Here is a 57,671-nt window from a genome sequence, read left to right on the forward strand (position 1 = left end):
TCTTCGGGATCTTCACCGTCAGGTCCCCGGCGGTCGTCGACACGGTCCGTTCCCGGGAGCCGTTGCGCTGCGTGGTCCGGGCTGCCGACCGTTCGTAACGGGCCGCGCCGACGTGCGCGTCGGCTTCCGCGTCCACGAGCGCCTGCAGACCGAACCGCAGCAGCTCCCGCATCACCTGACCAGCATCGGTATGCCGCAGCAGCTCCAGCAGACCNGATAGGGCAGAATCATCCAAGGCCATCNCGTGTGTCCTCTCCGTGGAACTTTGGTCGGTTCACACAGAGCTACACGCGGTGGCCGTCTTTGTCCCGGAGCGACACACCCCACCCCGGACGATCAACCAGCCGATCCCGATCTACACCACGCGGTGGGACTCACCCCGTTCTACGACTACCCCGCTGAACACTGGGTGCATCTACGGACCACGAACCCGATGGAGTCGACGTTCGCGACCGTCCGTCACCGCACCCGGGTCACCAAAGGCCCCGGTTCCCGCGCTGCGGGGTTGGCCATGGCGTTCACGCTCATCGAGGCCGCCCAGGCCCGCTGGCGNGCGGTCAACGCACCCCACCTCGTCGCCCTCGTCCGTGCCGGCGCCACCTTCGAAGCCGGCCAGCTCGTCGAACGACCCACCACCACACCCGTCACTCAAGCCGCCTAACGATCACCACCCAAAAGTCTTGACTATTTCTCCCCAAGGCCAGCGGAGCGGGCGTCGGCGAGACCCGAGACGGGTGCGCCAGCCGGTGGTCCGTCAGCGGTCAGCCCTGCGATCACCCTGTTCCTGGCGGTCGCGTGCTGAAGAAGTCGAGTGTGGCGTGGGTCTTGGTCTGTTGCGGACCGGTGATGTCAATGCCGTACGCGCGCAGGGCCGCCGCGGTCCGCGCCGCGACGCCAGAACTCCTGACTGGCGGCGAGGCTCGGGTCCGTCCGTCGGGACGCCGCAGTGCGGGTCCCACGAGGTCGCCGGGACTCCAACCCGCGCGTGGCTCCATCGTCGNATCGGCAGCGTCGCACAGATCCTCCGGTCAGCGGTCAAGTAGGCCTTCGAGGAACAGCAGCACCTGGGCCGCCACAGCGCGCCGTCCCGGCCCGCCCAGGACCGCGTGCCCGCCTGGGACCACGGCCAGTTCTGTCTGGTTCACCGTCCGGGTGCTCATCCGCACCAGCGACAGCGGGCTGATCTGGTCGTCACGACCGTGGATGAGCAGGATGGGCAGATCCGGCAGCACCCGCGGCGGATCGGCCATGGGTACGCCCGCGACCGGCACGTGCAGCAACGGCAGGCCGAGCAGGACGAGCCCGTCCGGACGTAGGGCGGGCGAGCGTGCCATCGACAGCATCGACAACGCACCGGAGTCGGAACCCAGCAGGACGAACGACAGGCGGGGCTGGCGGACCTCGGCGACCGCCTGTGCGACGTTCCCGCATTCCGGGACCACAGTGGCGGTGTACCCGTCCAGCGCCAGCCTCGCGGCCAGCCACTCGTAGGGCTCCCGACTCTCGCCGCGGCCCGCGAGGATCGCGACGGCGGCCCGAGCCGGCTCACGCCGGGGCGCCTCCACGGCGCCGCCGCCGGTATCGGGCTCGGCGGGGCGGGGAGTAATCGTAGTCGCAGGCGTCATGACACCCTGTCTCCTTCTCTACCGCCTCGTTGCGCGGTGACGGCCCGCCGCGGGCCCGTTTCCGGCCCGCACTTCGCGCTTGCAGACAGCCAACGTAGCCGCCCTTCCGTCTCGACAGGAAGCCGCGGTTACGCAGTTTGGACGGGCAAGCGCCAAACATCTACGCCCGTTTGACGCACGGGTCGTGTTTCCGCGACCGCCCGCACAGCCCAACGCCACGCAGAAAGAACATGATCGGGATTTGCTCCGGATTACGCTGAGCTGACACACGGCTACACTGACACCCGGCTGTAATGAGCAAAAACATGCGGAGCGATCAGCCGCGCCGCCCTGTTCCGCCAGCCGAGGGCTGTGACTAAGGCAAGCACCGGTGGTTATGACAGGATGGTCGAATGCGCGGAGCCTCGTCTGGTGGCCGGGGACCGATCTCCACAGAGAACGCGTTGGCGCGCCCGTGGAGCCGGCTGGAGCGTGCCGGCGCTGCTTTCCTCGTCCTCGTGCTCGTAGCCGGGCTGGTCGCCACCGCCATTCTCGGCACGCTCGCCTGGCAGGATGGCCGCCGCCGGGAGCGTGCGGACGCCGGCCGCGTCCGTACGCAGGTGGTCGTCCTGTCCATGGATGTGGTTGCACCGGCCGAGCGCGCGGCGACGTCGGCCGATGTACCTGCCCGGATCCGCTGGATCGACCGCGACGGTCGAACCCGCATCGCCGTTCACCGCGTGGACGGCGACCTTCGACCCGGCTCGACCCTCGCCGTCTGGACCGACGGGCAGGGTGCGATCGTCCCCGCCCCGACCACCCGCATGGNCACCGTCTCGCGGACCCTGGTCGCGGTTCTGGTCACCCTGGCCGCCACCGCGACGGTGCTGGTGGCCGGTTCGGTCCTGGTCCGACGCCTCGAGCAGCGCCGTCGCCTTGTCGCGTGGGAGCAGGAGTGGGTCCGGTTCGCCGCCGACAGGTCCGCCGGAGAAGACCGGTAGCGAGCAGTCGGTTGGGCATTGGACGCGGTCTCGGTCCCGGTCCCGGCTAGCGGCGGTACTCGGCGAGGCGTGGCCGGACGCCGAGGAGGATCAGGGCCGCGCTGCCGATGAGGACCAGCGGCGCCATCCAGTTCCAGCCGGAGAGGTCGTTGTCGCCCTTGTTCACCATTCTGGTGAACGCTTTCGTGTTGACCCCGATGAATGCCGTCAACGCCTGGTCGTAGTCGCGGAAGAGGGCATTGGAATCGCCTGGCCCGAAGCCGGTGCAGAAGCGGATTGCCTCGTCCACGGCACCGGCCGTGTTCAGGCGACGGATGGTGCGGTCGGCGAGCTGGTAGACCTGGTAACGGTCCAGGGTCAGGTCGGCGGCGGCTTTTTCTCCAGGGAAGGTGATGTTGCGCAGCGCGGTGCCGTAGTAGCCGCCGAACACGACCGTGCCATCGGCCCGGTAGACGGCCAGCCCCCGGTTCAAGGCCGCGTCATACCCGGCGACACCACTCGGGAGACCCACATCGGCAAGCCGCTGGGACCTGCCGGCGAAGGCGCTTTCATACCGACCGGCCCGGGGCGGGTCGAGCAGGTACCGGCTTTCGTCAGCGTTGGCGTCGTAACTCACCGCCCGGGCCTGTTCCAGAGCGAGGACAGAGTCGAAGGCGTCCTTCTTCACGGCCCGCAGGTTCTCCCGGCTGTGGACGAGCGTCGACACACCCGTGGTGAACAGGACGAGCGCGGCGAGCGTCGCCACCAGCACAGCGGGGTTGACCAGCCGGCGGTAATGGCGGACCAGGAAGATCTGCAGCCCGCCGAGGAGGATCAGCAGGAGTCCACCGAAGACGATCACCAGGGCGAACGAGTGGGCGAGGGCTGAGCGGGCGCCGGCGTACTCGCGTGCCACCAGCGCCGCACTGCGGGCGGTGAGCCGCTCCGTAGCAGGGAGTAACTGCTGGTGCATCACGTCGGTGGCCTGCCGGTACAGGCCCAGCGCGAGGGCGGCCGGCCGGCCGGGCGCCGGGTGCGACTGCCCTTCGACCAGGATCGCCTGCGCGGCGTAGGCCTCATACCGGCCCAGCGCGACGAGGAAGCCGCGCAGTTCGCCGCCGACAACCGGATCCTCGCCGTCGATCGCGCCGGTCCGCTGCAGGTAGTCGGCGACCTCCTGGCGGCGCTGATCATAGGTCTGCAGCGCCCTGCCTCGGCTGCTCCCCAGATCGGTGCGGTCACCGACCAGGAGCACATTGGCCACTTGGGCGTCCATATCGGCCAGGGCGAAGTACAGGTTCGAGGTGGCGACCACGGTCGGCCCATCATGGTGTCCGATGAGCGTCAGCCCGTCCCGCGCGTCTGTGACCGCGAGGGTGAAGGCGCCGAGCATGGCGAGGGCGGCGGCGACCGCCGCGCCGGCGAGGAGCCGGAGTCGGGCTGGCGTCGTGCGCCACGCGGTGAACCGCCGGTGCCCGCTCGCCGCCTTGCCCGCGGGCGGGGATGTGGGTGGGGTGGTGGAAGAGGTGGTGCCCGCCGGCGCCGGTGACGATCTGGCGGAGAACGACGCGGGGCCGACCGGCGCGGTTCCGGTTTGCAGGGCCATTCAGACCATCACCTACGCCGACTCCCGGAAGAAGGATGTAAATCGGCAGTCAAGCATCGCCCCCAGCGGCCGTCGACGTCATTAACGGAACAGTGACGGGGACGCGGCGCTTTTTTACGTGCCGCTGACGGAGCACCATCACCGCCGCTTCGCCACCCTGATAACCTGATTGCAGATCCGGCCAGCGGGAGACTCCTCCCATCTTCACCGCCGTTGGCTTCACGGAAGGACCACGCTCATGGCCAGTTGGCCGCGCCGCCGCAGTGGTCGCCCGCACCGCCACGGCATTCTGCGTGAGGCGGAGTGTCCCATCCCCGCCGCTGGCAGTGGACCGGATGCCAACCCTAAGCCGACCGTGTTCGACGTCGTCCACGACCTTGCGGAGAACGGCTGGTCGAAGGAGCGCATCGCGGAGGTCCTGAACATCACGGTGATCCGCGTCGAGGCGCTCCTCGCTGTCCGACCAGCGGGGCGAGGGTGAAGCCCTGGGCGTTGAGGGTCACGACGATGACGGTGATCGTCAACAGGAGAACGAGTTCGCGGTCCTGCAGCGGGCAGCCGGCGTGGTGAGCCAGGAGGACGGTCGCCCAGCTCCGGGTGAGTGATCTGGCGAGTGTCAAAGAGTTGTGAGCATCCGCCGGCCGGGCGTCAATGTCTCATGAAGTCCCCACCACGGCATGCACCGACGGGTAAGGATGGAGAACAGGAATAACGGAGGTGTTGGAACGTGCTGGATCAGGAACATGCGGACTGGGGCACCACCTGCACTGACAGGGTATCTTCGTGGGCGACTCTCACGGAAAGAGAGTCGGAGCTCACCCGACTGGAGTACCTGTTTTGCGGGGACGACACGCATGAGGGCAGGATCGGAATCATAGAGGGTCCCAGCGGGTCCGGAAAGTCCGAGCTGGCGGCCACGATCACCCGGCAGGCGTTCGTGCACGGGTTTCGCGTCCTCCGGGCGGCCGGGACACGCCGGGAGCGCACGTTCCCGTTCGGGATTCTCAGCCAGCTCGTGCCGGCCGACGAAGAAGCACCGTACACCCAGCTCAACGAGGCCATCAGTACTGCCGTCCTGCTCGNGATGTCCGGCGACGGAGGCGACCAGAATATTCGGTGGGATCTTCTGCACGCGTGGTGTTCGTTGATCGTCGAGTTGAGTCGGTCGACTCCGATATTCATCGTGGTCGACGACGCCCATCACGCGGACACTCACTCCCTGGCGATCCTCGTCCACCTTCTGAAAAGGTCGCGAACGACTCGGGTCTCGGTACTGCTGGCACTGACCTCCGGTGCCGTACCTGCGGACCCTCTCTCGCTGTCCGAGCTGCGTCGGCACCGTAACTGTCGAGTGATCAGGCTCGCTCTGCTCTCCGAGCCCGGTGTGGNACAGGTGCTCGCTGAGCGGCTCGATGCGCAGACCGCCACCCTGCTGGCCGCCGACTACCACGCTGNGACCGGAGGAAACCCCCTGCTGGTCAACGCCCTGATCGACGATCGGCTGACGGCAGTCCCCGACCCGAAGAGCACCCTGCGGCTCGTCATCGGCGACGCCTTCCAACACGCAGTCCTCAGCACGGTCGAGCGGATCGACGGCGTGATGCCGTCACTTGTCAAGGCTGTGGGCGTGCTCGGCGACTCCGCCACGCCACGCCTGNTGGCGGCCCTGCTGGGGCTCGACCAGGCCCATGTCACGAAGCTGATGCACATGTTGTGCGCGTCCGGGATACTGTGCGCAGAGGGAAGATTCCGGCATCCCGGTACGCGAGAAGTCGTCATCGCGAATCCCAGCCAGATCGAAAACGAGACGCTGAGTTANCGTGCAGCGCAACTGCGGTACACCGACAACGCGCCCGCCGGGATCGTCGCCCGGCATACCGAGCTGCCGTTGAGCGACGCCGAATGGAGGGTCGCAGTGCTGGCTGCGCAGGGACACACCAACCGCCAGATCAGTAGTGACCTGTTCATCACCGTGAGCACGGTCGAACAGCACCTGACGCAGATCTACCGCAAACTCCATGTCGTCGGCCGGAAGGAACTGCCGCTGGTACTCCGGTCAACAGTGGGCCAGGGCGCATGAGCCGCCGAGCCGGCACAGCCCACGGTGATGAGGAGAAGTTGCTCGGCTACCTCAAGCGGGCGACCGCCGACCTGCGCGCGGCTCGACGCGAGTTGCACGCCGTCCAGGCGCGTGCGGCAGAGCCTATCGCCATCATCGGGATGGGCTGTCGCTATCCCGGTGGCGTTGCCTGCCCGCGGGACCTGTGGCAGCTGGCGGCGGACGGTCGGGACGCCGTCTGTCCGTTCCCGGAGGATCGGGCCTGGGATCTCGTGCGGCTGTACGACCCACTCGGCACGCGGCCGGGTACCAGCTATGCCCGGCACGGTGGATTTCTTGACGGGGCCGGTGATTTCGACCCGGCGTTCTTCGGGATCCCGCCGCGCGAGGCACTGGCAATGGATCCGCAGCAGCGTTTGCTGCTCGAGACCTCGTGGGAGGCGCTCGAGGGCGCCGGAATCGTGCCCGGCGCCCTCCGCGGCAGCCGTACCGGCGTGTTCGCCGGTGTCATGCACCACGACTACCCGGGCAACAGCGGTGTCGGAAGCGTGGTGTCCGGCCGGATCGCGTACACGCTGGGTCTTGAAGGCCCTGCGGTGAGTGTCGACACGGCGTGCTCATCCTCCTTGGTGGCTTTGCACCTCGCCATGGAGTCGCTGCGCCGGGGAGAGTGCGCCCTGGCACTCGCCGGGGGCGTGACCGTGATGGCCACACCGGAGATCTTTGTCGAGTTCAGCAGGCAGCGCGGCCTCGCTCCGGACGGCCGGTGCAAGTCGTTCGCGGCCTCGGCCGACGGCACCGGATGGAGCGAAGGCGTCGGGGTGCTGCTGTTGGAGCGGCTGTCCGACGCCCGCCGCGACGGCCATGACGTGCTGGCGCTCGTCCGCGGCAGCGCCGTGAACCAGGACGGCGCAAGCAGCAGCCTGAGCGCCCCCAACGGGCCGTCACAGCAGCGGGTGATCCGCGCGGCCCTGGCTGCCGCGGGGTTGGAGCCGCGCGACGTGGACGTGGTGGAGGCGCATGGAACGGGGACGCCGCTGGGTGACCCGATCGAGGCTCAGGCGCTGCTGGCGACCTATGGCCAGGGCAGGCAGAGTCCCTTGTGGCTGGGGTCGTTGAAGTCGAACATCGGTCACACTCAGGCCGCCGCGGGTGTGGCCGGCGTGATCAAGATGGTCGAGGCGCTACGGCACGCGGTGCTGCCTCGTACGCTGCACGTTGACGGGCCGACCCCGCAGGTGGACTGGTCTGCGGGTGCCGTCCGGCTGCTGACCGAACGNCGACGATGGCCGGACAGCGGCCGTCCGCGTCGCGCCGGAGTGTCCTCGTTCGGATTCAGCGGGACCAATGCCCACGTCATCCTCGAGCAGGCGCCCGACCTGGGACCGGCGCCGGGGGACAGCGGTTCCCCACTGCCGGTGGTGCCGTGGGTGGTGTCCGGCCGGACGCACGAAGCGCTGCGCGCTCAGGCGGACCAGCTGGCGTCGTACGCGGGGGAGCGCCCGGAGCTGCGCCCGGTTGACGTCGGCTTCTCGTCGGTGACCGGTCGTACGGCCTTCGAGCACCGGGCCGTGGCCCTGGGCTCGGAACGGACGCGGCTGATGACGGGGCTNCGTGAACTGGCGGCAGGGTCCGCCGGGCAGGCGGTGACCGGGATCGCGGACGTCCGGGGCAGGACGGTGCTCGTGTTCCCCGGTCAGGGCAGTCAGTGGGCGGGCATGGCGGCCGATCTGCTGGCGCAGTCCGCAGTGTTCGCGCAGCGTGTCGCGCAATGCGAGGTGGCGCTGGAGCCGTTCGTGGACTGGTCGCTTGACGCGGTGTTGCGCGGATCGCCGCAGGCGCCGTCGTTGGAGCGGGTGGATGTGGTGCAGCCGGTGTTGTGGGCGGTGATGGTGTCCCTGGCCGCCCTCTGGCGGGAACATGGGGTGTGCCCGGACGCCGTGGTCGGACACTCTCAGGGCGAGGTGGCCGCCGCCTGCGTGGCCGGGGCGCTGTCCCTGGAGGACGGGGCACGGATCGTGGCGTTGCGCAGCCGCGCGATCGGCGAGGTGCTGGGCAGCCGCGGCGGCATGCTCGCGGTCGGCCTGTCGGCCGCACAGGTGGAGCCGCGCCTGGAACGCTGGCGGGACCGGGTGTCGGTGGCCGTCGAGAACGGCGCGCGCTCGATGGTGCTCTCCGGCGACCATGATGCCCTCGACGCCCTGGGGAGCGAACTCGCTGCCGAGGACGTCCGGGTCAGGCGGGTGCCGGTCGACTATGCCTCCCACTCGCCCCAGGTGGACCTCCTGCGTGACCGGCTGCTGGCCGACCTGGCACCCGTCAGGCCGGACCGGGGGGTGGTGCCGATGCTGTCCACGGTCACCGGCACCTGGTTGCGGGGCTCCGAGCTGGACGCCGCCTACTGGTTCGAGAATCTTCGTCGGACGGTGCGGTTCGCGCCCGCGATCCGCGGCCTGGCCGACGCGGGGTACAGCGCTTTCGTCGAGGTCAGCCCGCACCCCGTGCTGGTGATGAGCGTCCAGGAGACCCTGGAGGGTACCGACCGCCCGACGGTCGTCACCGGCACACTGCGCCGGGACGACGGCGGCCTGGAACGGTTCGCCACCTCGGCGGCCGAACTGCACGTACGCGGTGTACCAGTCGACTGGGCCGCCTTCTGCCCCGGGGGCCGCCGGGTGGATCTGCCCACGTACGCCTTCCAGCACATGAGGTACTGGATCGAGGGTTCCGCCACGGCCACCATCCCTGCCGCGGTTGCCGAGCTGACGGCCGCCGAGGGTACCGCGGGCGAACTGCTCGCCGCGCGGCTGGCCGGTCTGACGGCCGCGGACCGCGGCGGTGAGCTGCTCGGGCTGGTGCGCGCGTACACCGCGGTGGTGCTCGGCCACCACGATCAGACCGACGTCGACCCGACGCGCGCCTTCACCGATCTCGGTTTCGACTCGGCCGGCGTGGTCGAACTGCGCAATCGGCTCGCGGCGGCCACCGGACTACGACTGCCGGCCACGGTCGTCTTCGACTACGCCACCCCCGAGGCGCTCGCCGAGCACCTGGCCGCCGAACTGACGAGCGGTGCGGATGGGCAGGCTGGTTCCCGCGCCGACTCGAACCCGGCGCTGGCCGCGCTCGACCGGCTGGAGGACCTGGCGGTTCGGCTGCCGCGTGCGGAGGTCGAGCGGATCCGCATCACCTCACGGCTGCGTGCCCTGCTCGGTGCGCTCGACGCGCCCCTCGCCGCACCGGGCGGGGGCGAGGCGGTCCGGCTCGACGAGGCGACGGCCGAGGACCTGTTCTCCCTCATCGACCAGGAGCTTGGGGCGAGTTGACGCTCTCGGTCAGCTCGACGTCAGCTCGGCCGGGGCGGGAAGTAGCCGGTGTCGGCGAAGAAGGCTGTGTACCGGGCGAACAGGTCGTCGTCGATGGGTGGACAGGTGATTCCCGCGTGGGCGAGCGCGCGCTCGGTGGTGTCGACGTCGATGTCCAGATAGAGGCGGGCGCCACCCGCCATGTGTGCGGCGAAGGTGTCGAGCACGGGGAACAGCGCGTTACCGCGGTCGGCGCGTACCGTCGCCGCGAACTCCTCCCATGGCGTCTCCGTCAGGGCGTACCCGGCCGCGCCAAGGCGGTCGACCATGCTCCGGAAGCTGATCGGCGCCGGGTTGTACAGGTGGAACGTCCGGCCCGCCGCCGAATCCTGCTGGGAGAGGGTCACCACGGCGGCACTGGCGTAGTCCACGGGAATCATGGGGAACAAGGTGTCGGCCTCGTCGGGCACCATGCCGGCCTGCAGGATCCCCTTGAGGCTCAGCCAGACGAAGTCACGGGTCTGACACGCGCCGTGCCGCTGGTCACCGCAGACGACGTCGGCCCGGTACACGGACACGGGCAACCCGCGCTCCCTGGCCAGCCCGATGACCCGTTCCGCCACGTACTTGCTTTGGCGGTAGCCGGTCGACAGGTCCTCCGGCGGGCCCGTCGGGTCGTCCGGCGCCATGGGCTGGCCGTGCGTCGCAGGCGTGAAGACGCCCGTGGTCGAGATGTGGTGCACCGGCACGGTGCGGTGCCGGGCGGCGAGGCGCAGCACCTCCTGCGTGCCCGTGACGTTGGCCGCCTTCAACGACGCGTACGGCAGTAGCCAGTTCACGCTCGCCCCCGCGTGGTAAACCACGTCGGCGGTCCGGGCGAGCCTGTTGAAGTCCTCCTCGGACAGGCCGAGACGCGGCGCGGCGAGGTCGCCCACGACGACCGAGAGCCGGTCGGGGACGATCTCGTCCCAGAGCCGGTACCACGTCAGGTTGGCCCGCAGCCGCTCCCGGGCGCTCGCCGCGTCGGCGCCCCGCACCAGGCAGTGCACCNTCGCCCGGGTCGACCGCATGAGGTCGCGCAGCAGGNAGGCACCGACGAACCCGGTCACGCCGGTGAGAAGGACGTGTCCCGGATCGGCGGCCACCCGCAGGACCTCCTGCGCCGGGACGATGTCCTCGGCGAGCCGGATCTCCGCCGTGAAGTCGACGCCGGGCGCCGGGTGATCCGGACCGTCGAGCATCCCGAGGCGCAGCCGGGCGACCAGCGCGGTCACGGTGCCGCAGTCGAACACCACCGTCGCGGGCAGGGACAGGCCCGTCGCCGACGTCAGCCGGTTGCGCAGCTCGACGGCGGTCAGCGAGTCCAGGCCGAAGGCGGTGAGCGGGGTATTGGGGTCCAGGCCGCCGGTGCCCCCGCGACGCAGTACCGCCGCCGCTTCGGTCGTCACCAGATCGAGCAGCAGATTCTCCTGCTCGTCGGCATCCAGCGTGGACAGCCGCCCGGCCGTCAGGTCGGTGCGCCGCGCCCACGCACTGACCTTGCGCCGGACGATCGGCCTGGGGCGCGGGGCGCCGGCCAGCGGCTCCTCGGTCTGCCTGATCTCCCCGGTCTCCTCGGCCTCCTCGGGGGCGAGGCGCAGCACCACCGACCTGGCCTCGGCCACAGGTTGCCCGTACTCGTCGGCCGCCCGCAGACGACAGGCGTCCGGACCGTCGGGCGTGAGCCACACACGCAGCGCTGTCGCACCCGTGGCGAGCAGGCCGAACCCGCGCCAGGACAGCGCCAGCCGACCACCCCGTCCCGCGCCCGTCAGCAGCGGGCGGACGGCCGCATCCAGCAGCGTGGGATGCAGGCCGTACCGCGCCACGTCGTCCGCCGCTGGATCGTCCGCCGGCAGGCGGACGTCGGTGAACAACTCGCCGCCGCGCCGCCACACCGGACCGCGACCAGCGACGTCCACTGGCTCGGCGCCGTCAGGCGGCCATGCCTCCAGGATGAAATCCGCGGCCGGGACCCGGTCGGTGACAGTTCCGGTGGCGTGGCACCGCCACGGCCCCGTCCTGCCGTCCTGATGTGCGCGGGCGTGGATGGTGACCGGACGCGCTGAACCATCGTCGAACGGGGCGCCGACGGCTACCTGGAGCTGGACACGGCCATGCGCCGGTACCCGCACGAGCGCGTGGACGTCGAGGGACTCGACGGTGGAGCAGCCGGTCTCGTCGCCCGCGCGTATGGCCATCTCGACGAGGGCTGCGGTACCCAGGTGACCGGGGTCCGACGACCAGCCGGTGAGGACGACACCCTGGGCACCGGGGAGTTCGAGCGCGGCGGTCAGCAGGGGGTGCCCCGTCGACAGCAGGCCGAACGCGCCGGGTTCGGCGGGGGCGGACGTCGCCGGGGCGATCCAGTACCGTTCCCGCTGGAAGGCGTACGTGGGCAGCTCGACCCTGCGGGCACCGGAGCCCGCGAAGACGGCATGCCAGTTTACCCGTGCGCCGTCGACGTGCAGCCTGGCCGCGGCCTGCACGGACATCCCGGCCTCGGGCCGGTCACGGTGGTCCGGGCCCTGCCGGTTGGGGGCGAATCCCCGCCGTACGTCCGGGACGGGGACTGCCTCGGCGATCGCCCGCACTCCGGCCAGCAGGGCGGGTCTGCCGTCGGCCACCACCACGGCTCGGTGCTCGAACGCCGACCGGGCCGTCGCCAGCGAAAACCCGACGTCGACGACCCGCAGGTCCGGACGGCCCGCCAGATGGGACAGCAGGCGCCGGGCCTGGCCCCGCAGCGCCTCGGGCGTCCTGCCCGACAGCACCCACGGCACCACCGGCATCGGGGAGCCGCTGTCCTGCGGTGCCGGTTCCGGGTCGGGTGCCGGTTCCGGGTCGGGAGCCTGCTCCAGGATCAGGTGGGCGTTGGTGCCGCTGACCCCGAACGAGGACACTCCGGCGCGGCGCGGACGGCCGCTGTCCGGCCAGGGGCGTTCCTCGGTGAGGAGCCGGACGGTGCCCGCCGACCAGTCCACCTGCGGGGTCGGCTCGTCGATGTGCAGCGTACGGGGCAGCACCGCGTGCCGTAGCGCCTCGACCATCTTGATCACGCCGACCACGCCCGCGGCGGCCTGGGCGTGGCCGATGTTCGACTTCAACGACCCCAGCCACAGCGGCTGCCGCGGGTCGCGTGCTTGGCCGTACGTCTCCAGCAGCGCCTGGGCCTCGATCGGATCACCCAGCCGGGTGCCCGTGCCGTGCGCCTCCACCGCGTCCACCTCGGCGGCGGACAGCCCCGCGTCGGCCAGCGCGGCGCGGATGACCCGCTGCTGCGCCAGGCCGTTCGGCGCGGTCAGCCCGTTCGAGGCGCCGTCCTGGCCGAGCGCCGAGCCGCGGATCACCGCCAACACGTCATGGCCCAGGCGTCGCGCGTCGGTCAGCCGCTCCAGCAGGAGCATGCCCACGGCCTCGGCCCAGCCCGTACCGTCGGCGGCGGCGGCGAACGCCCGGCACCGCCCGTCCGGCGACAGTCCTCGCTGCCGGGAGAACTCCACGAAGCCGTCGAGACACGGCAGTACGGCCGCACCACCGGCCAGCGCCAGGGTGCACTCGTTGTTCCGCAGAGCCGCAACGGCCAGATGCGTGGCCACCAGGGAGGACGAGCAGGCCGTGTCGACGCTGATGGCCGGCCCCTCCAGGCCCAGCGCGTACGAGATGCGGCCCGAGGCCACGCTGGTCTGCTGTCCCGTCATGACGTATCCGTCTGTTCCGGCCACCGGCGTCGACGAGCCGTAACCGTCGAACGCCACGCCCGCGAAGACACCGGTCCTGCTGCCCCGCAGCGTGTGGGCATCGATGCCGGCGTGTTCCAGCGCCTCCCAGGAGGTTTCCAGCAGCAACCGCTGCTGCGGATCCATCGCCAGCGTCTCCCGTGGCGAGATCCCGAAGAACGCCGGGTCGAAACCCTGCACGTCGTCGAGGAAGCCGCCACCGAGGGCGTAGAACGTCCCCGGCACGTCGGGGTCGGGGTTGTACCCGCCCTCGAGGTCCCACCCGCGGTCGGTGGGGAACCCGCCGATCGCGTCGACCCCGTCGGCGACCAGGCGCCACAGCTCCTCGGGCGACGACACGCCGCCCGGCAGCCGACAGGCCATGNCGACGATCGCGATGGGCTCGTGCCGGGCCGCCTCCAGCTCGGTGACGCGGGCACGGGTCTTCTGTAACTCGGCGGTGACCCGTCGGAGGTAGTCGAGCAGCTTCTCCTGGCTCTCCATAGTGAGCCCCACCGTGGAGGCGGGCGAGGGCGCCCGCAACCCCTGCGCAACCCCTGCGCTTTAGGGGCTGCTCCGCCGCGCGGCCGGCCGCAGCATGGGCATGGTGCTCGTGTCGCGGGCACATGGCTCGGGTGAGGTGACCAGGATGGCGGCGGCTGGGAACGCCAAGGGCTGGGTGCGCTTTGGGGATTACCGGACGTGGTACCGGGTCACCGGAACCACAGACGAGGCACGGTCGGCGCTGGTGGTCGTGCACGGCGGTCCGGGCAGCACTCACGACTACCTTCTCAGCCTGTGCTGCCTGGCCGAGGACGGCCGGGCGGTCGTGCACTACGACCAGCTCGGCAACGGCGGGTCCACCCGACTGCCCGACGCAGGCCCCGAGTTCTGGACCCCGCAGCTGTTCCTCGACGAGCTCGCCAACCTCGTGCGGGAGCTCGGCGTCGCGAACGACTACGTGGTGTTCGGGCAGTCATGGGGCGGCATGCTGGCCGCCCGGCACGCCGCGGACCGGCCGGCCGGACTGCGTGGACTGATCATCGCCAACGCTCCCGCCTCGTATCCGCTGTGGCGTCAGGAGATGGAGGTGCTGCGCGCCGCGCTCCCACCCGGCGTGGACGCGGTGCTGCGCCGGCACGAGGCGGNGGGCACCACCGACACCCGCGAGTACTTCGAGGCGATGCGCGTCTTCTACGACCGCCACGTGTGCCGGATCGACCCGTGGCCGCGTGACTACCTCGCCTCGTTCATGGAGACCGNCGACAACCCGACGGTGTACGCGGCCATGAACGGCCCGAGCGAGTTCCATGTCACCGGCAGGTTACGGGACTGGTCGGTCGAAGACTGCCTGCCCGACATCGCCGTACCCACCCTGATCCTCTCGGGTCGGTACGACGAGGCGACGCCCGCGACCGTGCGGCCGTTCCACGACCTCGTCCCCGACGTGCGCTGGGAGATCTTCGAGGATTCCAGCCACGTGCCCCACCTCGAGGAGCCCGAACTCTTCCGCACGGTCGTGGCGGACTTCCTCACCAGCCTGGAGACATGACGACGCCATGGACGACCTCGACCGTACCGGCACCGCGATGGTGTTCCCGGGCATGAGCCCGTCCCGTTTCGCGGATGTCGCCCGGTTCATGCTGCTCAACCCCTACGCCAGACGGCTCGTCGCGGCCGCCGACGAACGCCTCGGGTACTCGCTGGTGGACCGCTTCGAGGAGACCGACGGCGACTACTCCGAGTATGCGCAGGTCGCGTTCTTTGTGAACTGCCTGGCGCTGGCCCAGTGGGCGGAGGCCGAGCTCGGCGTCGTGCCGGACGTGTGTACCGGGCCGAGCTTCGGAGAGAAGCCCGCGACCGTCCGCGTCGGCTCCCTGTCGTTCGACGACGGGGTTTCGATGACGGCACGGCTGGCCCGCTGCCTTCAGGAGTACTTCGCGGTCGAACACCGGGACGTGGTGACGCAGTCGTTCGTCCGCGTCCCGGAGGAACGGGTGCGCGAGATGCTGGACGACCTCACCACGCGCGGTGGGTGGAACGACATCTCCTGCCACATCGACCATGACTTCTTCATGGTGTCGCTGCGGGAGCGCGATCTGGAGTGGCTGCAACGAGCGGTGCGGGCACTCGGCGGCCTGCCCCTGTACACCATGCGCCCGCCGATGCACTCGGCCGCGTTCGGCGGACTGCGGCGCAAGGCCGGTGCGGAGATCCTGGCCGACGTGGACTTCGCCGACCCGACGCTGCCGCTCGTGGCGGATCAGGACGGCTCGGTGGTGGGCGACGCCGAAGGCGTCCGCACCATGCTGTTGGACAGCTTCGTGCGGCCGCTGCGCTGGCCGGATGTCGTGGCCGGCCTGCGGCGGTTGGGGGTGGGGACCGTCTGCGTCGCCGGGCCCGACAGCCTGTTCGGCCGGGTGGGCTGCACGACGAGCAACTTCGAGGTGATCGCCGTCAACCCGATGCTCGCCCTGCAGCCCCGGCGAGGAGCCGACCCGCCGGCAGCGTCAACCGGTCGGTGAGCGCATCGTCGACAGTGCCCTCCACAGCAACGCCGGCGTCGCGAACGTCTCCAGCGTCAACGCCTCCTCGGAGAACCGGATCCGATATTCGGCCTCAAGTGTGGAGAGCAGTTCGACCGTGCCCAGTGAATCAAGACCGTATTCGCGTAGCGAGGTGTTGTCATGAAGGGTCTCGTCGGCGGGGAGGAACGGCAGGTGCTGGCGCAGAAGTTCTTCGAAATGGATGTCCAACATGGTGTGCTCCAGGATTGATCGAAACTCGCGTTGACCTGGTGGTGACGCCTGATCCGGAGTATGCCAGTCCGCGTTGGGTTACTCAAGAGAAACGCTCGTTTCCGGACGCAGGAGAACGATGGACGGAATAACCGGGAAGGCGCTGTACTCGCGATTTCTGCGCGGGCTCGCGCTGGCTCCGCACGGCGTGGCGGTCCGGGCCGGGACCGAGTCCGTCACCTACGAGGAGGCGCACGAGCGGGCCCTGCGGTGGGCCGGAGCCCTGGGCCCGGCGCGGCCGCAGGCGGTGGGCGTTCTCGCGGGAAAGACCGTCACCGCGTACGTCGGCATCCTCGCCGCGCTCTACGCGGGCGCCGCCGTCGTGCCCCTGCGGCCGGACTTTCCCGTGACCCGCACCCGGCAGATGCTGGACGCCGTGGGCGCCACCGCGGTCCTGGTCGACGACCGCGGAGCGGCCATGCTGTCGCGGCTGCTGACGGACCGTCGGGATATCGCGGTGCTCGCACCCGACAGCACGTCGTCCACCGGGCTGGACCGGCCCCGGGCCGTCGAGCCGCACGATCCCGCGTACGTGCTGTTCACCTCGGGATCCACCGGGCGCCCCAAGGGCGTGGTCATCACCCACGGTGCCACCGACCACTACTTCGGGCTCCTGGACGCCCGCTACGACTTCGGTCCCGACGACGTCTTCTCGCAGACCTTCGACCTCAACTTCGACTGCGCCCTGTTCGACGTCTTCAACGCCTGGGGCGCCGGCGCGTCGCTGCTGGCCGTGCCGCCGCACGCCTACCGCGAGTTGCCTGCCTTCGTGCGGGAGCACCGGGTCACGGTGTGGTTCTCCACCCCCAGCGCGATCGGTCTGGTGCGCCGGATGGGCGGCCTCGGCCCGGGCACGATGCCGGGCCTGCGCTGGAGCCTGTTCGCCGGGGAGGCCCTGCAGTGCCGCGACGCCGCCGACTGGCAGCAAGCCGCGCCCGGCTCGGCGCTGGAGAACCTGTACGGCCCGACGGAGCTGACCATCACGATCGCCGCCCACCGCTGGTCCGCCCAGCGGTCGCCGCGGCTGGCCGTCAACGGCGTCGTCCCCATCGGCACCCTGCACGCCGGGCACGAGCACCTGCTGCTCGACAGCGACGGCGGACCCGCCTGGCACGAGGGCGAGCTGTGCGTCACCGGCCCGCAGATGAGCCCCGGGTACCTCGACCCCGGCGACGACCACGGCCGATTCGTGGCACGTGGCGGCCGCCGCTGGTACCGCACTGGTGACCGGGTCCGGCGGGTCGGCGGCGGCGAGCTGGCCTATCTGGGGAGGTCGGACTCCCAGGTCCAGGTGCAGGGCTGGCGGATCGAACTGGCCGAGGTGGAACATGCCCTGCGGACGTACGCGCCGGTGCGCGACGCAGTCGCGGTGGGCCTGCCGAGGGGCGGCAGAACGGAACTCGTCGTTTTCTACACCGGCCCGCCCGTGCCGCCCGTGGAATTCGCCAGAAGCCTACGCGAGGTGCTACCCGACGGCGTCATCCCACGCCATTACCACCGGGTGGAGGAGTTTCCCCTGAACGCCAACCGGAAAGTCGACCGTGCCAGGCTCGCGGCGCACGCGCACGACCTGCTCGCGCAGTCCCGGAACTAGCCAGAGAAAGTGGACGATGTGAATCCACCATCGGGTGGCCCGTTCATGCACTCCCTCCTCGACGAGGCGGTGGCCGAACTCCCGGAGTCCCCGGCCGTCCGCGACGCCGGGGGGATGTGGACCTACCGCACGCTCACCGAGTTCAGCCACGCGTTCGACGCCTGGCTCGCCGAGCAGGACGTCAGACTCGGCGACCGGGTACTCGTCCAACTGCCGACGACGCGGGAGTTGGCCGCCATGCTCTACGGCACCTCCCGGCGGGGCGCGGTGTTCGTTCCGATCAATCCGTCGATGAAGCCCTTCCACCTGCGGTCCGTCATCGACAACGCCGAACCGCGGCTCATCGTCGGCACCGACGGCGACCTGCGGCGGATCCGCGACCTGGGCGGACCGCCCTGNCACGGATTCAGCACGGTCTGGAACCGGGTGGAGAAGCTGCGAGAGCACGGCACCCGCGCCGAGCCGGTGGCGGCCCGCCCGGACGACGTCGCCGTGGTCGTCTACACCTCCGGCAGCACGGCCGCGCCGAAGGGCGTGACCGAGCCACACGCCCAGATCATCTTCGCCTCGTCCGCCATCAACGCCGTCCTCGGCTACCGGCCCGACGACGTGGTCTTCTGCCGATTCCCGATGTCGTGGGACTACGNCCTGTACAAGGTGCTGCTCGCCTGCCTCGGACGCTCGCAGATAGTGCTGGCCGGGGACGAGTCGGACCTCGTCCTGCTGCGGCGGATGCGCGAGGTGGGCGCGACGATCGTGCCGATCGTCCCCTCGCTCGCCACGATGATCGCTGCCNTCACCGAACGCGAGGACAGCACCGGCGTGCAGCGGGCGCCGGTGCGCATGTTCACCAACACCGGGGCCGCCCTGCCGCCGACCACCATCGACAAGCTGCGCCGGGCCTTCCCCACGGCCCGCGTGGTCCGCCAGTTCGGCCAGACCGAGTGCAAACGGATCTCCATCATGCCGCCGGAGGAAGACGGCGAACGCCCCGACTCGGTCGGCCGGCCGCTGCCCGGCACCCGGGTCCTGATTCTCGACGCCCGGGGAGACGAACTACCCGTCGGCCGGACCGGCGAGATCGTGGTGACCGGCCCGCACGTCATGCCCGGCTACTGGCGCGCGCCCGAGCTGACCGCCCGCACGTTCCGCCGCGACGTCCGTACCGGGAACCTGCGCCTGCACACCGGCGACTACGGGTGCCTCGACCAGGAGGGCTATCTCTACTTCGAGGGCCGCCGCGACGACATGTTCAAGCGCAAGGGCATCCGCATGAGCACTCTGGAGATCGAGGCCGCCGCCATGGACATCCCCGGAGTCCGCGCCGCCGGCGCCATCCCGCCGACCGAGGACCGCGACCTCGCCCTGTGCGTGGAGGCCGATCTGCCCGCGCACACCGTGCTGCGTGAGCTCGTGCGCCGGCTGGAACCGGCCAAGGTGCCGGCGATCTGCCACGTCGTGGCCGAGTTCCCGCTCACCGCGCACGGCAAGAACGCCACCGCAGAACTGACCCGGCTGCTGGACGGGGCCCGCGCATGACCCGGTTCGCCGAGCTCGCCGAGCGCTACGGCACGCCGCTGTACGTCTACGACCTCGACCAGGTCGTCGCCGCCCGCGACAGCCTTTTCGNCGCGCTGCCCGAGGGATTCGAGCTCTTCTACGCGCTCAAGGCCAACCCGCATCCCGACGTCGTCGGTGTCCTGCGCGAGGGGCCCGGCCGGACCTGCCGGGCCGAGATCAGCTCGACCGGCGAACTGCACGCAGCCCTGGCCACGGGCCACCGGGCGCAGGACTGCCTCTACACCGGCCCAGGCAAGACCGACGCGGAACTGGACGAGGCGATCGGCCGCGGCGTGCGGCTGTTCTCCGTCGAGTCCCCGTCCNACCTGCGGCACGTGGGCGCCGCGGCGGCGCGTGCCGGCGCGGTGGCGCAGTGCCTGCTGCGCGTCAACAGTCCCACGGCGCACGCCTCGACGGGTATCCGCATGACGGGGCGGCCGTCCCAGTTCGGCATCGACGGCGAGACCCTGGCCGACGTCCTGCCCGAGCTGATCCGAGCGCCCGGCACGCGGATCGTCGGTGCGCACTTCTACACCATGAGCAACGCCACCGACGAGGAGAACCTGCTCGCCGAGTACGGGCACGTCGCCGAGCTCGCCGCGGGGTTGGAACGCGACCTCGGGCTGCCGCTGGACCTGCTCGACCTCGGCGGCGGCTTCGCGGCTCCGTACGCGGTGCCCGGTGCCCGCACGCCGTACCCCAAGCTGCGTGCGGAACTCGCCCGAATCCTCGACCGATCTCTGCCGCGCTGGCGGTCGGGCTCGCCCCGGCTCGCGTGCGAGTCGGGCCGCTACCTGGTGGCCGAGAGCGGATATCTGGTGAGTCGCGTGGTCAACATCAAGGTCGGCCGCGGCAGCAGGTTCGTCGTGCTCGACGCCGGCATCAACGCGCTCGGCGGTCTGTCCGGGCTCGGTCGCCTGCTGCCGGTCGCCGTTACGCTCGACCGCCCGGAGCAGGCCACTGAGGCTGAGCAGGCCGCTGAGGCTGAGCAGGCCACCGAGCCGGGCACACTGGCCGGTCCGCTGTGCACGCCGGGCGACACCCTCGGACGCAACGTCGACCTGCCGCCGCTCCACGTCGGCGACCTCGTCACGATCCCCAACGTCGGCGCCTACGGCCTCACCGCGAGTCTGCTCGCCTTCCTGGGGCGCCCGGCGCCCGGCGAGGTGACCGTGCGGGGCGGCGAGGTGGTTTCCGCCTCCCGGCTGGAGCATCGGCGCACGTACCTCGCGGCGGTCGGCCGGTGAGTGCGCTGCGCGCCGCCTCGTACCCCGGCCGCACCGTCATCGTCAGCGGCCTGGCCTCCGACGCGCACACCTGGAACCTGGTCTACCTGCANCTGCTGATCGAGGAACTGGGCCACGACGTGGTGAACCTCGGGCCGTGCGTGCCGGCCGACCTGCTGGTGGCCTCCTGCGACCGCCACCGGCCCGCCCTGGTGGTCCTCAGCAGTGTCAACGGCCACGGCTACCAGGAGGGGCTGGAGCTGATCCGCACTCTGCGCGGCACGGGACTGCGGGACCTTCCGGTCGTGATCGGCGGGCAGCTCGGTACCCGCGGCGGCCTGAGCGGGCGGCACATCGACGACCTGCTCGACGCGGGCTTCGACGCGGTCTTCGACGATCACGCCGACAGCACGGTGCTGTTCCGCCGGTTCGTCGCCGAGCTCGCCGAGGGAGCGCCCCGTGCACTTCGGTGAGTTCGTCCGCCGGCGGCACGCGGCCGGGGCACTGGTCGTGCAGCCTCGCATGGGCTTCGCCGACCCCGCCCTGATGCGCGCCGGCCTCGTCGCCACCCGGGGGGCCGCCGCCACCACGGTCGGCACGATCACGCTCGACAGCTTCACCCGGCTCGGCGACCCGGCCTCGGCCACCAGGGCACTGCGCGAGGGCACCGAGCTCAACGGGTACCCGATCCTCAGCCACGCCCTGTCCGCCACCCGCCGGGTGCTGGCAGGCGTGCATGACGGCGAGTTCCCCGTCCAGGTGCGGCACGGTTCCGCCCGGCCGCAGGACATCACCCGCGCCACCGTTGCGGCGGGTCTGCACGCCACCGAGGGCGGCCCGGTGTCGTACTGCCTCCCCTACGGCCGCACCCCGCTGACGGAGGCGGTCCGCAACTGGCGGGAGTGCTGTGAGCTGCTGCTCGGCGCCGCCGGAGAACCGCACCTGGAAACGTTCGGCGGCTGCATGATGGGCCAGCTTTGCCCGCCGAGCCAACTTGTGGCGATCAGCGTGCTGGAGGCCATGTTCTTCCAACGCCACGGGATCCGCAGCGTCTCGGTGAGCTACGCGCAGCAGACCCACCCGGCCCAGGACCGGGAGGCCGTCGCCGCGCTGCGACGGCTCTGCGCGGAACTGCTGCTCGGGACGGACTGGCACGTCGTCATCTACGCGTACATGGGGCGATTTCCCCGCACCGCTGACGGCGCACGCAACCTGCTCGCCCGGGCCGCCGAACTCGCCGTCAGCACCGGAGCGCAGCGGCTGATCGTCAAGACGGTGGCCGAGGCCGAGCGCATCCCCACCATCGCCGAGAACGTCGCGGCGCTCGAGCATGCCGCTGCGGCGGCCGACCGGGCTTTCGGGACCTTGNCTGCCGGGACCTTGGCGGGTGGGATCGGGGCGGCCGAACCGGACGGCGGCCAGGTGTACCGGGAGGCGCGAGCACTGGTGGACGCCGTGCTCGACTGCGCCCCGGACATCGGCAACGCGCTGGTCCGCGCCTTCGCGCGCGGTCTGCTCGACATCCCCTACTGCCTGCACCCGGCCAACGCCGGCCGGGCCCGCGGCCGGCTCGACGCCGACGGCAGGCTCGGCTGGGCCGACATCGGTGCCCTTCCCCTCGCCGGAGTGGTCGGCGAGATCCGCGGCCGGACGGTCAGCTCGTCGAGCTTCCTGTCGTCCCTGTCCTACGTCCGGGACACCTACGACACGGCGGCGCTCACCACCGGGACCCTGCCGGCGTTGTCCGCCGGACACCTCGTACAGACAGCGGAGCGTGGCGATGAGCACGACTGACGACACCCTCGCGGACCGGCTCGCCATGCTCCCCGCCGGCGAGCGGGACCGGTTCCTGGCCGATTTCGTCCACACCCGCGTGGCCGCGGTGCTCCGCGAGTTCCGGCCCGCGTCCACGGTTGCGGTGGACCCCGACCGGCCGTTGCGGGACCTTGGCCTGGACTCGCTGGGCGCCGTGGCGCTGCACGGCAGGCTGAGCGCCGACACCGGCCTGGCGCTGCCGGTCACCGTCGCCTTCGAGCACCCCACCCCGGCGGCCCTGGCCCGGCACCTGCGCACGCTGCTGGTCGGCGAGGAGGCGCCGGCTGACTCCACCACACCCCGGCGAGTCGCTGCCGCCGCCGACGACCCCGTCGCGATCGTGGGGATCGGGTGCCGCTATCCCGGGGGCGCGACGTCCCCGGAGTCGCTGTGGCGGCTCGTCGCCGACGGGCGCCACGTCAGCGTCGGGTTCCCTGCCGACCGCGGTTGGGACCTCGACGGGCTGTTCGACCCCGACGCCGACACCCCCGGCAGCAGCTACGTGCGCACGGGCGGCTTTCTGCCGGACGCCGCCGGGTTCGACGCCGACTTCTTCGGCATCGCCCCGCGCGAGGCCGCCGCGATGGATCCGCAACAGCGGCTGGTGCTCGAGACCTCGTGGGAGGCGCTGGAACGGGCGGGCATCGACCCGGGCGCGCTGCGCTCCACCGCGACCGGCGTGTTCATCGGCGCCGAGCCGCAGGAGTACGGCCCTCGGCTGCACGAAGCCCCGGACGGCCTCGAGGGCTACCTGCTGACCGGCAACGCGCCCAGCGTCGTCTCCGGTCGGGTCGCCTACGCGTTCGGCTTCGAGGGGCCGGCGCTCACCGTCGACACCGCGTGCTCCGGCTCGCTGGTCGCCCTCCACCTGGCCGACCAGGCGCTGCGTCGCGGCGAGTGCACGCTCGCGCTGGCCGGGGGCGTCGCCGTGATGGGCGGGCCCGGCACGTTCACCGCGTTCAGCCGGCAGCGGGGGCTCGCCGCGGACGGCCGGTGCAAGGCGTTCGCCGCCGCTGCCGACGGCACCGGATTCGCCGAGGGCGTCGGCGTGTTCGTGCTGGAGCGCCTCTCCGACGCCCTGCGCGCGGGGCACACCGTTCTGGCCGTCGTCCGGGGCAGCGCGGTCAACTCCGACGGCGCGTCCAACGGCCTGACCGCGCCGAACGGCCTGGCGCAGCAGCGCGTCATCCGCGCCGCGCTGGCCGACGCCGCCCTGGCGCCGCACGAGGTCGACGCGGTCGAGGCCCACGGCACCGGCACCCGGCTGGGAGACCCGATCGAGGCTCGGGCGCTGTTGGCGACCTACGGCCAGGACCGTGCGGATCCGCTGTGGCTGGGCTCGGTCAAGTCCAATCTCGGCCACACTCAGGCCGCGTCGGGTGCGGCGGGCGTCATCAAGATGATCATGGCTATGTGGCATGGGCTGCTCCCCGCCACCTTGCACGTGGACGAGCCCACACCCCACGTCGACTGGTCCGCCGGGGCCGTCGAGGTGCTGACCGAGGCGCGCGCCTGGCCGGCCGCCGACCGGCCGCGGCGCGCGGGCGTGTCGTCGTTCGGCATCAGCGGCACCAACGCCCACGTGATCCTCGAACAGTTCGAGCGGGCACCGCATGCCGACCAGGCCCGCACGCAGGTCCCGACCGCACAGCTCGCTGTCGACGACGCGGCACCGCTGCCCCTCGTCCTGTCGGCCAGAAGCGACGCGGCGCTGCGCGAGCAGGCCCGTCACCTCGCCTCCGTCGTCGCCGACGGGACGCCGGCGGTCGACGTCGGCTTCTCGCTGGCGACCACGCGGGCGTCCCTGTCGCACCGCGCCCTCGTCATCGCCGACGATCACACCGACGCGGTGCGCGGCCTGAACCTGTTGGCCGAGCGCGGCACCGGCCCGCGCATCGTGAGCGGCATCGTCGCCCCGGGCGGCCTCGGCCTGCTGTTCACCGGGCAGGGTTCCCAACGCCTGGCGATGGGCCGCGAACTTTACGAGACGCACCCGGTGTTCGCACGGGCCCTGGACGAGGCGATCGACCATCTGGACCTGCAACTCGACCGGCCCCTGCGCGACGTCCTGTTCGGCACCGAGCCGGNCGAGCTGGCGCAGACCCAGTACGCGCAGTGCGCGCTGTTCGCCGTCGAGGTGNCGCTGTTCCGACTGATCGAGTCCTGGGGAGTGCGCCCGGACGTCCTGCTCGGCCACTCGATCGGTGAACTGGCCGCGGCGCACGTCGCGGGCGTGTGGTCACTGGCGGACGCCTGCGCCGTCGTCGCCGCCCGCGGGCGGCTGATGCAGGCGCTGCCCGCCGACGGCGCGATGGTCGCCGTCACGGCCGGCGAGGACGAGGTCCGGCGGCTGCTGACCGATCGGGTGAGCATCGCGGCCGTCAACGGCCCGGCGTCCGTGGTCGTCTCCGGCGCCCGGGACGAGGTGGACGCTCTCGCCCGGCGCCTGGAGTCTGCCGGGCGCACGGCGACCCGGCTGCGCGTGTCGCATGCCTTCCACTCGGCCCTGATGGAGCCGATGCTCGCCGAGTTCCGACGGGTCCTGCGGGCTGTGGCCTACGAACGGCCCGCCATCCCGGTGATCTCCAACCTGACCGGCGCTCCGGCGGCGCCCGAGGATCTCTGCTCGCCCGACTACTGGGTGAGGCATGTGCGCGAGACCGTGCGCTTCGCCGACGGCGTCCGGAGCATGGCCGCTGCCGGGATACGTACAGTCATCGAACTGGGCCCGGACGCGGTCCTGTCGGCCATGGGCCGCGACTGCCTGACCGACGCCTGCCTGTCCGAGGACGGTGTGCCCGACGACAGTGTGCCCGAGGACGTGGTGTTCGTTCCCGCCCTGCGCCGGGACCGGCCCGAGGCAGCCACCCTGGTGGCGGCCGTCGCCGCCGCCCACACCCGGGGCGCCGCGGTCACCTGGAGCGCCTGCTACGCCGGGCGCGCCGCGCGGCGCGTCGACCTGCCCACCTACCCCTTCCAGCACCGACGATTCTGGCTCACCCAGTCGGCGGCCGGCCGGGTCGACCCGGCCCGGTTCGGCCAGCGATCGTCCCGACACCCGCTGCTCACCGCCGTCGTCGGCCTCGCGGGCGGCGACGGGGCCGTGCTCACCGGACGGCTGTCCGTACCGACGCTGCCGTGGCTGGCCGACCACATCATCGCCGGCTCGCTCGTGCTGGCGGGCACGGCGTTCGTGGACATGGCGCTGCACGCGGCGGAACACCTCGACTGCGACCTCGTCGAGGAACTGACCCTCCACGCGCCGCTGCTGCTGCCGGAGACCGAGGGCATCGCCCTGCAGGCCGTCGTCTCGGCCGCGCGCGCCGGCCGCCGCACCGTCGAGTTCTACTCCCGCGGCGAGCGCGGGGACGCCGATGGCGCGAGTGCGGACGGCGCGAGTGCCGGTTGGACCCGGCACGCCACCGCGATCCTGTCGCCGGCGGCGCGCTCGCCGCGGGACGCGCCCGCCGCCGCCTGGCCACCCCCCGGCGCGCGGCCCGTCGACATCGCGGACTTCTACGAGAACCTGGCCGACGAGGGCTACGCCTACGGGCCCGCCTTCCGGTGCCTGCGGGCGGTGTGGCGGCGCGGCTCGGAGGTGTATGCCGAGGTCGCCCTGCCGCAGGACGCGGACGCGGGGCCGCACCACCTGCACCCGGCGCTGCTGGACGCGGCGCTGCACGCCACGGACTTCGCCGCCGGCGAGGCCCGGGATGCCGGTGAGCTCCGACTGCCGTTCGCCTGGCAGGGCGTGACCGCGTATGCCACCGGCGCCACCGCCCTGCGGGTCCGGATCATCTCCCACCCGCGCGGCGGCGTTGCGCTGGAGCTGGCCGACCTCGCCGGCGCGCCGGTTGCCTCCGTCGCCTCCTTCCGGACCCGCCTCGTGCCGGCCGGGACGCTGACGTCAGCGCGGAACGAACCGCTCTACCACGTCAGGTGGCGGTCCGTGCCCGGTGGGACCCACGACACCGACCGCGTCACCGTGGCCAGGAGCCTCGATGACGTCGACGGCGTGACGCCGGTGCCGGACGCTGTCGTCGTCACCGTGGCACCGGCCGACGACCAGCCCGACCGTGCCGACCAGCTCGTTCAGCCCGACCAGCCCGACCAGCCGGTTCCGGCGGTTGCGCCCGTCCAGGCGGTGACGACAGCCACGCACCGGGTGCTGGGCCTGCTGCGGCGCTGGCTGGACGACGACCGTGTCGCGAGATCCCGGCTGGTCGTCGCGCTGGGCGGCGCGGTCGAGCCGGGCGGCGCGGTCGGGTGCGGTGCCGAGCTCGCCGCCGCCGCCGTGCGGGGCCTGGTCAGGTCGGCGCAGGCCGAGCATCCGGGCCGGTTCGTCCTGCTCGATCTCGACGGCGCCACGCCCGCCACGGACCATCAGGTGGCCGCCGCACTGGCCACCGACGAGCCCGAGCTACGCCTGCGCGGCGATCGGCTGTCCGCACCGCGCCTGACCCGGCTCACCCCCGCCGACGTTCCCGGCAGGCCGTGGGAGCCGACGGGCACCGTCCTGATCACCGGCGGCACCGGCGGCCTTGGTGCCCTCGTAGCCCGGCACCTCGCCGCGGCCCACGGCGTGCGGCAGCTGCTGCTCGTCAGCCGCCGCGGCCCGGCCGCACCGGGCTCCGTCGCATTGGCCGAGGACCTGACCGCCCTGGGCGCCACCGTCCGAATCGCCGCGTGCGACGTCGCCGACCGTGACGCGCTGGCGGCCGTCCTGGCCGAGATACCGGCCGAACACCCGCTGACCGGCGTCGTCCACGCCGCTGGAGTCGTGGACGACGCCCTGATCACCGCGCTGACACCGGATCAGATCGACGTTGTGCTGCGGCCCAAGGCGGCCGGAGCGTGGCACCTGCACGAGTTGACCCGCGACCTGGACCTGACGGCCTTCGTGCTCTTCTCCTCGGTCGCGTCCCTCGTCGACGGCTCGGGCCAGGGCAACTACGCCGCGGCCAACGCGTTCCTGGAGGCCCTCGCCGCCCACCGCGCGTCGGTCGGCCTCCCGGCGACCTCGCTGGCCTGGGGCCTGTGGTCAGGGGAACAGGGCATGGGCGCGCGGATGGACACCGCGGCGCGCAGGCGCGTCGAGCGGCTCGGCCTCGCGCCGCTGACCCCGCAGGCGAGNCTGGCCGCCCTGGACGCCGCACTCCGTTGCGGCGAAGCAGCCGTGGTGCCGGTGGCGGTGGATCGCGCGGTTGTGCGCTCCCGCCTGGACGGCGTGCCCGCGCTGCTACGAGAGCTGGTGCCGCAGCGCGCGGCGACGGCGGGCGCGTCCGCGCCTGGCCGGCAGCCGGCCGAACTCGCCGCTCCCGACCGCGACCGGGCCGTGCTGGACCTGGTCCGAACCCATGTCGCCGCGGTGCTCGGACACGACGGCGGCGCGGCCATCAGCCCGCGCCGCGCGTTCGCCGACCTCGGCTTCGACTCGCTCGCCGCCGTCGAGCTGCGCAACGCCCTGCAGCGGCACCTCGGGGTGACGCTGCCGGCCACTCTCGTGTTCGACCATCCGACGCCCCGTGCCCTGGCCGACCACATCCTGGACCGGCTGTCCGGTGAGCGTGCGCCGGTGGCAGCCACCCCCGAGGCGGCCGTCCGGTCCGACGAGCCGATCGCGATCGTGGGGATGAGCTGCCGGTTCCCGGGCGGCGTCGCCTCGCCGGAGGACCTGTGGCGGCTGCTGGTCGACGGCACCGACGCGATCAGCCCGTTTCCCGCCGACCGCGGCTGGGACCTCGGCGGACTCTACGACCCCGACCGTGTCCGGCCCGCCACCAGCTACGCCCGCGAGGGCGGATTCCTGCCCGGCGCGGCGGAGTTCGACGCCGGGTTCTTCGAGATCAGCCCGCGCGAGGCGCAGGCCATGGATCCCCAGCAGCGGTTGTTGCTGGAGGTCTCGTGGGAGGCGTTGGAACGGGCGGGCATCGACCCGCACACGTTGCGCGGCAGCCGCACCGGCGTGTTCGCGGGCGTGATGTACCACGACTGGGCGACCCGGCTCGGCGCCGTGCCCGAGGACCTGGCCGGACACCTCGGCAACGGCAGCCTGGCCAGCGTGGTCTCCGGCCGGGTCGCCTACGCGCTCGGCCTGCAGGGACCGGCCGTCACGGTCGACACCGCGTGCTCGTCCTCGCTGGTCGCCCTGCACTGGGCGATCCAGGCGCTGCGCGGCGGCGAGTGCACGCTGGCGCTGGTCGGCGGCGTGACCGTGATGTCGACCCCGGACACGTTCGTCGACTTCAGCCGCCAGCGCGGACTGGCGGCCGACGGACGGTGCAAGTCGTTCGCGGCGGCGGCCGACGGCACCGGGTGGGGCGAGGGCGTCGGTGTGCTGGCCGTCGAGCGGCTGTCCGACGCCCGGCGGGCCGGCCATGAGGTGCTGGCGGTCGTGTCGGGCTCCGCCGTGAACCACGACGGGGCCAGCAACGGACTGACCGCGCCGAACGGCCTCGCCCAGCAGCGGGTCGTCCGCCAGGCGCTGGCCGCGGCCGGGCTGCGGCCGGCCGACGTGGACGCCGTGGAGGGACACGGCACCGGCACCACCCTCGGCGACCCGATCGAGGTGGGCGCGCTGCAGGCCGTGTTCGGCCAGGATCGGGACCGGCCGCTGTGGCTGGGCTCGGTCAAGTCCAACCTCGGCCACACCCAGGCCGCCGCCGGAGTCGCCGGCGTCATCAGGACCGTGCTCGCGCTACGCGCCGGCTTGCTGCCCAGGACCCTGCACGTCGACGCGCCGTCGGCCCAGGTCGACTGGTCCGCCGGGGCGGTCGCCCTGCTGACCGAGCCGCGTGCGTGGCCGGCCGGAGACCGCCCGCGCCGGGCGGGCGTGTCCTCGTTCGGCATCAGCGGCACGAACGCCCACGTCATCGTCGAGCAGGCGCCGACCGACCCGGACCTCCCCGCCGGGCCCGGCCTCCCCGTCGGGCCCGGCCTCGCGGGTCCGGCGCCGCTCGTGGTGTCCGCGCGGACCCCGGCGGCGCTGCGGGCGCAGGCCACGCGGTTGCGCGCCTGGGTGGCCGAGCGCGAGGACCTCTCCCTCGCCGCGCTGGCCCGGTCGCTGGTGGGTACCCGGGCCGCGTTCGAGTACCGGGCCGCGGTCATCGCCGGGGATCGGGACGCATGCCTGCGCGGACTGGACGCCGTGGCGGCCGGTGCGTCCTCGCCCGACGTCGTGCGCGGCACGGCGCGGGACGGCGGCCGGCTCGCCTTCGTCTTCTCCGGCCAGGGCGCCCAACGCCCGGGCATGGGGCGCGGGCTGTACGAGGCGTTCGAGGTGTTCGCGCGGTCCTTCGACGAGATCACGGACGCGCTGGCCCCCGCGTTGGACCGACCCCTGCGGGACGTGGTGTTCGGCGACCGGGCCGCCGCGGGGCCGCTGCTCGACCGCACGCGCTACACCCAGCCGGCGCTGTTCGCCGTTGAGGTGGCGCTGTTCCGGCTGGCCGAATCCTGGGGGCTCGCACCGGATCTGCTCGCCGGGCATTCGATCGGTGAACTGGCCGCCGCCCACGTCGCGGGCGTGCTCTCGCTCGACGACGCGTGCCGGCTGGTCGCCGCCCGCGGCGCGCTGATGGACGCCCTGCCCGCCGGCGGCGCCATGGTCGCCCTCACCGCGACCGAGGCCGAGGTCCGCGACCTGCTCGCCGGCCGCGAGGACCTGGTCGGCGTCGCCGCCGTCAACGGCCCGAGGTCGGTGGTGGTCTCCGGGGTGGAGTCGGCCGTGCTCGACATCGCCGCCGCCGTGCGCGAGCGCGGCGGCGAGACGCACCGCCTGCCGGTGAGCCACGCGTTCCACTCGCCGCTCATGGAGCCGATGCTCGCCGAGTTCGGCCGGATCGCGGCGGGCATCGAGTTTCGGGCACCGCGCATTCCGATCGTCTCCGCGCTGACGGGCCGTCTCGCCACCGTCGAGGAACTGTGCGCTGCGCANTACTGGGTGCGCCACGCTCGCCAGCCGGTACGGTTCGCGGACGCGGTGGACGGCCTCGTCGCCGAGGGCGTCGCCACGTTCGTCGAGATAGGCCCCGATCGGGTGCTGTCGATCCTCGGCGAGGAATGCCTGGCCGGCCGGGAGAGCGCCGTCTTCGTCCCGCTGCTGCACCGCGACCGCGACGAGACGGCGGCGGCGATGGCCGCGCTCGGTCGTCTGCACGTCCACGGCGTGCCGGTGGCGTGGCCCGAGCTGCTCGGCCGCGGCGGTGCTCGCCTCGACCTGCCCACCTACGCCTTCGAGCACACGCGGTACTGGCTCGACGCGACGCCCGCCCACGATGCCACCGGGGTCGGCCAGCTCCCGGCCGGGCATCCGATCCTCGGGGCGGTGGTCCCGTTGGCCGGTTCGCGGGAGGTGGTGCTCACCGGGCGGCTCTCCGTCGAGACCCAGCCATGGCTGGCGGACCATGCCGTAGGCGGGGCGGTGCTGCTGGCGGGTACCGGCTTCGTGGAACTCGCCCTGCGGGCGGCCGACCAGGTCGGCTGCGCGACGGTCGAGGAACTGACCCTGGCGGCGCCCCTGATGCTGCCCGAGCGGGGCGGCGTTGCGCTCCAGGTCGTGGTCGGAGCCCCGGACGGCGACCGGCGCAGCCTGTCGGTGTTCTCGCGTCCTGGCGACGCGTCGGAGGAGCAGCCCTGGACCCGGCATGCCACCGGCGTGCTCAGCCCGACGCGGCGCCCCGAGACGTTCGATCTGACCGCGTGGCCACCCGCCGGTGCCGACCCGATCGACGTGGCTGACGCCTACCAGCGGCTACGGACCCGGGGCTACGGNTACGGGCCCGCGTTCCAGGGGCTGCGGGGCGCCTGGCGGCGCGGCGACGAGGTGTTCGCCGAGGTCGCGCTCCCCGACGACGTCGCTGCCGCCTCGTTCGGCCTGCACCCGGCGCTGCTCGACGCCGCGATGCACGCCGACCTGCTCGGTGCCGTGGACGGTCCGACGCTGCTGCCGTTCGTCTGGAGCGGCGTGTCACTGCACGCGGTCGGCGCCCGCGCGCTGCGGGTTCGCATCCAGCGGCTCGACGGCGACGAGGCCAGCGCGATCCAGGTCGCCGATGCCGAGGGCCGGCCGGTCGCCTCGATCGACTCGCTGGTGTCGCGCCCGCTCACCGGCCGGCAGCTCGCGGCGGTCGCCGAGCGGGATGTCCCGTTGCTGCACGTGCAGTGGCGACCGCTGCCGGCGGCCCCGACGGTCGAGACGCCGACCGGGTGGGCGCTCCTCGGCGACGCGCGCTTGGGGGAGTTGGCGCGATACGCCGATGTCGGGGCCCTGGCGCGGGCTGTCGACGCGGGCGCGCCGGTGCCCGAGGTTGGCGTGTTCGCCTGCTTCACGTCCGGGGCCGACGCTGCGGCCGCCGCACGGGCCCTCACCACGCGGGTGCTGGCGACGGTGCAGGCATGGCTGGCCGACGACCGGTTCGCCGAGGCGCGCCTGGTCGTGCTGACCCGGGACGCCGTACCGGTCACGGGCGAGGTGGACCCGGCGCAGGCGGCGGTGTGGGGCCTGGTGCGGGCCGCCGAGGCGGAACATCCCGGCCGATTCATCCTGGTCGACCGGGCGGACGGGGCGTCGCTGGACGTCCTGCCTGCGGCGGTGGCGTCGGGAGAGTCGGAGTCGGCGATCCGCGGCACCACATGTCACGTGCCCCGGCTCGCCCCGATGCCCGGGCCGCAGCGGGATACCCGGCGGCCGTGGCGCCCCGACGGCACGGTACTGATCACCGGCGGCACCGGGGGCCTGGGCGCTTTGGTGGCGCGCCACCTGGTGCGCGAGCACGGCGTCCGGCACCTGCTGCTGGCCGGCCGACGCGGCTCCCACGCGCCGGGCGCGGCGGACCTGCGCCGGGAACTCGGTGAGGGTGGAGCCACGGTCACGCTCGCGGCATGCGACGTGTCTGACCGCGCGGCGCTGACCCGCCTGCTCGCGGACATCCCCGCACGGCATCCGCTGACCGCCGTGGTGCACGCCGCCGGTGTCGCGGANGGCGCCGTCATCGGTTCGCTCACCACCGACCAGCTCGACACCGTGCTGCAACCCAAGGCGGACGGGGCATGGCACCTGCACGAGCTAACCCGCGACCTGGACCTTGCGGCGTTCGTGCTGTTCTCCTCGGCCGGCGGCATGGTGCTCGCCGCGGGCCAGGCCAACTACGCGGCGGCCAACGCGTTCCTCGACGGCCTGGCCGCCCACCGGCGGCGCCACGGCCTGTCCGCCACGGCACTGGCCTGGGGGCTGTGGGCGCACGACACCGGGCTCGGTGGAGCGCTGCGCGAGGCCGACCTGCAGCGCATGGCCCGACTCGGCCTGCCCGCCGTGACCGTCCGGCAGGGCTTGGCGCTGCTGGACGCGGCGCTTCGCGCCGATGAGGCCGTCGTCGTGCCGCTGCCGCTGGACCTCGCCGTGCTGCGGGCTCGGACCGACGCGATTCCGCCGCTGTTGCGGAGTTTCGTCCCGGCCACCGTTCGACGTGCCGCTGCGGCTGCATCCACCGACCCGGCCCTGGCCCAGCGGCTTGAGCGGCTCTCCGAGACCGAGCGGGAGCGCGCTGTCCTCGACCTCGTCTGCACGCATGTCGCCGCCGCACTCGGCTACGGTGCCGCCGACGCGGTCGACGCGAACCGGGCGTTCAAGGAACTCGGCTTCGACTCGCTGTCCGCCGTGGAACTGCGCAACGCGCTCGGTACCGCCACCGGCCTGACCCTGCCCGCCACGCTCGTGTTCGACCACCCCACGGCCCGTGGGGTCGCAGACCATCTCCTCGGCAGGCTGGTCGGCGCCGTCGCGGCCGGCCCCGAGACCAGGCCGGCCAGGGCGGCGACGGCCCACGACGATCCGATCGTCGTCATCGGCATGGCCTGCCGCTATCCGGGCGACGTGGACACGCCCGAGGACCTGTGGCGGCTGCTGCTCGACGGCACCGACGCCGTCACCTCCTTCCCGACGAACCGAGGCTGGGACGTCGACGGTATCTACCACCCGCAGCCCGCCCGGCCGGGCCGCAGTTACACCCGCGAGGGCGGCTTCCTGCACCGGGCCGCCGAGTTCGACCCGGGTTTCTTCGGCATCGGCCCGCGCGAATCCCTCGCCATGGACCCGCAGCAGCGGCTGCTGCTCGAAGTGNCCTGGGAGGCCATCGAGCGGGCCAGGATCGACCCGCGTTCGCTGCGCTCCACCGCGACCGGGGTGTTCGCCGGGGCGATGTACGACGACTACGGCAGCAGGGCCAGGAACCCGTCCGCCGAGGTCGTCCCGTACCTGGCCAACGGCAGCTCAGGCTCCGTGGTGTCCGGGCGCATCTCCTACCTGCTCGGCCTGGAGGGACCGTCCATCACCGTCGACACGGCCTGCTCCTCGTCGCTGGTGACGCTGCACCTCGCCGCCCAGGCGCTGCGCGCCGGCGAGTGCTCGCTCGCGCTGGCCGGCGGCGTGACCGTGCTGTCGGTGCCGGACCTGTTCGTGGACTCCAGCCGACAGGGCGTGCTCGCACCCGACGGCCGGTCCAAGTCGTTCGCGTCGGCCGCGAACGGCGTGGGCTGGGCCGAGGGTGCCGGCCTGCTGCTGCTGGAACGCCTGTCGGACGCACGCCGCCACGGCCACGAGGTGCTGGCCGTCGTCCGCGGCAGCGCGGTCAACTCCGACGGCGCGTCCAACGGCCTGACCGCCCCCAACGGGCCGTCGCAGGAGCGGGTCATCCGCGCCGCGCTGGCCGCCGCGGGACTCGAGCCGTCGGAGGTGGACGCCGTCGAGGCGCACGGCTCGGGCACCCGACTCGGTGATCCGATCGAGGCCCAGGCGCTGCTGGCGACCTACGGCCAGGACCGCGATCCCGGCCGGCCGCTGTGGCTCGGCTCGGTGAAGTCGAACATCGGCCACGCGCAGGCCGCGGGCGGCGTGGCCGGGGTGATCAAAATGGTGCAGGCCATGCGGCACGGCATACTGCCGAAGTCGCTGCACGTGGACGCGGCGTCGCACCACGTGGACTGGTCGGCCGGGGCCGTCGCGCTCCTCACCGAGCAGCGGTCCTGGCCGCGGGCCGATCGACCGCGNCGGGCGGGCGTGTCCTCGTTCGGCATCAGCGGCACCAACGCCCACGTGATCCTGGAGCAGGCACCCGCGCCGAAGCCCGTCCCGGCAGTCGCGGCCGGGCCGACGGCGGTGCCGTGGGTGGTGTCCGGCCGCACCCCGGACGCCGTACGCGCGCAGGCCGATCGACTGCGCTCCCACCTGGCGGCTCGCCCGGACGTGCGCCCCGTCGACGTCGGGTTCTCGCTGGCGACCAGCCGCACGGCCTTCGAGTACCGCGGCGTCGCCCTCGGCGGCGACCGGGAGGAGCTGTTGGCCGGCCTGCGGGGCCTGACCGGCCAAGCCCCCGCCGCTCGATGGGTGACCGGTCTGGCGGACGTCTCCGGCGGCACCGTGTTCGTCTTCCCCGGCCANGGCGGCCAGTGGGCGGGTATGGCGGCCGACCTCCTCGGCCGGTCCGCGGTGTTCGCGCGGCGTCTCGCGGAATGTGAACAGGCGCTGGCGCCCTTCGTGGACTGGTCGGTCACGGCGGTGCTGTCCGGAGCGCAGGGCACCCCGTCGTGGGAGCGGGTCGACGTGGTCCAGCCGGCGTTGTGGGCGGTGATGGTGTCGCTGGCCGAACTCTGGGCGCACCACGGGGTCCGTCCGGATGCCGTGGTCGGGCACTCCCAGGGCGAGGTGGCCGCCGCGTGCGTGGCCGGAGCGCTGTCGTTGGCCGACGGGGCGCGGATCGTGGCGTTGCGCAGCCGGGCGATCGGGCACCTGGCGGGCGGGGGCGGGATGCTGTCGGTCGGGCTTGCGGCCGACGACGTCCGCACCCGTCTGGTGAAAAGCGGGGAGGACCGCGTCTGCCTGGCCGCGGAGAACGGCACCCGGTCCGTGGTGCTCTCCGGGGACGCCGACGCACTCGACGCACTGGTGGGCGAGTTCGCCGCCGAGGGGGTCCGCACCAAGCGCCTACCGGTCGACTACGCCTCCCATTCACCCCAGGTCGAGGCGCTGCGCGAACGACTGCTGGCCGACCTCGCGCCCGTCGCCCCGACCGAGCCGCGGATTCCCATGCTGTCCACCGTCACCGGCGCCTGGCTCGACGGCCCCGAACTGGACGCCGCCTACTGGTTCGCCAACCTGCGCGAGACGGTGCGCTTCGCGCCCGCGATCCGCGCGCTGGCCGGTGCGGGATACGGCGCCTTCGTCGAGGTCAGCCCGCACGCGGTGCTGACGATGAGCATGCAGGAGACCCTGGATGACATCGACCATCCGGCCGCCGTGACCGGCACGCTGCGCCGGGACTCGGGCGGCATGGCCGCGTTCACCGAGGCCGCCGCCGCCCTTCACGTCCGCGGCGTGCCGGTGGACTGGGCCGCGTTCTGTCCCGGCGGCGAGTCCGTCGACCTGCCCACCTACGCCTTCCAGCGCACGTCGTACTGGCTGGACGCCGCCGCGACCGGCGATGCGACCGGTGACGTGATCGGCGATGTGGCTGCGGCGGGACTCGGAGCCGCCGGGCATCCGCTGCTCGGCGCCGTGGTGGAACTGCCCGACTCCGACGTGGTGGTCCTCACCGGCACCCTGTCGGTCCAGCGCCAGCCATGGCTGGCCGACCACGTGCTCATGGGCAGCATGCTGCTGCCCGGCACGGCGTTCGTGGAGTTGGCGCTGCGGGCCGGGAACGAGGTGGGGTGCGACGTGGTGGAGGAGCTGACCCAGCGAACTCCGGTCGTGCTGCCCGAGCGCGGTGCGGTGGTCGTCCGGGTCGTCGTGGGAGCCCGCGAGGACGCCACGGACCGTCGCCCGCTGTCGGTGTACGCCCGGTCCCAGGACACCCCCGCGGCCGAGTGGACACTGCATGCCGCGGGCGTTCTCGCCCCCGGTGCCCGGCCCGCCGAGATCGACCTGCCCACCGAGATCGATCTGGCCGCCTGGCCCCCCGCGGGCGCCGAACGAATCGACCTCACCGGCGTCTACGACGACCTAGCCGCCCTGGGCTTCAGCTACGGCCCGACGTTCCAGGGCATGCGGGCCGTGTGGCGCCGCGACGACGAGGTGTTCGCCCAGATCGCCCTGCCGCAAGGCGCTGCCCCGGGGGCGTACGGCGTCCATCCCGCCCTGCTCGACTCGGCGCTCGGGGCGATGGACTTCCTCGCGGGTGGCCCGGCGACGTTCACCGAGACGACGATCCCCTTCGCCTGGCACGGCGTCTCGCTGTACCGGGCGGGAGCGGCGGCGCTGCGGGTACGGGTCCGCCGTGCCCCCGGCGACAACGCCGCCGAACTGTTGATCGCCGACGACCAGGGTGCGCCAGTGGCCCGCATCGCGTCCCTGGTGACCAGGCCGGTAACGGCCGATCACCTCGGCGGGCCGCGCCCCTTGTACCGGATCGAGTGGAACCCGCCGGCGGCTGTCCCGTCGGCGTCCCTCCCGGCTGGGTGCGCGGTGCTGGGGGCCGACGGACTGGGCACCGACGGCCTGGGCCTGGGCCTGCCCGTCTTCCCGGACCTCGCCTCCCTGCTGGCGGCGGACCGCCCCGCGGACGTCGTGCTCCTGTCGTGCCCGCCGGACGACGGCGACGGCGACCTGCCCGCCGCCGTCCGCGCCGCCACGCTGCGGACGCTCGACGCCGTCCGGGCCTGGCTGGCCGAGCCGCGTTGCGCGGCGCAGCGGCTCGTCGTGGTGACCCGGCGAGCGGTGGCCACCGGGCCGGGGGAGAGCCCGGATCTGACGCAGGCACCGCTGTGGGGCCTGGTCCGTGCGGCGCAGGCGGAGAACCCGGGACGCCTGCTGCTGGTCGACGTCGACGACACGGACGCGTCTCGGCGGGCGCTGGCCGCGGCGGTGGCCTGCGGCGAGCCGGAGTCGGCCGTACGCGCTGGCGAGGTCCGCGTTCCCCGGCTGCGGCGCGCGTCCGCGACCGGCGCGGCGCCCGGCTGGAACCCGAACGGCACGGTGCTGATCACCGGGGGACTGGGCCTGCTGGGCGGGCTGCTCGCCCGGCACCTGGTGACCGAACACGGCGTCGGGCATCTGCTGCTGGTCGGCCGCCGGGGCATGCGGGCCCGCGGCGCGGCGCAGCTGTGCGCGGAACTGACCGATCTCGGCGCCGTCGTGACCGTCACCGCCTGTGATGCCGCCGACCGCGACGCGCTGGCCCGACTGCTCGGGCGGATCCCCGCGGAGCATCCGCTCACCGCCGTCGTCCACGCCGCCGGTCTGATGGACGGCGGTGTGCTGGACACGCTGACTCCTCGTCAGATCGACTCCGTGATGCGGCCTAAAGTGGATGCCGCGTGGCACCTGCACGAGCTCACCGCAGGCCTCGGCCTGGCCGCGTTCGTGACGTACTCGTCGATCGGCGGACTGGTGCTGGCGGCCGGTCAGGCGAACTACGCCGCCGCCAACGTGTTCCTCGACGCCTTGGCCGCGCATCGGCGGGCCCGGGGCCTGCCGGCCACCTCGCTGGCCTGGGGGCCGTGGCAGGGCACCGAGGACACCGTCGACCTCGACCGCCTGCGCCGCGCGGGCATCGTCGAGTTCACCGCCGCCGAGGGACTGGCCCTGTTCGACGCGGCCATGGATACCGGCGACGCGGTCCTGGTCCCGGTGAAACTGGAGGTGGGAGCCCTGCGCGGCCGATCCGAGCCGCCCGCGCTGCTGCGCGAGCTGATTGCCGGCCACGCGCGGCCCCAGGCCATCGGGCCGACCGACCACCTCACCGCGGCCACGTCGCTCGAAGATCGGCTCGCCTCGTTGTCCCGCAGGGAGCGGGAGCGGGCGGTACTCGATCTCGTCCGCGGTCACACCGCCGCCGTACTCGGCCACGCCGGCGCCGGGGACGTCCTGGCCACCACCGGGTTCACCGACCTCGGCATCGACTCGCTGGCCGCCCTGGAGCTGCGCAACCGGCTCGGTCCGGCCACCGGCCTGCGGCTGCCGGCCACTGTCGTCTTCGACCACCCCGACCCGGTGCGCCTGGCCAGGCACCTGCTGGCCGAGCTGTTCCCCGACGAGGACGTGACGGCAACCCGTCCGGAGGTTCGTCCGGCGGTTCGTTCGGCGATCGAGGACATGGACGTGGACGAGTTGGTGCGCTCGGCCTTCGCGCGGGACGACCGGACGGGAGAGCACGCGTGAACCAGACCACTGGCCGCGACGGAACCGGCCGCGACGGAACCGGCCGCGACAGAGTCGTCGCGGCGCTGCGTCGCACCCTGCTCGAGAACGAGCGGCTGCGTCAGGAGAACGACCGGCTCACCGCGTCGACCGCCGAGCCGGTCGCGATCGTGGGAATGGCGTGCCGCTACCCCGGCGGCGTGGCCTCTCCGGAGGACCTGTGGCGGCTGGTCACCGATGACGTGGTCGCCATCGGCGCGTTCCCGGACGATCGTGGCTGGGACCTCGCGCAGCTGTACGACCCCGAGCCGGGGGTGAAGGGAAAAAGCTGTTCCCGGCATGGCGGATTCCTCGATGGAGCGGGCGATTTCGACCCGGCGTTCTTCGGGATCTCGCCGCGCGAGGCGCTGGCGATGGATCCGCAGCAGCGGCTGCTACTGGAGATCGCCTGGGAGGCGCTGGAACATGCCGGGATCGTTCCCGACGCGTTGCGCGGCAGCCATACCGGTGTGTTCGCCGGCGTCATGTACCACGACTACGGCACCGGGAGCAGCGACGGCAGCCTGGTGTCGGGGCGAATCTCCTACACGTTGGGCCTCGAGGGCCCGGCCGTCACGGTGGACACGGCGTGCTCATCGTCGCTGGTGGCCCTGGACCTCGCGACGCGGTCGCTGCGCCGCGGCGAGTGCACCCTGGCCCTCGCCGGGGGAGTGACGGTGATGGCCGCACCCGACATGTTCGTGTACTTCAGCGAACAGCGCGGCCTGGCCCCGGACGGCCGGTGCAAGTCGTTCGCGGGCGCGGCGGACGGCGTCGGGTGCTCGGAGGGCGCGGGCATCCTGCTGCTGGAGCGCCTGTCGGACGCGCGCCGCAACGGTCACGAGGTCCTGGCGGTGGTACGGGGCACAGCGCTGAACCAGGACGGTGCCAGCAGCGGCTTCACCATTCCGAACGGGCCTTCGCAGCGGCGCGTGATCCGTGCCGCGCTGGCCGACGCCGGGTTGTCCGGCGCCGAGGTGGATGCGGTGGAGGCGCACGGCACGGGCACCCGGCTCGGTGACCCGATCGAGGCCCAGGCGTTGCTGGCGACCTACGGTCAGGACCGCGACCAGCCCTTGTGGCTGGGGTCGTTGAAGTCGAACATCGGCCATACCCAGGCCGCCGCGGGCGTGGCCGGGGTGATCAAGACGGTGCAGGCGATACGGCACGGCGTGCTCCCGCGCACCCTGCACGTGGACGAGCCGACCCCCCGGGTGGACTGGTCGACCGGGGCGGTCGAACTGCTCACCGAACAGCGGCCATGGCCGCGCACCGGCCGTCCGCGCCGCGCCGGAGTGTCGTCCTTCGGCCTCAGTGGCACCAACGCCCACGTCATCCTCGAACAGGCCCCTGATGCGGAAGTGACACCGGACGTCGGTCGGTCACCGCTGCCGATCGTGCCGTGGGTGCTGTCCGGCCATACCGCCGAAGCCCTGCGCGACCAGGCGGCCCGCCTGGCACCGCACCCGGCGGACCCGGCGGACACCGGGTTCTCGCTGGCCGTCGCGCGATCCGCGTTTACGCACCGCGCCGTCATCCTCGGCGCAGACCGGGACGAGCTGGCGGTCGGGCTGCGTGCACTCGCGGCGGGCGCAGACTGCCCGACGGTCGTCCACGGCATCGCTCGGCCGGACGGGATGACCGCGTTCCTGTTCACCGGCCAGGGGTCCCAGCGTGTGGGCATGGGGCGTGAACTGGCCGAGCACCACCCCGCGTTCCGCGACGCCTTCGACGAGACGTGCGCCGCCCTGGACCGGCATCTGGACCGGCCCTTGCGGGACGTCGTGGCGACGGACGCCGCCGCGCTCGACCAGACCGCGTACGCCCAGCCCGCGTTGTTCGCGCTGGAGGTGGCGCTGTTCCGCCTGGTGGAGTCCTGGGGGCTGCGGCCGGACTTCGTCGCCGGGCATTCGATCGGGGAGCTCGCCGCGGCACACGTGGCCGGGGTCTGGTCCCTGGCGGACGCGTGCGCGCTGGTGGCCGCTCGCGGCAGGTTGATGCAGGCGCTGCCCGAGGACGGCGCGATGGTGGCGGTCGAGGCCGCCGAGGATGAGGTACGGGCCCTGCTGCCCGACGACGTGGATGTGGCGGCGGTGAACGGCCCGCGGTCCGTGGTGGTCTCCGGGGCGCGCGAATCGGTGCTCGCCGTCGCCGCCCGCCTGTCGCGAGGTGGACGGCGAACCCGGCACCTGCGGGTGTCGCACGCCTTCCACTCACCGCTGATGGAGCCGGTGCTCGACGAATTTCGTGCCTTGGCCCGAGGGCTGGCCTATGCGGTTCCGCGCGTCCCGATCGTGACGAACGTGACGGGGAAACCGGCCGCGGCGGACGAGGTGTGCGACCCCGAGTACTNGGTGCGGCACGTGCGGGCGACCGTACGGTTCTGCGACGGCATCCGCCTCCTGGAAGCCGAAGGCGTCACCAGATTCCTGGAACTCGGCCCGGACGGGGCGCTGTCCGCCCTGGGACAGGACTGCCTGACCGGCGACCGCGCCGCCGTCTTCGTTCCGCTGCTGCACCGTTACCGTGGCGAGGCTCGGCAGACGGCCACCGCCGTCGCATCCGCGTACGCCCACGGCGCCCCTGTGTCGTGGGCGAAGTTCTTCGCCGCAAGCGGCGCACGCCGCGTCCCCCTGCCGACATACGCCTTCCAGCGGCAGCGCTACTGGACCGACGCCCGCACGGTGACCGATGCCCGCACGGTGACCGATGCCCGCACGGTGACCGATGCCCGCACGGTGACCGGCGGCCTGGCTCGCGCAATCGGACAGGCTCCGGCCGAACACCCGCTGCTGGGCGCGGTCGTCGAACTACCGGACGGCGGCGTCCTGATGACCGGCCACCTGTCCCCAGGTACGCAGCCGTGGCTGGCCGACCACGTCGTCCAGGGCATGGTGGTACTGCCCGGCACCGTGTTCGTGGAGCTGGCGATCCGAGCCGGTGAGGAAGTCGGTTGCGGGCACCTCGCGGAACTGACCCTCGAATCCCTGCTGGTGCTGCCCGAGGACGGCGGCGTGCGCGTTCAGGTCTCCGTCGGCGTCGAGGACGCCGCGGGCAGACGTCCCGTCACCGTCCACGCCCGCGCCGAGGACACCGCGCCGTGGGCGCGCCACGCCGGCGGATTCCTCACCGCGCAGCAGCGGGAACCGGCGCCCGTGTCCACGACCTGGCCGCCGCCGGACGCGACGCCCATCGATCTGACGGACCGTTACGACGAACTCGCCCGGCAGGGATTCGACTACGGCCCGGCCTTCCGCGGCCTGCGGGCGGCGTGGGCCCACGGTGACACGATCTTCGCCGAAGTCGGCCTGCCGCAGGCCGAACAGGACTCCGGCGCGCGCTTCGGCGTCCACCCCGCCCTGCTCGACGCCGCCCTCCACACGATCGGTCTCGCCGGCCCGACCGCCGACCGCCCCATGCTGCCGTTCGCCTGGTCCGGCGTGACCGCGTACCTGACCGGTGCGCCGATGCTGCGCGTGCGGATCGCGCCGGCCGGCGGCGGGAACGGTGAGAACGGTGGGAACGATGAGAACGCGGTCAGCCTGACCGCGTACTCCCCGAGCGGCCAGCTCGTCCTTTGCGCCGACTCGTTGACATTGCGTCCGATCTCCGCAGCGACCCTGACGGTCCGTCAGAAGCACATGTTCCAGGTCGACTGGATTCCCTGGACGGCGAGGCAGATGCCGCCCGCGATCGGTGACTGTGCGGTTCTCGGGCCGGACGTCCTCGGGCTGGCCGCGGCGATTGCGGACGCGGGCGGCGCCGTGCGCCCGTACGAGCAGGGCGTGGCGCCGGCGGTCGTGTTCACCCCCTGCGTCACACCGCACCCGTCCACGGCGGACGTGGCGGGTGCGGCGCGGGAGGCCGCGGACCGAGTGCTCGCCTCGGCCCAGTTCTGGGTGACCGACGAACGCCTCGCCCGCGCCCGGCTCGTCCTGGTTACCCGTGGTGCCATCGCGACGGCAGCGCGGGAGAACATCGCGGACCTGGTCCAGTCACCGGTGTGGGGNGTCATCCGGACGGCGCAGCTGGAGTATCCCGAGCGATTCGTCCTGCTGGACGTTGACGACCACGCCATCCCGATGTCGGCGGTGCTCGCCGCCGTAGGCGCCGGACAGTCGCAGCTGGCGGTGCGTGAAGGCCGGATCCTCGTCCCCCGACTGGCGCGGGCCGCGTCTGTCGAGCCGACCGCCCCGGCCCTGTCGGTCGGCGACGGCACGGTTCTGATCACTGGCGGCACCGGAGGCATCGGCCGACACGTTGCCCGGCACCTGGTGGCCGAGCATGGCGTGCGGCACCTGCTGCTGACCGGCCGTCGGGGCATCGCCGCCCCCGGTGCCGCCGATCTGCGTGCGGAACTGACCGCGCTCGGCGCCCGCGTGACCGTGGCCGCGTGCGATGTCGGCGACCGTGAGGCGTTGCGGCGGCTGCTCTCGCAGGTACCGGACACGACCCCGCTACGCGCGGTCGTCCACACGGCCGGCATTGTGGACGACGGCATCCTCACCGCACTGACCCCCCGGCGCATGGCCGACGTGCTGCGGCCCAAGGCCGACGCGGCATGGCACCTGCACGAGCTCACCCGCGACCTGGACCTGTCGGCCTTCGTCCTGTTCTCCTCCGGCGGCGGCACGCTCGGCGCCCCCGGACAGGCCAACTACGCGGCGGCCAACACGTTCCTGGACGCCCTGGCGCACTACCGCGCCGCACGGGGACTTCCCGCCGTCTCGCTGGCCTGGGGCATGTGGTCCGACGGCGGCATGACCGCCGGCCTCGGCGGAACCGACGTGATCCGGATGGCGCGCACCGGCGTGCTCGGGCTGGCCACGCCGGACGCGCTGGCCCTGTTGGACCGCGCGCTGCGTTCGGACCGGCCGACGTGGGTGCCGATGCGCATGGACCTCGCGACGGTGCGTTCCGGCCCGGATGGCGTCCCCACGTTGCTGCGCGAGCTGGTCCGCACGCCGGCGAGGCGTCGCTTCGACGCGGGCGACACCGACACCCAGCGGTCGCGGCTGGCGCAGCTGACCGGCAAGGACCTCGACGAGGCTCTGCTGGACCTCGTGTGCCGGACCGCGGCCTTCGTGCTGGGCCACGAGCGGCCGGACGCGATCGACCCCGACAGGGGCTTCGTCGATCTCGGTTTCGACTCGCTCACCGCGATCGAGTGCCGCAACCAGCTCGCCGCCGCCACCGGACAGCGCCTGCCCGCCACCCTGATCTTCGACTACCCCTCGGCCACGGCCCTGGCCGAGCGTCTGCGGCTCGGCCTGGCCGTGGACGAGACGGCGGGACCGGCGCGCTCGGTCGAGGAACACCTCACAGCCCTGGAGTCCGCACTGGCCGCGACGCGGCCGGACGGCGCCGACCTGTCCCGCATCGGTGAACGCCTGCGGCTGCTGGCCACCGTCTGGACCGATGCCCGCCAGGCCGCCAGCCATGACGACGACCTTCGCACTGTCACGGCGGACGAACTCTTCGACATCCTCGACGGCGAACTTGGACCGTCCTGACGCACGCCGAAAGCAAGGAGATCGAGATGACTCAGAGCGCCGTCGAGACGACACCGGTACCGGGTTGGCTGCTCGACATCTACCATGACATCGACACCCAGCAGTTCAGCGCCGGTTTCGCCTGCTACGCCGACGATGCCGAGATGTATTTCGGCACAACACACATCCGCGGGGTTGATGCGATCAGGGCGTTCCTGCGCGAGCTCGACACCCCGCTGACCACTCTNCACACCGTGTTCGAGTTCTGGGATCTGGGTGGAGTAAAGATTGTCCGAGGTGAGGCCCTCATCGCCGAGAAGGTCGCGCCGGAGAACGTGTCGACCATGCCCTTCGTTCATTTGTTCTACATGTCTGACGTCGACCCTGCCCTCGTGTGCGTGCACCGGGCCGTTGTCGGCCCGGCGGACACCGACGAATTGACGTGACCGGGCTATTCTTTATAGCTCCCGGGGGTGGTGAACGCGGCCTCACAGTGAGCCTTTCCCGGTAACCGTCCGGTACGCTTCGTGATTCACGGCGATGTGGCCGCGGTGTGGTGGTCAGGTGGTACGGCGGTGCTCGGTGTGGAGGATCACGAGGGTGGCGGCGGCGACCACTTCCCGCTCCTGGCGACCGGCACCGGGAGATCCCCGGCCTGGACTCGTGTCCTCCGATGGACGGGGCTGGNTTGTGGTCGGTGCTGCCGGCCAGCCAGCAGGCGGCGACGGATGTGATCCCTGCCAGGGGCTGGCCGCCGGTCGCCCGAAGAGCCTCGCCTCTGAGCCGAGATCGCCACGTGACGGCTGGCTGCTCGTAGCGCCTCACACACCGGACTCCTTGTCTCCCGTGCGCCAGTGGAGATCCAGGCCGATGGGTGAAACGTGCTCGACATCACCTCCAAGGCGTGCACAGAGAGACATGGCGCACCTACGGATTCCGACCGGCGCGCTATCGGTGTTAATGAGCCGTTGACATCTCCGGATAAGGCGTCATTAGAGCGTTAGTATCGCTGGCCGGCCAGCGCNGACAGCTCCATACTTGCGGCTGCCGCCGGATGGGCGGGACGTATGGGAATGGGTGAGCGGGGGTCCGACATTGTCAGCCTTGTCGGTTGACGCGGGACGACTTCCTGCAGTGTCGTGGCCACGAGTATCGCGGCGTCCTCCACGGTGCGCGGAGCTATTTCCGGAGGCTGGGAGTATGGTCTCCCGCGGATTTTCTCCAGGCGTGGCCGCCAATTCCGATATGATCGATCTTGAAAGTCAGGAGTTCTCGCGTGCGTGACATTGTCTTCGTACTGCTGACCCTCGCGGTCTTCGCAGTACTGGCGCTGGTCGTCAGGGCGGTGGAGAAGCTGTGAGCGCCGAGAACGTCGCGGGTCTCGTCATCGCCGTCGTCCTCACCGTCTTCCTGGTGGTGGCCCTGCTGTTTCCGGAGCGTTTCTANATGGGCACGAATGCCGCGGGCGTCGTCTTCATCGTCTCGATGGTGCTGGCCCTCGCGCTGACCTATCGACCGCTGGGCGACCACATGGCCCGGGTGTACACGAGCAGGAAGCACCTGCGGGTCGAACGGGGTATCTACCGGTTGGTCGGCGTGGACCCGGACGCCGAGCAGCGCTGGGTGGTGTACGCCCGCAGCGTGCTGGCGTTCTCGCTGGTCTCCATCCTGTTCCTCTATCTCTTCCAGCGTGTGCAGAACCACCTGCTGCTGGCGCTGGGATTTCCGGCGGTCAAGCCGGCGCTGGCCTGGAACACGGCGATCAGCTTCACCACCAACACGAACTGGCAGGCGTACTCCGGCGAGTCGACGATGGGCCATCTGGTCCAGATGGCCGGGCTGGGAGTGCAGAACTTCGTCTCCGCCGCGGTGGGTATCGCGGTGGTGATCGCGCTGGTGCGCGGGTTCGCCCGGAAGAACACCGACCAGCTCGGCAACTTCTGGGTCGACCTGGTCCGCACCATCGTGCGGATACTGCTGCCGATCTGCGTGCTGATGGCGATCGTGCTGATCGCCGGCGGCGCGATCCAGAACTTCCACGGAAACCGCTCCGTGACCACCCTGACCGGCGGCAGCCAGTCGATCACCGGCGGGCCGGTCGCCAGCCAGGAGGCCATCAAGGAACTGGGCACGAACGGGGGCGGCTTCTACAACGCCAACTCCGCGCACCCGTTCNAGAACCCCACCACGTGGACGAACTGGCTTGAGATCTACCTGCTGCTCGCGATCNGGTTCTCGTTGCCGCGGACCTTCGGGAAGATGGTCGGCAGCACCCGGCAGGGACTCGCGATCGTCGCGGTGATGGCGGTCCTCGCGCTGGGCAGCCTCGGGGCGAACGAGGCGTTCCAGGCGCTCCATCACGGTACGGTGCCGACGGCGGTCGGGGCGNCTCGGGAGGGTACGGAGACCCGGTTCGGCGTTCCGGACTCGGCGCTGTTCGCCACGGGCACCACGCTGACGTCGACCGGCGCGGTGGACTCGTTCCACGACTCGTACACCAGCCTCGGCGGGGCGACGCTGCTGTTCAACATGATGCTGGGCGAGGTCGCGCCCGGTGGGACGGGATCGGGTCTCTACGGAATGCTGGTCCTCGCCGTGGTCACGGTCTTCGTCGCGGGACTGATGATCGGACGAACACCGGAATACCTCGGGAAGAAGATCGGCAGTCGAGAAATAAAGTTCGCCTCGCTCTACTTCCTGACGACGCCGACGATTGTGCTGGTCGGCACGGGTGTGGCGATGGCTCTGCCGGGTGAACGGGCGGGGATGTTGAACTCGGGCGCGCACGGCCTGTCCGAGGTGCTCTACGCGTTCACCTCCGCCGGCAACAACAACGGGTCGGCATTCGCCGGCATCACGGTGAACACCGACTGGTACAACACCGCGCTCGGGCTCGCGATGGCGTTCGGACGCTTCCTTCCGATGATCTTCGTCCTGGGTCTGGCCGGGTCGCTGGCCCGCCAGCAGCCGGTGCCCGCGACGGCCGGGACGTTGCCGACCCACCGGCCGCAGTTCGCCGGCATGCTGGTCGGCGTCACCGTGATCATCGTCGCCCTCACCTATTTCCCGGCGCTCGCGCTCGGCCCGCTCGCGGAAGGGTTGCACTAGATGTCCACCACGACCATGGCGCAGGCGCCGGCGCCCGCGCCGAACCCGCCGGCGGCTCCACGTCGGGTCTCCGGCGGCCTGCTCGATCCGAAGATGCTGTGGCGGTCGACCCCGGACGCGCTGCGCAAGCTGGACCCGCGCACGCTGTGGCACAACCCGGTCATGTTCATCGTGGAGGTCGGCGCGGTCTTCACGACCGTGCTGGCGATTCGGGACGAGTCCGCGTTCGCCTGGCTGATCGTCGTCTGGCTGTGGCTGACCGTGTTGTTCGCCAATCTCGCCGAAGCCGTCGCCGAGGGTCGCGGCAAGGCCCAGGCGGACGCGCTGCGCCGCACCAAGACCGACACGGTCGCCCGCCGGCTCGCCTCCTGGCAGCCCGGACAGACCGTGGACCCGGCCCTGGTCGAGCCGGTTCCCGCACCCCGGCTGGCGCAGGGCGACCTCGTGGTAGTCGAGGCGGGCGAGTTCATCCCCGGCGACGGCGACGTCGTCGAGGGGATAGCCAGCGTCGACGAGTCGGCCATCACCGGCGAGTCGGCACCGGTGATCCGCGAGTCCGGCGGCGACCGCAGCTCGGTGACCGGCGGCACCCGGGTGCTGTCCGATCAGATCATCGTCAGGATCACGCAGAAGCCGGGCGAGAGCTTCATCGACCGGATGATCGCGCTGGTGGAGGGGGCGAACCGGCAGAAGACCCCCAACGAGATCGCACTCAACATCCTGCTCTCAGCGCTGACGATCATCTTCCTGCTCGCGGTCGCGACCCTGCAGCCGCTCGCGATCTTTTCCAAGGCGCAGTTGCCGGGGGTGCCGGACACCGAGGCCCTCAACGGTGACGGCGTGACCGGAATCGTGATGGTCTCGCTGCTGGTCTGCCTCATCCCGACGACGATCGGCGCGCTGCTGTCCGCGATCGGCATCGCCGGCATGGACCGCCTCGTCCAGCGAAACGTGCTGGCCATGAGCGGGCGGGCGGTCGAGGCGGCCGGCGACGTGAACACCCTCCTGCTTGACAAGACCGGAACGATCACCATCGGGAACCGGGAGGCGCGAGCCTTCATCCCGGTCGGCGGCACCTCCGAGCAGCGGCTGGCCAGCGCGGCCCAGCTGTCCTCGCTCGCGGACGAGACCCCCGAGGGCCGCTCCATCGTCGTCCACGCGAAGAGCACCTACGGCCTGCGCGAACGTGGCCCGGGTGAGCTCCTCCACGCGCGTTTCGTGCCCTTCACCGCCCAGACCCGGATGTCCGGGGTCGATCTCGACGCCTACGGCGGGGACCCTGCCCGGCTGGTGCGCAAGGGCGCCGCGAGTGCCGTGATCAACTGGGCTCGTGAGCTGGGCGGCGTGATCCCCGCCGACCTCGGGGAGACCGTCGACGGCATCTCGGCGTCCGGCGGCACCCCCCTGGTCGTCGCCGAGTCGGTCGAGGGCACGGCCCGCGTCCTCGGCGTCATCCAGCTCAAGGACATCGTCAAGTCCGGCATGCGCGAGCGGTTCGACGAGATGCGCNGGATGGGCATCCGCACCGTGATGATCACAGGGGACAACCCGCTGACCGCCCGGTCGATCGCCGAGGAGGCGGGGGTCGACGACTTCCTCGCGGAGGCCACGCCCGAGGNCAAGATGGCGCTGATCAAACGGGAGCAGGNGGGCGGCAAGCTCGTCGCGATGACCGGCGACGGCACCAACGACGCCCCCGCGCTCGCCCAGGCCGACGTCGGGGTGGCGATGAACACGGGCACGTCGGCCGCCAAGGAGGCCGGCAACATGGTCGACCTCGACTCGAACCCGACCAAGCTCATCGAGATCGTCGAGATCGGTAAGCAGCTACTCATCACCCGCGGGGCGCTCACGACCTTCTCGATCGCGAACGACATCGCCAAGTACTTCGCGATCATCCCCGCGATGTTCGCGGCGATCTATCCCGGGCTGGACAAGCTCAACATCATGCGGCTACACAGCCCGGAGTCGGCGATCCTGTCGGCGGTCATCTTCAACGCCCTCGTCATCGTCGCCCTGATCCCGCTGGCGCTGCGCGGCGTCCGCTACACCCCGAGCAGCGCGGCCGCGATGCTGCGCCGCAACCTCTACATCTACGGCGTCGGCGGGCTGGTCATTCCGTTCATCGGGATCAAGCTCATCGACCTCGTCATCCAGTTCATTCCCGGAGCGCGGTGACATGCCATCAACCCGTCTTCCCTCCGTCGTGCGGCAGCATCTCGCCGCGTTCAGGGNACTGCTCGTCCTGACCGTGCTGACCGGAATCGCCTATCCGCTCCTCATCACGGGGGTCGCGCAGCTGCCCGGCCTGAAGGACAGGGCGAACGGTTCGCTGGTCAAGAACGCGGCCGGGCAGGTGGTCGGTTCGTCCGAGATCGGTCAGCTGTTCACCGACGACAAGGGCAACCCGATCCCGAAGTACTTCCAGTCCCGCCCGTCGGCTGCCGGGGACGGCTATGACCCGACGTCGACCTCGGCGTCGAACCTCGGCCCGGAGAGCATCGTCGACGNCTTCGACGACCCGGCCACCAAGGACACCGACGAGAGCAAGCAGAGCCTGCTCACCCAGGTCTGTGCCCGCAGCAAGGCGATCGGCGACACCGAGGGCGTCGATGGACGCCGGCCCTTCTGCACCGCGGCCGGCGTGGGTGCCGTCCTGTCGGTGTTCCGGACCGAAGGCACCACGGGTCCGATCACCCGGGTCGTCAGCATCAACGAGGAATGCCCTGCAACGCCGTTCATGGCCACCTATCAGGGAGTCAAGGTCGAGTGCGCCGAGTATGGCAAGGACTACTCGGCCGGCATCACCGTCCCGATCAAGGGCCNGGGGCGGGGGACGGGCAACCCGGTGCCACCTGACGCGGTCACCGCCTCGGGTAGCGGCCTCGACCCCGACATCTCCCCGGCCTACGCCTACCTCCAGGTGAACAGGGTCGCCAAGGCCCGCGGTCTCGATCCGGCCACGCTCCACCGCTTGGTCCACGACCGCATCGACGGTCGGGCGCTCGGCTTCATGGGCGAACCGACGGTGAACGTGCTCAACCTGAACAGGGCCCTCGACGCGACGTCCAGGTAGCTGTCGGGCCGAGTGGCCGGTGCACGGACCAGGACCCCGTCCCGTGCACCGGTCGGCCACCTCCGCCGCGACCGCGACCGCGACCTCGACCCCGGCCTTGACCTCGAATCCGATCTTGACCTCGAATCCGACCTCACCCGTACCCTGCCTGGAGCCCTCATGACCGGTCGCCACGATGTCACCGGGAGATCGCGGTGAGCGCCTGGCTGCAGGCGGCTGTCGTGCTGGTCGTGCTCGCGGCGGTCCATGTGCCGCTCGGTGACCTGCTTGCCTGCGCCTTCACCTCGTCTCGGCATCTGCGGGCCGAGGCACTGCTCTACCGGGCGATGCGCGTCGATCCGGACGCCGACCAGCGCTGGTCCACCTACGCCGGCTGTGTGCTCGCGTTCTCCGGGATGTCGATCCTGCTGCTCTACGTGCTGCTTCGGGTGCAGGCGCACCTGCCGTTCGCGCTGGGCCATCACGGGATGCCGCCGGCGCAGGCGTGGAACACCGCGGTCTCCTTCGTCACCAACACCTCGTGGCAGTCCTACGCGGGGGAGGGGGCACTCGGGCACCTGACGCAGCTGGCCGGCATCACGGTGCACTCGTTCCTGTCCGCCGCGGTCGGTCTGACGGTGGCGCTGACGCTGATCCGCGGCCTGACCCGCAGCCGGACGGACCGGGTCGGCAACTTCTGGTGCGATCTGGTCCGCGGGGTCGTGCGGGTGCTCCTGCCGCTGTCCGCGGTGTTCGCCGTCGTGCTGCTGGCCGGCGGCGCGGTGCAGAACCTGCACGGATTCCACACGGTGCCGACGCTGGCCGGTCATACTCAGGCCGTTCCCGGTGGCCCGGTCGCCTCCCAGGAGGCGATCAAACTGATGAGCGGCGACGGCGGCGGCTTCTACAACGTCAACTCGGCACATCCGTTCGAGAACCCGAAGGCCTGGACGAACGTCGTCGAGATCATTTTGATGCTGCTCATCCCGTCGGCGATTCCCCGGATGTACGGGCGGATGGTGCGCGACACCCGTCAGGGCTGGCTGCTCCTCGGCGTCGTCGCGGTGCTNTTCACTGCCTCGTTGGCGCTGCTTTCCTGGACCGAGGCGGCGCACCACGGCACCGTCCCGCAGGCCGTCGGCGCCAGTCTGGAAGGCAAGGAGACCCGGTTCGGGCCCGCCGGCACGGCCCTGTTCGCGAATGCCTCGACCGCCAGCGCGGACGGCGCCGTGAACGGCAGCCACGACTNGCTCACCGCCTACGGCGGGGGCGTGACCCTGGTGAACATGCTGCTGGGCGAGGTGAGCCCGGGTGGGGTCGGCTCCGGCCTGTACGGACTCGTCTCGCTCGCGCTGGTGGCCGTCTTCCTCGGCGGCCTCATGATCGGGCGGACACCCGAGTACCTGGGTAAGCAGATCCGAGCGTCGGAGATCCGGCTGGTGGCGCTGATCACCCTCGCGACCCCGGTCGCCGTCCTGGTCGGCACCGGTCTGACGCTGGGTCTGCCGACTCCCCGACGCTCGTTCCTGAACACCGGCGCGCACGGGCTGAGCGAGGGCCTCTACGCGTTCACTTCGGCCGGGAACACCAACGGCAGCGCCTTCGCCGGACTGTCCGCCAACACCGACTTCTACAATGTCGGCCTGGCGCTGGCGATGCTCGTCGGCCGCTACCTGACGATGATCCTCGTCATCGCCCTGGCCGGTTCGCTGGCCCGGCAGAGCCCCGCGTCCGTGACCCGCGGGACGCTGCCGACCCACACACCGATGTTCGCCGCGCTCACCGCCGCCGTGGCGATTCTCGTCGTCGCGATCACCTACCTGCCCGCCCTCGCTCTCGGACCCCTCGCGGAAGGCGGGACATGACCCGGGGCCGGCTACGCGTGTACCTCGGGGCCGCGCCCGGGGTGGGAAAGACCTACGCGATGCTGGCCGAAGCCCATCGACGGGCCCGACGCGGCGCCGACGTTGTTGTCGGCTTCGTGGAGACCCACGGCAGGACGCACACCGCCGAACTCCTCGACGGCCTTGAGGTGATCCCGCGACGCACGCTGGCCTACCGGGACGGGACGTTCTCCGAGATGGACGTGGACGCGGTCCTCGCCCGCCGCCCGCAGGTCGCCCTCGTCGACGAGCTCGCCCACACCACCGTCCCCGGCAGCCGGAACGCCAAGCGCTGGCAGGACGTGGAGGAGCTGCTCGCCGCCGGGATCGACGTGCTGTCGACCGTCAACATCCAGCACCTGGAATCACTGAACGACGTCGTCGAGACGGTGACCGGGATCCGGCAGCAGGAAACCGTCCCCGACGACGTCGTGCGCCGTGCCGACCAGATCGAGCTGGTCGACATGAGTCCGGAGGCGCTGCGGCGCCGGTTGGCACACGGCAACGTGTACCCCTCGGACAGGATCGACGCCGCGCTCGGCAACTACTTCCGGGTCGGGAACCTCACCGCGCTGCGCGAGCTGGCGCTGCTGTGGGTGGCGGGCAAGGTGGACGAGCAGCTGGCGGACTACCGCAGCCAGCATGGCATCTCCCGGCGGTGGGAGGCCCGGGAACGGGTCGTCGTCGCGCTGACCGGCGGCCGCGAAGGGGAAACCCTCATCCGGCGCGCCGCGCGCATCGCCGCCGCGGCGGCCGGCGGGGAGCTGGTCGCCGTCCACGTCACCCGCAGCGACGGGCTGCTGCCCGCCGATGCCGGGGCGTTGCAGCATCAACGCGAACTGGCCGAAAGCCTCGGCGGCAGCTACCACCAGGTCGTCGGCCAGAGTGTTCCCGACGCACTTCTCGACTTCGCCCGCGGCGTCAATGCCAGTCAGCTCATCCTCGGCGTGAGCCGGCGAACCTGGCTGGGGACTCTGTTCGGTGGGCGGGGCGTGGCCGCGGAGGTCGCCCGCCGCGCCGAGGAGATCGACGTCCACATGGTGTCGCACGAGGCGGCCGGCAAGGGACGCCGACTGTCCGAGATCGGCAGTCATCTGACCCTGCGTCGCCGGCTTGCCGGGGTCGCGCTGGCCGGTGCCGGTCTGCCAGCCCTGAGCGCGGTCCTGACCCAGCTCCGAGGGAGCCTGGGTCTGGCCAGCGACCTGCTGCTGTACCAGCTGGTGATACTCGCCGTCGCTCTCGTCGGCGGGCTCTACCCCGCGGTGGTCTGCGCGGTCGGCGCGGGCCTGCTCGCCGACTGGTTGTTCATCCCACCTGTGCACTCGCTGTTCGTCCGCAGTGCGGAGAACGTCGTCGCGCTCACCGTCTTCCTCGTCATCGCCCTGGCCGTCAGCGGGGTCGTCGAGATCGCCGCCCGCCACATCGCCGAGGCCGCCCGGGCGCGGGCCGAGGCAGCGACCCTGGCGACCCTGTCGGGCAGCCTCGTCGCGGGGGAGGACGCCCTACCCGCCCTGCTCAACCGCGTCCGCGAGACCTTCGCCGTGACGTCGGCGACGCTGCTCGAGCGGCACGAGACCGCGTTGACCCACGCCTCGGACAGCTGGACCATCATCGGCGTGAGTGGATCACCGCCATGCCCGGAACCGGACGAGGCCGACACCGCGGTGCCGATCCGCCCGGACCTCACCCTGGCTGTGTCCGGCCGGGTGCTGCCCGCCGCGGACCGCCGCGTCCTCGCCNCGTTCGCTGCCCAGGCCGCCATCGCGCTGGAACACCGCCGGCTGTCGGCGCAGGCCGCGGACGCCGCCACCCTCGCCGCGACCAACCACGTCCGCGCCGGGCTACTCGCCGCCGTCAGCCACGACCTGCGCACCCCGCTGTCCGCGGCCAAGGCCGCTGTCTCCGGCCTGCGGTCCGCGGATGTCGAATGGACCCTGGCCGACCGGGCAGAGCTGCTCGCCACCGCCGAGGAGTCGCTGGATCGCCTCATCCGACTGGTGGAAAATCTGCTCGACGTGAGCCGGCTGCACGCCGGAGCACTCCAGATCTCCCCTGCGCCCGCCGGCCTCGACGACGTCGTCGCGCTCGCTCTCGACCAGCTCGGCGCGGCGGCCGGCACGGTACGGGTCCGGATTCCCGACGCCCTCCCCGAGGTGTCCGTCGACCCCGCTCTGCTCGAACGAGTGATCGCCAACCTGACGGCGAACGCGCTGCAGCACGCCCCGGCCGGTCAGCCTCCTCTCATCACCGCGAGCGCGATCGGAGACCGCGTCGAACTACGGGTCATCGACACGGGTCCGGGCATCCCGGAAAGTGACCGTGAGCGTGTCTTCATGCCGTTCCAGCGCCTCGGTGACCGGGACAACACGACCGGTGTGGGCCTCGGCCTCGCGCTGTCCCGTGGCGTCGTCGAAGCGATGGCCGGGACCCTCACCCCTGAGGAGACCCCCGGCGGGGGTCTCACCATGGTGCTCGCCCTGCCCACCGTCCCGGACCGTTCGAGTCGGCCGGAGTGAAAACCATGATCGTCAACCTCGGTGTCGCCCCATGACCCGGGTCCTCGTGGTCGATGACGACCCGCGGATCCTGCGGGCGCTCGGCATCACCCTGCAGGCCCGCGGTTACCAGGTCACCACCTCCACCCGCGGCCGCGCGGCCCTCGTCGCCGCGGCCGAGCTGGAGCCCGACATCATCCTGCTCGACCTCGGCCTGCCCGACCTCGACGGCACCGACGTCATCCATGCCCTGCGCGGTTGGACCGCCACCCCCATCGTCGTCCTGTCCGGCCGGGCCGGCAGCGACGACCAGATCGCCGCGCTCGACGCCGGCGCCGACGACTACGTCACCAAACCCTTCCGGGTCGACGAACTCCTCGCCCGGCTGCGCGCCGTCGCCCGTCGTACTCCGGTGCCGACCGAGCCGTGCGTTGTCGAGCTGGGCGACTATGTGATCGACCTGGATGCCCGGCGAGTCCGCCGCAATCCCGCCGCCGCGCACCAGTCGGGCGGCGGTGACCTGCGGCTCACCCCGACGGAGTGGCATCTACTCGACATCCTGCTTCGAAACCCCGAGAAGCTGCTCACCTACCGCCAGCTGCTTCCCCGCACCGGTGGACCCTCGCCCAAGGAACAGAGCCACTATCTACGCCAGTACATCGGCCGACTGCGCCGGAAGCTCGAACCGGACCCGGCCCGGCCGCGCCATCTCATCACCGAGCCCGGCGTGGGTTACCGGTTCCAACCGTGACGCTCGCCGGCGGCCGGGACCTCGGCGGCGGGCAGCGTCACCACCATGGTCAGGCCGCCGCCAGGGGTGTCCTCCGGTATCAGGGTGCCCCCCATCGCCTCGGTCAGACCGCGGNACAGCGCGAGACCCAGGCCGACGCCGATCTCGTTGTCCGTGTCGCCGAGTCGCTGGAACGGTGTGAACACCTGGTCACGATGCTCTCTTGGCAAGCCTGGTCCCCGGTCGACGACCCGCAGTTCGATCCGGTCGCCGAGCGCACTGGCCGCAATCAGCGGCGGTTGATCAGGGGGCGAGAAGCGGATCGCGTTGGCGACCAGGTTCGCCAGGACCCGCTCCAGCAGCGCCGGGTCGGCGTATGCGGAGGGGAGATCGTCAGAAACCTGCACCGCCACGCCGCGAGCCGCCGGCTCAAGGTCCTTCAACACGCCGGGAATCACGTCGTCCAGGCCGACGGGGCCGGGGAACACGCTGAGCCGCCCGGCCTGAAGCCGGCTCATGTCCAGCAGGTTCTCCACCAGCCGGGTGAGGCGNTCCAACGATTCATCCGTCAGGGCCAGCAGCTCNGTCCGCTCGTCGTCGGTCAATGTCACGTCGTCGCTGCGCAGGTTCGCGACGGCCGCCGAGGCCGAGGCGAGNGGGCTGCGCAGGTCGTGGCTGACGGCGGCAAGCAGGGCCGTGCGGGTGCGGTCCACCTCGGCGAGCGGCTTCGCCTCCGCCGCCTCCGCCGCCAGCCGGCGCTGCTCAAGCGCAACGGCTGCCTGCGCGGCGAAGGCGATGAGGACCCGGCGGTCCGCCGCCGCCAGCGGACGTCCCCGCAGCGCCAACGCGAGGCTCTCGCCCACCGGAAGGACCGTGTCGGCCTCCTCCGGTCGGCGGCACGGATCGGGGCCGACACCGTCGACCACCTGCCAACCGCCCCGGTCGGACTCCCCGCCCGGCGGGATCGGCCCGCGAACACCCTCGGTTGCGCGTTCGAGCAGCGCGACCGACGACATCCCGAACGCCTCCCGCACCCGCTCGAGCAGCNCCGGCAACGCCCGCTCGCCGCGCAGCACACTGCCGGCCAACGTCGAGAGCATCTCCGCCTCGCCGGATGCCCGAACTGCCTGGCTGGTCTGCCGGGCGGCAAGATCGACCACACCGCTCACCATCGCCGCGACCGCCAGGAACACCAGCAACGCGAGCAGGTTGTTGCGTTCCGCGATGGTGAGCTGATGCATCGGCGGGACCAAGTAGTAGTCCAACAACAACGAGCCGCCCACCGCGGCGAGCGACGCCGGCAGCAGGCCGCCCACCAGCGCGACCGCGACGACCACGACCAGGAAGGCCAGCGCGTCGCTGGTCAGGTTGAGCGTGGTCCGCGCGGCGGCGAGCAGGAGCGTCAGCAGCGGCAGGAGCACGACCGCGACCAGCACACCGGCGAGCCGCCTGCGAACGGTCAACCCGCGGGTCGGGCGAGGCAGCCGCCGTCCNCTCGCCACCTGCTCGTGGGTGACCGTGAGCACGTCGATCGGACCCGACATCGCGGTCGTGGTGACCCCGATGCCCGGATCCAGCATGTGCGCGAGCCGACCACGGCGGCTCGCGCCGAGGACCAGCAGCGTGGCGTTCTCCGCCCGGGCGAAGTCCAACAACGCCGTCGGAACGTCCTCCCCGACCACCTGGTGGTAGCTGCCGTTACCCAGACCCTCCAGCAGGGCCCGCTGCCTGGCCAAGTGCGCCGACGACGCGCCCGTCAGCCCGTCCGACCGGGTGACGTGGACGGCGAGCAGGTCCGCACCCTTCATCCGGTCCGCGATCCGCGCTGCCCGGCGGATCAGCGTCCCGCCCTCGGGACCGCCCGTCAGCGCGACGACCACCCGCTCCCGGGTCTCCCACAGCCCGGTGATCCCATGGTCGGCACGGTAACGATCGAGCTGGTCGTCTACCTTGTCCGCCAGCCACAGCAACGCCAACTCGCGCAGCGCGGTGAGGTTACCGACGCGGAAGTAGTTGCCGAGTGNGGCATCGATCTTCTCCGGGCTGTAGACGTTGCCGTGCGCCAGCCGGCGCCGCAACGCCTCCGGCGTCATGTCGACCAGTTCCACCTGCTCCGCGGCACGCACCACCGCGTCCGGCACGGTCTCCCGCTGCGCGACCCCTGTGATTGTCTCGACGACGTCGTTGAGTGACTCCAGATGCTGGATGTTCAACGTCGACAGCACGTCGATGCCCGCGTCCAACAGCTCGGCGACGTCCTGCCAACGTTTCTCGTTCCGGCCTTCCGGGACGTTCGTATGGGCCAGCTCGTCGATGAGTACCACCGCCGGCTTCCGCGCCACGATCGCNTCCACGTCCATCTCGCTGAACGTGGCGCCCCGGTACTGCACCGTCCGGCGCGGCACGACCTCCAGCCCGTCGACCAGTGCGGC

The 57,671-nt window shown here is 71.9% G+C and carries 23 protein-coding genes and 45 pseudogenes (1 of these 68 running past the window's edge); 52 read left to right on the forward strand and 16 right to left on the reverse strand.

What is annotated here, in order from left to right; genetic code table 11:
• The coding region (locus FF86_RS23130; RefSeq protein WP_206779006.1) for a transposase at positions 1-214 on the reverse strand (214 nt) is incomplete at both ends.
• A 29-nt stretch (positions 215-243) separates the two neighbouring features.
• Between FF86_RS23130 and FF86_RS67775 the strand changes: the two are divergent.
• Positions 244-552, forward strand: a pseudogene (locus tag FF86_RS67775) (hypothetical protein); the annotation flags it as partial.
• A 476-nt stretch (positions 553-1,028) separates the two neighbouring features.
• Here the strand turns inward: FF86_RS67775 and FF86_RS23140 are convergent.
• The 3 genes from FF86_RS23140 to FF86_RS33580 all read right to left on the reverse strand — a co-directional run bounded on the left by FF86_RS23140 (position 1,029) and on the right by FF86_RS33580 (position 4,810).
• On the reverse strand, positions 1,029-1,625 hold the full coding sequence (locus tag FF86_RS23140; RefSeq protein WP_044886957.1) for an alpha/beta hydrolase: 597 nt from the start codon (positions 1,623-1,625) through the stop codon (positions 1,029-1,031).
• A gap of 1,026 nt (positions 1,626-2,651) precedes the next feature.
• Entirely contained in the window at positions 2,652-4,190 is a 1,539-nt protein-coding gene (locus tag FF86_RS23150) for a hypothetical protein (RefSeq protein ID WP_052681287.1), read from the reverse strand.
• Between the two features lie 425 nt (positions 4,191-4,615).
• Entirely contained in the window at positions 4,616-4,810 is a 195-nt protein-coding gene (locus FF86_RS33580; RefSeq protein ID WP_128423353.1) for a hypothetical protein, read from the reverse strand.
• 107 nt (positions 4,811-4,917) lie between these two features.
• Here FF86_RS33580 and FF86_RS67780 point away from each other — a divergent pair.
• The 6 genes and pseudogenes from FF86_RS67780 to FF86_RS55635 form a co-directional block, all read left to right on the forward strand.
• On the forward strand, positions 4,918-5,272 hold a 355-nt coding region (locus FF86_RS67780; protein WP_396230029.1), incomplete at its 3' end, for an ATP-binding protein.
• Between the two features lies 1 nt (position 5,273).
• Positions 5,274-5,578 (forward strand): annotated as a pseudogene (locus tag FF86_RS67785) (hypothetical protein); the annotation flags it as partial.
• Positions 5,579-6,009: 431 nt separating this feature from the next.
• Positions 6,010-6,270: pseudogene (locus FF86_RS67790) on the forward strand (helix-turn-helix transcriptional regulator); the annotation flags it as partial.
• A gap of 38 nt (positions 6,271-6,308) precedes the next feature.
• The coding region (locus tag FF86_RS55625) for a beta-ketoacyl synthase N-terminal-like domain-containing protein (protein WP_396230030.1) at positions 6,309-7,528 on the forward strand (1,220 nt) is incomplete at its 3' end.
• Between the two features lies 1 nt (position 7,529).
• Positions 7,530-7,861: pseudogene (locus tag FF86_RS55630) on the forward strand (ketoacyl-synthetase C-terminal extension domain-containing protein); the annotation flags it as partial.
• A gap of 1 nt (position 7,862) precedes the next feature.
• Positions 7,863-9,575, forward strand: a pseudogene (locus FF86_RS55635) (acyltransferase domain-containing protein); the annotation flags it as partial.
• A 20-nt stretch (positions 9,576-9,595) separates the two neighbouring features.
• On the opposite strand, the gene FF86_RS67795 reads toward FF86_RS55635, so the two are convergent.
• From FF86_RS67795 to FF86_RS55645, 4 genes and pseudogenes are all read right to left on the reverse strand, one after another.
• On the reverse strand, positions 9,596-10,604 hold a 1,009-nt coding region (locus tag FF86_RS67795; RefSeq protein WP_396230031.1), incomplete at its 5' end, for a thioester reductase domain-containing protein.
• A 37-nt stretch (positions 10,605-10,641) separates the two neighbouring features.
• Positions 10,642-12,088 (reverse strand): annotated as a pseudogene (locus FF86_RS67800) (phosphopantetheine-binding protein); the annotation flags it as partial.
• Between the two features lie 51 nt (positions 12,089-12,139).
• Positions 12,140-13,697 (reverse strand): annotated as a pseudogene (locus tag FF86_RS67805) (type I polyketide synthase); the annotation flags it as partial.
• A gap of 1 nt (position 13,698) precedes the next feature.
• Positions 13,699-13,816, reverse strand: a pseudogene (locus tag FF86_RS55645) (polyketide synthase docking domain-containing protein); the annotation flags it as partial.
• A gap of 145 nt (positions 13,817-13,961) precedes the next feature.
• On the opposite strand from FF86_RS55645, the gene FF86_RS63735 reads away from it, so the two are divergent.
• From FF86_RS63735 to FF86_RS23175, 4 genes and pseudogenes are all read left to right on the forward strand, one after another.
• Positions 13,962-14,460 (forward strand): alpha/beta fold hydrolase (locus FF86_RS63735; protein WP_304438172.1); only part of this gene is annotated, 499 nt, incomplete at its 3' end.
• 1 nt (position 14,461) lies between these two features.
• A pseudogene (locus FF86_RS63740) lies at positions 14,462-14,574 on the forward strand (alpha/beta hydrolase); the annotation flags it as partial.
• Position 14,575: 1 nt separating this feature from the next.
• Positions 14,576-14,864: pseudogene (locus tag FF86_RS63745) on the forward strand (alpha/beta hydrolase); the annotation flags it as partial.
• A 7-nt stretch (positions 14,865-14,871) separates the two neighbouring features.
• Positions 14,872-15,837: an ACP S-malonyltransferase gene (locus tag FF86_RS23175; protein WP_044886955.1), complete on the forward strand. Its 966-nt coding sequence runs from the start codon at positions 14,872-14,874 to the stop codon at positions 15,835-15,837.
• Here the strand turns inward: FF86_RS23175 and FF86_RS23180 are convergent.
• Entirely contained in the window at positions 15,823-16,071 is a 249-nt protein-coding gene (locus tag FF86_RS23180; RefSeq protein WP_044886954.1) for an acyl carrier protein, read from the reverse strand. The two genes, FF86_RS23175 and FF86_RS23180, sit on opposite strands and share 15 nt — an antisense overlap.
• A 118-nt stretch (positions 16,072-16,189) precedes the next feature.
• Here FF86_RS23180 and FF86_RS23185 point away from each other — a divergent pair, with 118 nt between their 5' ends.
• The 41 genes and pseudogenes from FF86_RS23185 (at position 16,190) to FF86_RS23255 (ending at position 55,260) form a co-directional block, all read left to right on the forward strand.
• The gene (locus FF86_RS23185; protein ID WP_044886953.1) at positions 16,190-17,704 is read left to right on the forward strand and encodes an AMP-binding protein; all 1,515 of its coding nucleotides are present in this window, start codon (positions 16,190-16,192) and stop codon (positions 17,702-17,704) included.
• Between the two features lie 114 nt (positions 17,705-17,818).
• Positions 17,819-18,102 (forward strand): AMP-binding protein (locus FF86_RS67810; RefSeq protein WP_396230033.1); only part of this gene is annotated, 284 nt, incomplete at its 3' end.
• 1 nt (position 18,103) lies between these two features.
• Positions 18,104-18,350: pseudogene (locus FF86_RS67815) on the forward strand (AMP-binding protein); the annotation flags it as partial.
• 1 nt (position 18,351) lies between these two features.
• Positions 18,352-18,499, forward strand: a pseudogene (locus FF86_RS67820) (long-chain fatty acid--CoA ligase); the annotation flags it as partial.
• Between the two features lies 1 nt (position 18,500).
• A pseudogene (locus tag FF86_RS67825) lies at positions 18,501-19,243 on the forward strand (AMP-binding protein); the annotation flags it as partial.
• Positions 19,240-19,333, forward strand: a 94-nt coding sequence (locus FF86_RS63750) for a hypothetical protein (RefSeq protein WP_304438176.1), incomplete at its 3' end; no start/stop codon positions are given. The pseudogene FF86_RS67825 and the gene FF86_RS63750, both read left to right, overlap by 4 nt.
• Before the next feature lies 1 nt (position 19,334).
• Positions 19,335-19,587 (forward strand): annotated as a pseudogene (locus tag FF86_RS63755) (type III PLP-dependent enzyme); the annotation flags it as partial.
• A 1-nt stretch (position 19,588) separates the two neighbouring features.
• Positions 19,589-20,511, forward strand: a pseudogene (locus tag FF86_RS63760) (type III PLP-dependent enzyme); the annotation flags it as partial.
• 92 nt (positions 20,512-20,603) lie between these two features.
• Positions 20,604-20,963, forward strand: coding sequence for a cobalamin B12-binding domain-containing protein (locus FF86_RS63770; protein WP_304438173.1), 360 nt, complete (start codon positions 20,604-20,606; stop codon positions 20,961-20,963).
• Positions 20,950-21,858, forward strand: a 909-nt coding sequence (locus tag FF86_RS23205) for a hypothetical protein (RefSeq protein WP_242419345.1), incomplete at its 3' end; no start/stop codon positions are given. The genes FF86_RS63770 and FF86_RS23205, both read left to right, overlap by 14 nt.
• A gap of 1 nt (position 21,859) precedes the next feature.
• Positions 21,860-22,284: pseudogene (locus FF86_RS63775) on the forward strand (methylaspartate mutase); the annotation flags it as partial.
• A partial coding sequence (locus FF86_RS34910) for a type I polyketide synthase (protein WP_396230032.1) occupies positions 22,265-24,392 on the forward strand: 2,128 nt, incomplete at its 3' end. The pseudogene FF86_RS63775 and the gene FF86_RS34910, both read left to right, overlap by 20 nt.
• A 1-nt stretch (position 24,393) precedes the next feature.
• Positions 24,394-24,445, forward strand: a pseudogene (locus tag FF86_RS55650) (hypothetical protein); the annotation flags it as partial.
• A 1-nt stretch (position 24,446) separates the two neighbouring features.
• A pseudogene (locus FF86_RS55655) lies at positions 24,447-27,438 on the forward strand (SDR family NAD(P)-dependent oxidoreductase); the annotation flags it as partial.
• 1 nt (position 27,439) lies between these two features.
• A pseudogene (locus FF86_RS55660) lies at positions 27,440-30,240 on the forward strand (beta-ketoacyl synthase N-terminal-like domain-containing protein); the annotation flags it as partial.
• A 1-nt stretch (position 30,241) separates the two neighbouring features.
• Positions 30,242-31,077 (forward strand): annotated as a pseudogene (locus tag FF86_RS55665) (polyketide synthase); the annotation flags it as partial.
• 1 nt (position 31,078) lies between these two features.
• Positions 31,079-32,286 (forward strand): annotated as a pseudogene (locus FF86_RS63780) (SDR family oxidoreductase); the annotation flags it as partial.
• Between the two features lies 1 nt (position 32,287).
• Positions 32,288-33,424 (forward strand): annotated as a pseudogene (locus FF86_RS67830) (beta-ketoacyl synthase N-terminal-like domain-containing protein); the annotation flags it as partial.
• 1 nt (position 33,425) lies between these two features.
• Positions 33,426-34,350: pseudogene (locus FF86_RS67835) on the forward strand (beta-ketoacyl synthase N-terminal-like domain-containing protein); the annotation flags it as partial.
• A 1-nt stretch (position 34,351) separates the two neighbouring features.
• Positions 34,352-34,740 (forward strand): annotated as a pseudogene (locus tag FF86_RS67840) (ketoacyl-synthetase C-terminal extension domain-containing protein); the annotation flags it as partial.
• 19 nt (positions 34,741-34,759) lie between these two features.
• Positions 34,760-37,744: pseudogene (locus FF86_RS67845) on the forward strand (SDR family NAD(P)-dependent oxidoreductase); the annotation flags it as partial.
• Between the two features lie 195 nt (positions 37,745-37,939).
• Positions 37,940-40,828 (forward strand): annotated as a pseudogene (locus tag FF86_RS55670) (beta-ketoacyl synthase N-terminal-like domain-containing protein); the annotation flags it as partial.
• A 1-nt stretch (position 40,829) separates the two neighbouring features.
• Positions 40,830-42,485 (forward strand): annotated as a pseudogene (locus FF86_RS55675) (polyketide synthase dehydratase domain-containing protein); the annotation flags it as partial.
• 1 nt (position 42,486) lies between these two features.
• Positions 42,487-43,989 (forward strand): annotated as a pseudogene (locus tag FF86_RS55680) (type I polyketide synthase); the annotation flags it as partial.
• Between the two features lie 1,335 nt (positions 43,990-45,324).
• On the forward strand, positions 45,325-45,413 hold an 89-nt coding region (gene kdpF, locus FF86_RS67850), incomplete at its 3' end, for a K(+)-transporting ATPase subunit F (RefSeq protein ID WP_063925324.1).
• 1 nt (position 45,414) lies between these two features.
• A partial coding sequence (locus tag FF86_RS55685) for a potassium-transporting ATPase subunit KdpA (RefSeq protein ID WP_242419346.1) occupies positions 45,415-46,143 on the forward strand: 729 nt, incomplete at its 3' end.
• Position 46,144: 1 nt separating this feature from the next.
• Positions 46,145-46,197 (forward strand): annotated as a pseudogene (locus tag FF86_RS55690) (hypothetical protein); the annotation flags it as partial.
• Position 46,198: 1 nt separating this feature from the next.
• Positions 46,199-46,356: pseudogene (locus FF86_RS55695) on the forward strand (potassium-transporting ATPase subunit KdpA); the annotation flags it as partial.
• 1 nt (position 46,357) lies between these two features.
• Positions 46,358-47,076: pseudogene (locus FF86_RS55700) on the forward strand (potassium-transporting ATPase subunit KdpA); the annotation flags it as partial.
• The coding region (gene kdpB, locus FF86_RS23230; RefSeq protein WP_255355884.1) for a potassium-transporting ATPase subunit KdpB at positions 47,077-48,585 on the forward strand (1,509 nt) is incomplete at its 3' end.
• Position 48,586: 1 nt separating this feature from the next.
• Positions 48,587-48,694, forward strand: a pseudogene (locus FF86_RS55705) (hypothetical protein); the annotation flags it as partial.
• A gap of 31 nt (positions 48,695-48,725) precedes the next feature.
• A pseudogene (locus tag FF86_RS55715) lies at positions 48,726-49,254 on the forward strand (HAD-IC family P-type ATPase); the annotation flags it as partial.
• Positions 49,255-49,311: 57 nt separating this feature from the next.
• Positions 49,312-49,586 (forward strand): annotated as a pseudogene (locus tag FF86_RS55720) (potassium-transporting ATPase subunit C); the annotation flags it as partial.
• A gap of 1 nt (position 49,587) precedes the next feature.
• A pseudogene (locus FF86_RS55725) lies at positions 49,588-49,901 on the forward strand (potassium-transporting ATPase subunit C); the annotation flags it as partial.
• Between the two features lies 1 nt (position 49,902).
• A pseudogene (locus tag FF86_RS55730) lies at positions 49,903-50,152 on the forward strand (potassium-transporting ATPase subunit C); the annotation flags it as partial.
• A gap of 194 nt (positions 50,153-50,346) precedes the next feature.
• On the forward strand, positions 50,347-51,200 hold an 854-nt coding region (locus FF86_RS55735; protein ID WP_255355885.1), incomplete at its 3' end, for a potassium-transporting ATPase subunit KdpA.
• A gap of 1 nt (position 51,201) precedes the next feature.
• Positions 51,202-51,379: pseudogene (locus tag FF86_RS55740) on the forward strand (potassium-transporting ATPase subunit KdpA); the annotation flags it as partial.
• Between the two features lies 1 nt (position 51,380).
• Positions 51,381-51,996: pseudogene (locus tag FF86_RS55745) on the forward strand (potassium-transporting ATPase subunit KdpA); the annotation flags it as partial.
• Positions 51,993-53,753, forward strand: a 1,761-nt coding sequence (locus tag FF86_RS23250; protein ID WP_242419347.1) for a DUF4118 domain-containing protein, incomplete at its 3' end; no start/stop codon positions are given. The pseudogene FF86_RS55745 and the gene FF86_RS23250, both read left to right, overlap by 4 nt.
• 1 nt (position 53,754) lies before the next feature.
• Positions 53,755-54,530: pseudogene (locus FF86_RS55750) on the forward strand (sensor histidine kinase); the annotation flags it as partial.
• A gap of 31 nt (positions 54,531-54,561) precedes the next feature.
• Positions 54,562-55,260: a response regulator gene (locus FF86_RS23255; protein WP_044886941.1), complete on the forward strand. Its 699-nt coding sequence runs from the start codon at positions 54,562-54,564 to the stop codon at positions 55,258-55,260.
• Here FF86_RS23255 and FF86_RS55755 read toward each other — a convergent pair.
• The 7 genes and pseudogenes from FF86_RS55755 to FF86_RS55795 all read right to left on the reverse strand — a co-directional run.
• Positions 55,242-55,374, reverse strand: a 133-nt coding sequence (locus FF86_RS55755) for a hypothetical protein (RefSeq protein ID WP_242419357.1), incomplete at its 5' end; no start/stop codon positions are given. The two genes, FF86_RS23255 and FF86_RS55755, sit on opposite strands and share 19 nt — an antisense overlap.
• Before the next feature lies 1 nt (position 55,375).
• A pseudogene (locus FF86_RS55760) lies at positions 55,376-55,790 on the reverse strand (sensor histidine kinase); the annotation flags it as partial.
• Between the two features lie 34 nt (positions 55,791-55,824).
• Positions 55,825-55,895, reverse strand: a pseudogene (locus tag FF86_RS55770) (hypothetical protein); the annotation flags it as partial.
• Positions 55,896-56,287: 392 nt separating this feature from the next.
• Positions 56,288-56,675 (reverse strand): annotated as a pseudogene (locus tag FF86_RS55780) (DUF4118 domain-containing protein); the annotation flags it as partial.
• 58 nt (positions 56,676-56,733) lie between these two features.
• Positions 56,734-57,262, reverse strand: a pseudogene (locus FF86_RS55785) (universal stress protein); the annotation flags it as partial.
• Position 57,263: 1 nt separating this feature from the next.
• Positions 57,264-57,587 (reverse strand): annotated as a pseudogene (locus FF86_RS55790) (histidine kinase); the annotation flags it as partial.
• Position 57,588: 1 nt separating this feature from the next.
• Positions 57,589-57,671, reverse strand: a pseudogene (locus FF86_RS55795) (sensor histidine kinase KdpD); its annotated part runs 56 nt beyond the window's last position; the annotation flags it as partial.

Source organism: Frankia sp. CpI1-P (assembly GCF_001421075.1).
Taxonomy (GTDB): domain Bacteria; phylum Actinomycetota; class Actinomycetes; order Frankiales; family Frankiaceae; genus Frankia; species Frankia torreyi.

What these genes read in the sequence shown, in the direction of transcription:
- FF86_RS23140 (WP_044886957.1), bottom strand. Translation starts at nt 1,625, where the DNA reads ATGACGCCTGCGACTACGATTACTCCCCGCCCCGCCGAGCCCGATACC.
- FF86_RS23150 (WP_052681287.1), bottom strand. Translation starts at nt 4,190, where the DNA reads ATGGCCCTGCAAACCGGAACCGCGCCGGTCGGCCCCGCGTCGTTCTCC.
- FF86_RS23175 (WP_044886955.1), top strand. Translation starts at nt 14,872, where the DNA reads ATGGACGACCTCGACCGTACCGGCACCGCGATGGTGTTCCCGGGCATG.
- FF86_RS23180 (WP_044886954.1), bottom strand. Translation starts at nt 16,071, where the DNA reads ATGTTGGACATCCATTTCGAAGAACTTCTGCGCCAGCACCTGCCGTTC.
- FF86_RS23185 (WP_044886953.1), top strand. Translation starts at nt 16,190, where the DNA reads ATGGACGGAATAACCGGGAAGGCGCTGTACTCGCGATTTCTGCGCGGG.
- FF86_RS23255 (WP_044886941.1), top strand. Translation starts at nt 54,562, where the DNA reads ATGACCCGGGTCCTCGTGGTCGATGACGACCCGCGGATCCTGCGGGCG.